Raw genomic sequence first — 57,671 nt, 5'->3', positions numbered from 1 at the left:
GCGGGCTTTCCAGACCGAAGCCGAAGACGACGGACGGTCGGTGCTGCCGTTACCGGAGTTGAAGCGGTTGTAACGGTACACGCAGTCACCCGCGGTCAGGCAGGTGGTGCGCGGCGCGTCACCGGTCAGGGCGGCGGCGGCGTCGATGCCGTTCGCAGCCACATCGGCGGCGCTGACGAGGTCAGCGGAGACGATGGCGGCCTGGCCGTTGCTGATGCCGGAAGAGTAGGTGCCCCACTCGTCGTTGATCAGGTTCATGACGTTCTCGACGTCAAAGACCAGCTTCAGACGGTTGTCGCCAACCCAGCGATCGGCGCCCGGAATGCCCGGCAGATCCTGCTGGAAGCGGAAGTCCCAACGCTGGTTCCAACGCGAGGACAGGTTGTTGACCTCGGTGATCTGACCGCGGGCCAGACCTTGCTCGTCGATCAGGTCGTTGAAGCCGGCCAGGTCGAAGTTGGAGCCGTACACGACGCGGGCGTCGTTGGCGGTCGGGATGTACAGCGGCGAGTTGTCGTACGGGCTTTCACCATTGCCGGCGCGACCGAACAGGGCGTTCGAGGAGCTGACGTCAAAGGTGTAGGTGTACGGATCGCCAGAGGTGATCTGACCGAACAGGTCCACGCGGGTGGTCAGGTCACGGTAGAATTCACGCTCATAGCTGAAGGCCAGCTTGAAGGCATGCTCGACCTGATAGATCGAGGTGCGGGCTTCCGGGAAGTTCCGGTCCACAGCCAGCTGACCGCGCCAGGAGGAGATGCCGCGCGAGGAGGAGCCCTCGGTCAGCATTTCGACATCCTGGTGCGCATAGGAGGCGAAGAAGCCGAAGCCGTTGTCGAAGTCGTTTTGCAGCGACAGGGTGTAGACAAGGCTCTCACCGCCCGAACCGTTGGTCAGGATGGTGCGGTTGGACACGCCCAGATCATCCAGGTCGGCGTAGATGGTGCGGCCGTCCGGAGCAACGCCGGTCTGTGCGTAGGGCTGCTCGTTGGTCTGAGCGGCTTCACGCCACAGGAAGGTGGTCTGGCCTTCGGTGTACAGGACCTGAGCGGAGAACAGGTAACCGCTGCCCAGGTTGAAGCCGCCGAAGTCGAGATCGAATTCCTGGTCGATCCGCAGCGAGGCTTTCAGATCGTTCGGGATTTCGAAGTTCGGGTCGATGGCGTCGATGGCGAGCGCGGTGCCGTTGGCGACCTGATCCAGCAGCGGCTGCGGGACAGAGTTGCCGGTCACGCCCGTGAAGTTGCCAGAGGCGAACACGGCCGGAACCTGATAGGCGTTCGAGGTCCACACGGCGGGATCGCCGCCGGCGAAGATGCCCAGACCACCGGTGATGGTGGTGCGGTCAAACGGCTCGTAGCGGAAGCCGAGACGCGGCATCACGAGATCCAGACCATCGATGGTCGCGGTGTTGTCGAAGCCGACAGAGTTCGCGAAGGTCGGGTCGAAGGTCGGCTGGTCGGAGGTCTCGAGACGCTCGTAGCGCACGCCGCCGGTCAGCTCGAGATTGTCCAGGACCTGCCAGGTCGCCTGACCGAACGCGGTGTAACGGTCATAACCCCAGGCGGCGGCGCCGTCAGCGGAGTTGTTGGACGTCGCGTTGCGGTATTCCACGCGAGCGGTCTGGTTCAGGATGTCGTCCACATCGTTGAAGATGAAGCGACCGCGCGAACGCTCGACGAACACGTTGAACACGTCCAGCTGCTCGTATTCGCCGCCGACGGTGAACACGAAGTCGTTCCAGACATAGTCGGCCTGGCCGAACAGGGTCAGACGCTCGTCAGAGTATTCGTTGGCGTGACGGAAACGGTCACAGCCGCCGGTGAAGGTCTGCTCGGAGGAGTTCGTCAGCAGGCCGTCAAGGGCGGTGCCGGCGACATCAGCCGCGCTCAGGCGGAATTCCAGGGTGCCGACGCCGTCAGCCGCACGGCAGTTCTGGCCGCGCACGAAGTCGATGTGGCTGGCGCGCAGGGTGGTGGAAAGGTTCTCGTTCCAGTTGGAGAACAGTTCACCGGACCAGGATTCCAGGGAGGTCGGCGTGTCGTACCAGGCCGATTCGAAGTTGCGCGAACCGATGTTGGAGATGCCGGCGTCTTCGGTCTTCTGGTAGGAAACGCGCAGACGGTGGTCGTCGTTGATGTTCCAGTCAACGCGAGCGAAGTAACGCTCGGTTTCGGACGGCACGGCGGCCTGAGCCGGACGGCTCAGCATGTCGATGCCGTAGGTGTTCTGAACGAGCGAGTTCAGGGCGTCGAAGAACTGCGGGTTCACGCCGGAGTTGTTGTCAGACGCGGTGAAGTCGATCGCAGAGGCAGTTTCGAACTTGTCGTAGGACAGCGAGAAGAACAGCACGTCTTCGATGATCGGACCACGCAGGGTGATGCCGTATTCCTTCTCGTCGAACTCACCCGGGTTGTAGGTGCGCTCGCCGCCGAAGGATTCTTCGCCGTAATAGTCCTGGTCGCGATAGTAATAGAACGCGGAACCGTCGAACTCGTTGGTGCCGGCCTTGGTGGTGGCGATCACGCCGCCGCCGGTGAAGCCGCCGGTGGTGACGGAGTAATCGGACGCCACGAGCGACACGGACTCGAGGATGTCGATGTTGATCGGCGAACGGGCGGTCGCGAAGGTGTTCGAGCCCAGGCCGAACGCGTCCTGCTGACGGGCGCCGTCGATGGTCACGCCGTTGAAGCGCGGGTTCACGCCGGCCACGGAGAGGTTGTTCGGGCCGTTGGAGATCGCCAGCGGGTCACGCGCCAGGGTGGCGATGACGTCGCGGTTCAGGGACGGCTGGTTGGAGATGTCGCGGGCGGTGTAGTTGGAGCCCACGCCGTTGTTCAGGTCGGTCGCGTTGATCGCCTGGCCGGTGACGACGATTACGTCGGCGGCTTGCGGGTTCAGGGTCAGGCGCAGCGGCGCTTGCGGACCCGGACGCAGGTTCAGGTCCTCAAGGGCCTGACCGTCAAAGCCGGAAGCGGCGACGGTGATGGTGTAGGGACCGCCCACGCGCAGACCGGACGCGAAGAACGAACCGGTGTCGTTCGTGGTCGCGGTGCTGACCGTGCCGGACGGGGTGTGGATGATGGAGATGCGCGCGCCGGAAATCGGGTTGCCGGAGGCGTCGACGATGGAGCCGCGCAGCTGGGAGGACGTCTCTTGAGCGTAGACCGCAGTCGGAGCGGCGGCCAGCAGGGCGGCGGCAGCCGCACCGTAGGCCCAGGGATTGAACTTCGACATGTTTCTCTTTCGACCTTTACCGACGGGACACCCCCTGCGCCCCGCTTGGAATGCGGGCGATAACGGCCATACGTGACACTTCAGTGACAGTAATTCCTCGGTTTTTTATCCGTTTCGTCGCCAGAATCCCGAAATTGATCTGATTACGGATCATTACCTAAGCGGTACTAAATTGTTAGAAAAAGGGGATTTTCCGGTTCATGACGCGCCGCAGCAAAATAAGCGGTGATTTACCAATTTGGTTATATCTGTACACCCGGTCCCGTGCGTGCCTTTCGGGTCACACCCGCCTCGCCCGCCAGACTTGTTCTTTGACAAGACTGCTCGCTCACAGCATGAAGCGGGCATGGAAACGCATCACATCTCGCCCGGCTCGGACCAGCCGCTCATCCGTCTGACAGCAGCGATTCTCGCAGGTCTTCTGGTCTTGCGAGTGTTCGCGCTTCTGGCTGATCCCAACAGCCTGTATGCCGATGAAACCCAGTACTGGCTCTGGTCCCGCTCACTGGACTGGGGCTATTTCTCGAAACCGCCCATGATTGCCTGGATCATCGCGAGCACGACCGCAATCTTCGGGAATGCGGACTGGGCGGTCCGGCTGGCCGCTCCGTTCCTGCATTCGATCACGGCCGTCATGCTGGGCCTGACGGCGGCGCGTCTGTTTGATGTGCGGGTCGGCGCGTTCACGGCGCTGGGCTGGGCCATGATGCCGGCAGTCTGGCTGTCCTCCACCATCATTTCGACGGACGCCGTCCTCATGGCGGGCTTCAGTACGGCGCTTTATGCCCTGGTGCGCCTGCGCGAGGCCCCGGACTGGCGCTTCGCGCTCCTGCTGGGCGCTGCGACCGGCTACGCCTTCCTGTCCAAGTACGCCGCCATCTATCTGCTGATCGGACTGGGCATCAGCCTTGTCATTGACGCGCCGTCCCGTCGGGCGTTGCTGTCTGTCCAGGGCGCGGCCGCCCTGGCGCTCTTCGCACTCATCATTTCAGGCAATGTGATCTGGAACGCCCAGCATGAGTTCGCCACCGTGTCTCACACCGCCGCCAACGCCAATTGGGGCGGCTCCCTGTTTCACCCCGAGGAATTGCTAGACTTTCTGAGCGGCCAGCTCGGCGTCTTCGGCCCGGTCTTTTTCATCGTGCTGATTGCAGCCGTGATCACGGCCTTTCGCGACGTCTCACTGGACTGGAACGCTGCGCGCCCTCGCCTGATGCTGGTCGGCTTCTGCGTGCCGGTGCTCCTGATCGTCTGCGCCCAGGCCTTCATCAGCCGCGCGCACGCCAACTGGGCCGCCAGCGCCTATGTCAGCGGCGTCATCCTGGTGACGGCCTTCTTGCTGACCGGACCGAAATGGCGTCGATGGGCGCTGTATGGCTCGCTGGGACTGCATACGATTGCGGGACTGGCCCTGATGGCGTTCGCCGCGTCTACGCCGTTGTCGGATGCAGCCGGGCTCGCCAACGCCTTCAAGCGCGTGCGCGGCTGGCCCGAAACCGTTCAGGCCGTCGAAGTGATCGCCCGGGAGCAAGACGTCGCCACGCTGGTTTTCGACAACCGCAACGACTTCCACCAGTTCCAGCGCTATGGGCAGGATTTCGACGGTCAGGTCTTCATGTGGGTGCGCGCCGAGCACGCACAGAACTTCGCCGAACAGACCTGGCCCTTGCCCGACGGCTATGCCGAACCGGTGCTGGTCATTTCCGAACGCCCGGAGGAAGAACCGCTGCTCGCGTGGGATTTCGCCGCATTCGAGCGCGTGGACGAGATTGCAATTCCGCTCGGCGGGGATCGCTATCGTCGCTATCAGGTCTTTCGCGCACAAGAACACGAGCGGATAACGCGCGACGCAGACTATGAAGCCCGCGTCGCTGCGCTTCGGGCTGACGCGCCCTAACCCTCTTCGACGCCATTCCAGATCTGACGCAGGCGTTGGTCCCGCCGGCAGCCAAAGCGATAGCGCTGATAGCGAGCCGGATGGGTCTGGTAATAATCCTGATGTTCGATCCCGGCGGGCCAGAAGGTTGTCAGATCGCGCACCGGCACGATGACAGGGCGGTCAAAGAGAGCCTGAACGCTCTGCAGCGAGGCTTCGGCCGCCGCATGCTGTTCGGCGTCCACCGGGAAGATGCCGGGCGCATAGCCTGAACCCCGGTCACAGAACTGCCCGCCATCATCAAACGGGTCCACATTGCGCCAGTAATGATGCAGCAGCTCGTCATAGCTGATGACCGACGGGTCATAGATGATCCGCGCCGCCTCGTTATGGCCGGTCCGCCCCCGCGCCACATCGTAATAGTCGGGGCTTTCCTCGCGACCGCCCGTAAAGCCGGACACCACTTCGACCACGCCGTCGAGCTTTTCAAAGTCCGCTTCCGTGCACCAGAAACAGCCCGAGGCGAACACGGTATGGGCCAGCCCGTCAGGCAGGTCCGCGCCCTCAGACTGAGCGGGGTGCACATAGGTCTCATCCTGCGCCAACGCGGCGCCGGAGAGCGAGAAGGCCGCGAGGGCGGCGACGAGAACAGCTTTCATGACGGTCTCCATCAGGGATTACCCTCATAGAGTTGGGGCAAATCCGCTCAAGACCAAGTCACGAAGCTGTCAGGCTGAGCGCGGCTCGAACTCGGACAGCCGCAGACCGAGACACAGATTCTGCATCGCCTGGACCGCGGCGCCCTTCAGCAGATTGTCGAGCGCGCACACCATGACGCCCCGTCGGCCATCCTCGCTCAGCGCGAACCCGCCCACAACCGCGCCCGGATTGTTCGCGCCCTCGATCACTTCGGGCGCTTCATCCTGCACGCGGATCAGCGGCTCATCGCCATAGGCCGTCTCATAGGCTGACCGGAACGCCTCTGCAGTGATGCTGCGGGCGAACTCCATCTGCACGGTCAGAACAATGCCGCGAAAGAACGCCGCCACATGCGGGCTGAAGCGGACTTCCCGCCCCAGATGACGGCTCATTTCCCGCTCATGGATATGGCCCATCAGCGCATAGGGCATGAGATTGTCCCTGAGCGCCTCTTCGTCATTGCGCCGGTTGGGCGTGGTGCCCGCGCCGGAATAACCCGACACGCCAAACAGATGCGCCGGACCGCTCAGCGCTTCGCGCATGGGCGCGACCGCCAGCTGGCCGGCCGTGGCATAACAGCCCGGATTGGAAATCCGGGTCGCGCCCGTGATCGCCGCACGGCCATAAAGCTCGGGCAGGCCGTACACCCAGCTGTCGTCAAAGCGGTAATCCGCCGACAGGTCCACGATCACGGTGTCCGGTTTGATCGCTTCGATCGCGGCCACATAGGGCGCGGCCTGACCGTTGGGCATGGCGAGGATCACGCCGTCGCACTGGCGTTGGGCGACCTCATCCGGGCTCAGCGCCTCGAACAGAAGACCGGCCGGGCCTTCCGGCGCCAGATCGGTGACCGGTTGGCCATCCATGGCGCGCGAGACGGCGAATGCGAGCTTGAGATCATCGCGCTCGGCCAGAAGCCGGATCAGCTCACGTCCCGTATGCCCGCGGGCGCCCACCAGTCCGATGGTCTTCATTTGCCATCCTCCAGCGTCGCGGGAAGCCCCGCGATCCGTTCGACCCGGGCCGGGATTTTCGTCAGATCATCCTCACCCCGCCAGAACACGGTCCAGGGACCGGACTTCACGGCGCCCTGGCAGGTGGAGAAATAGAACTCGTTGACCGGATTGTTGGAGCGCGAGCGCCAATAGAGCTTGGGCGCATACTCGATGAGGCGCCGCCAGACCGCCCCGCCCAATCCCTCGCCGCGTGCTTCGTCGAGCACGGCGAACTTGTCGAGATAGACCATGTCATCCAGACGCGTCGTGATCGCGGCGGCGCGATAGTTCTCGGTCACGAAGGCATGATCGAACGCCATGGCGTCAAAATAGCCCGGCACCGGGGCCCGACCGAAGGCCTTGTGAATAAGCGCGCGCGCGCGGGACTGATCGAGATCCTCCAAGCGGTCGATTTCCAGCATGCGCTCGCCGCGACGCACAAGCGTGCCGGCGCCCGCATGGGTGAACAGCTCCTTGGCGAGCTGGTCAGGCCTGGTGATCGATACCGAGCTCGACAGCGGCAGGTCATCAAGCAGCAGCTTGATCTCCTGCAGCTTCAGCCGCATGCCGCCCGCCACCCAGTCCGACGCCATCAGATCATCATAATCGGTGGCGAGGTTGATCGCGGAGATCGGCTGCTTGCCGGCGTCCAGAAGCGCGCCTGTCCCGGTCAGGAAGACCACCTTGTAAGGCTGCAGCTTGTGCACCAGCGCCCGCACCGCGCTGTCGGCATTGATGTTCACAAGGCGACCATCAGAGGTATCGCCCAGACAGGTGAGGATCGGCGCCTGCCCGGCTTTCGCCGCCGCCGCCACCAGGTCGAGTCGCACGCCGGTGGGCTCGCCCACCCGGCCCAGCCCCGCCTCGTCGATCAGCTCGGCCTCGAACACGCCCGAGGGCACCGCCGCCGCCCGGCCGCCATGATCACGCACCGCCTGAACCAGTTTGAGATTGACCGCCGTCAGGGTGTCGCGCACCACGCCTATGGCTTCGGGCGGAGTGATCCGCAAACCGTTCTTGCGCTCTTCGGGGAAACCCGCTGCTTCCAGCGTTTCATTCAGCTGGGGACCGCCGCCATGAACAACGATGGGCGCAAGGCCGACCGATTGCAGGAAGGCGAGCGCGGCGGCGAGCGCATCCAGGTCTTCCTCGATGATCGCGCCGCCGACCTTGACGACGGCGAAGCGTTCCTGATCGAGCTCGGAGAAGCGGTTGAGGTATTCGCGGATCTCCTTGCCGTCGCGCATGTTCGACAGAAGCTGCACGATCGCGGACCGGACCGGCGCGTTGGCGCCGCCCCGTTCTGGGAAGGATTTGGGCTCGCTCATCCGAGATTGTCCTGAACCAGGCGCTCCATCATAGCCTTCTGGACATGAAGACGATTTTCCGCTTCCTCGATGCCCAGGAAGGCCGGGCTGTCGACGACCGAATCTGCGATTTTCACATTGCGGCGCATGGGCAGGCAGTGGCTGACGCTGGCATTATCCGTGAGCGCCATCTTGGCGTCATCGATCATGAAGCCGGCGCCCTTGGCGCGATAGGGCGCCTCAGCCTCCCAGGCGCCGAAGAACGGCAAGGCGCCCCAGCTCTTGGCGTAGACGGCGTGCGCGCCCGTATAGGCTTCCTCCACATTTGTGGTGACGGTAAAGCGGGCATTGTTCTCGCCGCAGAACCGCTCCGCCGCATCCATGTACCGCTCGTCCAGCTGATAGACGTCATCAGGGATCAGCATGCGCACATTCATGCCCATCTTGGACGCCATCAGAATGGCGGAGTTGGCGACCGCGGTGTTGAGCGGTTTGGGATGGGGCACCCAGGTCAGCAGGAAGTCCTTGCCCGACACATCGCCATGACGATCCTGCAGCGCCATCATCATCGCCAGTTCCTGGCAGGGATGGACGATGGTCTCCATGTTGATGACCGGAACGGTGGCGTATTTGGCGTAGGCGGTGATCAACGGATCCTCGCGCTCGGCCTCCCAGTCCTGGAATTTCGGGAAACAGCGAATGGCGATCAGGTCCGCATAGCGCGACAGCACGCGAGCGGCTTCCTTGATATGCTCTTCAGGGCCGGCGTTCATGATGGCGCCGTCCTCGAACTCCACCGGCCAGGTCTGCCCCTGCGCATCCAGCACAATGGCGAAGCCGCCCAGTTGCTGCACGCCGATCTGGAAGCTCGTCCGCGTCCGCAGGGACGGATTGAAGAACATCAGCGCGACGGACTTGCCCTTCAGCGCATCGCCCATCGGGCTGGATCGCAGCTCTCGCGCCCGATCGATGATCGATTGCAAGTCACTCCGGGACCAGTCTTCAGTCGACAGGAAATGGCGCATGGCTGCGGACCCTTGTCTGAATAAACAAAGTCTGCGGTGTAGTCAGAGACGACGATCTTGGCAAACCCCCTGTGTAGACAGGGCATAACATCATTCGCGCAAAGCCGCCTCAGGACCGGGCGCGTCCACAGGCTCGACCAGAGCTGACGCGTCAGGCTCGGGCGGGAAGGGCGGCGGGTCATCGAGCGCCGCAATCAGGCGCTCATCCCGGTCGTAGACATCATGGATGAAGCGCACGCGGCCCATCTCGTCGGAAACCGCCGTGAAATAGAGAATGTGGACCGGCACTTCGTGACGCAGGCGGATGCGCCGCGTATCTCCGGAATCAAAGGCCTCCCGAACCGCCTGCGCGCTCCATCCCTCCGCCGACAGGATCCAGATCGCCAGTTCTTCGGGATGTTCCACACGCACGCAGCCTGAGGAATCATCCCGCTGCGCATTGGCGAAGAGTTCGCGATGCGGCGTGTCGTGGATGTAGACATTGTGGACATTGGGAAAGAGGAATTTCACCCGCCCCATGGCGTTGTTCGGCCCTGGCGCCTGGATCACCCGATAGCGGCGGCTCGCCCAGTCCGCCTGATAGGGATCCACGCGGGCGCCAGTATCGAGATCCACAAGCCTGTATCCCTGAGACAGGGCATAGGCCGGATTGGTGCGGAACGTGCGCAGCCAGCGTTGACCCAGGCCGCTCGGCGTCAGCCAGTACGGATTGATCTCGATGATCGACATGTCCTCGGAAAAGACGGGGGTTCGGGAATAGCGCTGTCCGATCATGGTCTCATGCGTGCGGGCGACAACGCCGTTCTCCCAGGCTTCGAGACGATAGTCCGCGATATTCACCCGGATATGCCGTTCCCCGAGCTCGGCCGGCAGCCAGCGCCAGCGCTCGAGATTGGCGCGGATCTGGTTGATGCGGCGCGCATCGCCGGCATTGAGCTCGGACAGGGTGGAGGGGCCCGCCTCGCCGTCCGCCGCCAGATTGTGTCGGGTCTGGAAGCGCATCACGGCGCTTTCCAGCCGGCCGTCGAACGGCGCCCCCGCAGCCACAGGCCCGGCCAGCAATCCAAGTTGCGCAAGACGCGCACGCAAGGCGTCCACACGCGGCCCCTGGTCCCCGCGTGACAAGGCCTCGCCCGGCGGCACGAGGATTGGCGCCTCGACCAGGGTCAGGCGACGGACCAGCTCGGACCGCAAGGCCTGATAGTCCGGATGAGCGGGCGCCAGCGCCTCAAGGCTTTCATAGATCCCCTGCCCTTCACGCGCTTGCGCATAGGCGGTCAGAAGGTCCACATCATGGATGGGGGCGGTCCAGTCTGAATCCAGCGCCCGCGGATCCACCACGCCAAAGGCCAGATCTTCGGCATAGTCGAACCAGACCGCGCGCGCCAATTCATCCCTGCGCGCGCCATAGGGCATCTCGCGCAGCATGGAGGGATCGGGATAGTCGGACGGGTTGAGCCCGTGGGTCCAGGCCTCCGAGAGCGCATCGCTCAGGGCTGTGATTTCCTCATCGGTCCAGCGCGCTGTCCAGCTGCGCTCTCCCGCCTCGGCCGGCCCGGCGCCCAGAAGCGCCAGAGACAAAGCCATGCCGATCACAACAAGCCTGATCATTCCTACCGCCCCCCGATCCTCAAGTCTTAACAGGCGTTAACGCCGGGCTCCAGCAAGGATGTCTCAAAAAAAATCGCCGCCCCGGTGCAAGCAACAGGGCGGCGAGTGAGGCAAACTGACAAACCTTGCTCTATTCGGCCCTTGCTCTATTCGGCGGCGCCCGCAGCGCCTTCGCGTGCGACGGCGTGAATATAGTCCTTGCGCGCCCGGCCCGGATCGACCCGTCCCGTCTGCTCGCCATCGATTTCCTGGGCGATGCGCTCGTCCTCTTCCTGCAGGGCTTGCGGATCGAGTTCCGCAAAATGCAGGACGCCCATTTCCTCATAGGCGCGCTGGATCTTGGGCCCCCAGAGGCCGATATCCTTCACGATCGGCACGATCCGCTGGAAGAGCAGCGTTCGGTAGAGTTTCACGATTTCCGAATTCTCGGTGAATTCCTGACATTCCTTTTCAGGCAAACCCAATACCTCGTAGATCTCTTTGGACTGGGTCATGCGATCGCGCATGAGGTAGCAGGCCTCCACCAGAAACTCCTCGCGCTCATCGCGCTCCTTCTGGGTCAGCTGGGGGTAGTAATCGCGCAATGACAGGCGTCCGAAGGCCACATGGCGCGCCTCATCCTCCATGACATAGGCGTTGACCATGCGCGCCAGCGGATTCTGCGCCAGATCCCGGATCGTGCCAAATGCGGCCAGCGCCAGCCCCTCGATCACCACCTGCATGGCCAGATAGGTCACATCCCAGCGCGAATCCGACAGCGCGTCATTGACCAGCCCCTGCAACGGGTCGGTCATCGGATAGGCGACGCCGAACTTGCCCAGAAGCTTGCGGTACGCCTCCACATGGCGCGCCTCGTCCATGACCTGGGTGGCCGCGTAGAACTTGGCGTCCAGATCAGGGACCGCCTGCACGATCTTGGAGGCCGCCAGCAGCGCCGCCTGCTCGCCCTGCAGGAATTGGGAGATGTTCCAGGACTGGGTGTGGCGACGCAATTCGATGCGCTCTTTCTTGGTCATCTTGTTCCAGACGTCCGAGCCATAGATGGAGACCGCCTCATCGGGCATCTCCATGGGGTTCTCGGGGTCCAGATCCAGCTCCCAGTCAATGCGGTTCACCGCATCCCACTGCATGTCCTTGCCCTTCTGGTACAGATGCATGAGCGTGGTCCGCCCCTCGTCGAACCGCCAGTCAAAGACAGCGTCGAATTCATTGGGCACATGCCAGTGCGGATCGATGCCGGGCATGGGATAAAGGTCACGCAAGGCTGTCATGGGGGTCCTCCCGCCAGATGCTGGAAGAGCCTGCGCGCCCCAGGAAAGCCTTTAGCGGACGCGCCCGCTCCCCGCCGCCCGCCCGTCTTACGCAAGCAATGAACGGCGTTCACTTCTCAACATTGGATCAGCCGCCGGTGCCTTGTCCAGCAGAACACAGGAGAAATTCAATAAATCTGATAAGGCCTTCAGTTGCAGCGCAACATAGACGCGCCCCAACGAAGAACTTTACGCTGAAGTTAAAAGGCTATTCTGGAATGCTGCACTGCAGGGCGCTATTCCGCCGCCACGGGCGGTTGCGCATCGGGCTTGCGGGGCGGCGTCAGGCCCTGCTCTTCCATCCAGCGCGCCTTGAGCGTGGCGGAGGTGTCCCGGCTGCCATCGGGCGACCAGCCCGGCGGGCCCAGCCAATAGCCCAGAGCGTCCCGCAGGGATCGCGCCGAGCGCACATCCTTGATGATCCCCCACCATTCATGCAGGCAGATGGTGAGCGGGTTATGCGTGCCCAGATTGCGAACGATGCCATAGCGGATTTCTTCCGCGTCGGTCTCCGGCTCGAACGTGCCGAACAGACGATCCCAGATGATGAAGACGCCAGCATAGTTCCGGTCGAGATAGCGCGGATTGGTGGCGTGATGGACCCGATGGTGGCTGGGCGTATTCATCAGCCACTCGACCGGCGCCGGCAGGCGTTTGATCGCTTCGGTATGGATCCAGAATTGATAGATCAGATTGAACGCCGCCACGAAGGCGATCATCGCCGGCGGAAACCCGATCAGCACCAGCCAGCTTCCCAGGAAAATGAACTTCAGGGTCAGCGGGTTGAGCCAGGGCTGCCGCAGGGCCGTCGACAGGTTGTAGTGCTGGCTGGAGTGATGGACCACATGGTCTGCCCACCACCAGCGCACCGTATGCGCCCAGCGATGGCTCCAGTAATAGACGAAATCGTCCAGCACGAAGGCGATCACGAACCAGTACCAGGCCCAGCCGATATCCAGGAGCGCGAACTGCTCCACAAAGACGAACCAGGCGACGACTATCCCGCCCAGAACCAGTCCGGACACCGTATTGCCCAGCCCCATCACCAGGCTCGCCGCAGTATCGCGCGGCTCGAACCGGGTCTTGCCGGTCAGACGGCCATAGATCATCTCGGCGATCACCAGCAGGATGAAACCGGGAATGGCCCACAGGATCGGATCAGGCAGATTCGGCATGATGGACCTCTTTGCGGGACGCGCGCCGCGGCGCGCGCACAAATGTCTGAAGTCGGTCCGCCCAGGACTGGGCCTGACCATCCCGGCCCAGGTCCAGAACCACGCGCGGCAGGGTGTAGTCATAAAGCGTCAGCGTAAGGGTCGCCCCCTGAGCCTCGACCGATCGGAGTTCGCCGGCCCTCAACGCCCGCACGACGGCGTTGTCGCCGCGCGCCAGCACCAGGCCGACCCGGGCCTGATCCGCCTCCAGGCAGATATAGCCGCACCGATCCGCCGTCAGGGCCTGTTCGTCGCCAGCCTGAAAGCCCATGATATCGCGCCGCAGAAAGCTCTGGGCCTGCTGTTCCGTATTCAGACGGAGGCGCGTCCAGCCCATGGCGATGTTCAAGAGCACGATCAGGCCGATGCCGAAAGCCGCCCCGATCAGGGCCAGCACATATGTCAGGCTGTCATTCATGGATAAACTGAACGCCGTTCACCCCGAAAAAGCAAGAGCTGATCCCTGCGGCGTTTCGGTCAAGAAAAACGGCGCCAGGTTTCCCCGGCGCCGTTGATCAGATCCGAACCGACCGCTCTAGAAGCGGGCGCGCAGCGTCACGCCATAGGTGCGCGGATCGCCGGGATAGTTGTTGAAGCTGGCGCCGAGATAACCGACCGAGGGGAAACCGCCCTTGACGTATTCCTCATCGGTGATGTTGCGGCCCCAGAACTGCAGCGCCCAGCTTTCGTCAGACGCCGACAGTGTGATCGAGGCGTTGTACAGGGTGAAGTCATCCTGAATGGCCACCGGACGCGGGTCCAGGCTGGTCACAAGGTTGAATTCAGAAGTGTATTGCGCCTCACCGCGCAGGATCAGGTCCAGGCGGTCATTGATCGGATGGGTATAGGTGCCCGTGGTGGAGGCGACCAGCTCAGAGCTGCCCCGATCCACGCCGGACAGGTCATTGAAGGTGCCGGTGACGCCGCGCGCATTGGTGCGCGGGGTGGAACAGGCGGAGAATTTCGGATCCGCTGGATCATAGACCGGACCGAAGAGCGGCGAGCTGTCCGGGCACGGGCCGTACAGGTATTCGCCATACTTGTTGTCGATCAGATAGCTGCCGCCCAGCGTGAAGAACAGGCGGTCGGTCGGCGCATAGCTGAAGTCAAACTCGATGCCGCTGACCTCAATGGAGCCGGCGTTGTCGAGCGCAAATCCGTTGCCCACGAAGTTCTCGGACTGGAAGTTCTCGATCTCCTGGTTGAAGTAGGTGATCGCATAGACCAGAGAACCGTCGAGCAGGGTGCCCTTGGCGCCGATTTCCCAAGAGCTCGCATCCTCTTCCTCGAACTCGAAGATGCCGGTTTCCGCCGCTTCGTAGGACAGGTTGAACCCGCCCGGCTTGAAGCCCGTGGAATAGCTCGCATAGACGTTGAACGTATCGGTCACGTCATAGCTGAGAATGGCGCTGTAGGAGAAATTGTCGTCCGAGCGCGAGGTCGGATACTGGCTGGCGTCCACAGGGGTGAAGTTCTGGAACGCGGTGAAGCCGTTCAGAAGGTTGAACGGGGTGTTGGCCAGGAAGGCCGCCACCGTGGGATCATACACGATGAGCGGATTGCCAAGGGTCGCGCCCGGAATGCCGGACGCCTGCAGGGCGCCTTCAAGCTGGGCGGCGAGCTGGGCGTCGCCCGCAGCCTGCTGCGCCAGAACCGTGGTCAGAAGGAACGGACAGGTATTGCCGTCGGGGAAGCCCGGGCAGAGCGAGGCTTCAGGCAGACGCAGATTGGCGCCCAGCGAGGTGAAGCTCAGCGCGGAGATCGGATCGTTGATATCGATCACGCTCTCCATGTCCTTGTCTTCTTCAGTGTACCGGCCGCCCAGCGTCAGGGTCAGCCGATCAGTGAAGTTGATGTCGAACTGTGCAAAGGCGGACCAGGACGTGGTGTCGTACTGATAGTTCTCGCGCTGCAGGGCGTCGCCTTCCTGCAGATAACCGCCAGCCGGCAGAAGCGGCACGCCATTCACGCCCAGCTGATTGTTCGCGCCGACCAGAAACTCGGTCAGGGTCACGCCGCCCGTACCGGCCGGCAGGCCGAAGGCTGCGACCAGATCCGCCACCTGCCCCGCAGAAGCCAGATCGAAGAAGGCCTTGGTGTCCGCGCCGTAGACGAGGCGCTGATTGAACTCGAGCTCGTTCTTGTAATAGAAGCCGCCGAACATCCAGTCGATGAATTGGCCGCCATTGGACGTGAAGCGGAATTCCTGGGTGAAGCTGTTGTATTCGTTATCGATGTTACGCGCGCCCAGCAGGTCGATATCGGAGAAGTCCGCATCGATATTCTGGCTCTCGTCATAGGTGCGGTACGCCGTGATCGACGTGAAGGTGAAGCCGTCGAACTCATGATCGATCTGGGCGGACAGGCCGGCCGTGTCGAGCTGGGTGTTCACATTGCCGTCCACAGCGATCTGGCCGTCATGCGGGTCGGCCGGAAGCGCCGTGCCGCCAAGCGCAATCAGCGCGCCCTGGTCGATCGGATCGTAGAAGGCGAAGGGCGCCGCGCAGCAGTTTTCATCAATCACGCCCAGATCGGCGATGACGCGCACTTCGGTGTTGTCGGTCGGATACCACAGCAGCTGTCCGCGATAGGACTGGCGGTTGCGGTCATTGAGCTGCTCGCGCTGAGCGTTGGGCGCGACATTGTCCAGATAGCCGTCATTGGTGTGCGTGGTGGCGTCCAGACGGAAAGCCAGCACATCCTCGATGATCGGGCCGGTCACGGTCGCCTTGGCCACGAACTGGCCATAGCTGCCCGCCGTCAGCTCGGCGTCGCCGCCGAACTCGAACTCGGGCTCCTTGGTGATGAAGCTGACCACGCCGGCCGGCGTGTTGCGGCCGAACAGCGTGGATTGCGGACCGCGAATGACCTCGACGCGCTCGATGGACAGCAGATCGTTGATCGCTGCGCCCGCGCGCGGACGATAGACGCCGTCGACGAACACGCCGACCGAAGGCTCCAGCCCGGGGTTGAAGCTCGACGTGCCGATGCCGCGCAGATTGAACTCGGTGTTCGTGGAGGCGGCGAACTCGGCCACGCGCAGCGACGGCACCAGGGTCTGAAGGTCGGCCGCATCGCGAATCTGCGACTGCTGGATCGCGGTGTCGGTGACGACCGCCACGGAGACCGGCGTCTCCTGAAGGGTCTGCTCGCGCTTTTGCGCGGTCACGGTGATCACGTCCGGTTGCTGCGCCATCGCCGGCGCGGCCACGAGGCCGGCGGCGAGCGCGGTCGCACCGAGTACGGCGGCTTTGGTCAAACGGGTCATCCAGGTCTCCTCCCCTGATAGATGTGCGTCGCGGCGTTCTGAATGCGGCCGCTATACGCAGTTGAATTCAGCTTATGCAGGGTTTTCGCCGTTTGTCATGCGATCTTCTTATGTTAGGCGCGGCAGCGTTGCCCAAAGATCACAATTCCGGTCGGGTCAAATTGCCCCAAATCACCTCCAGGCTGTTGATATAATTAAGGAAGTCACGCCGGGGCGGAGGTCATGCTGCGCAGCATTATCCACAGGATGCGCAAAGGAAGGCCCCGCCCTAACAACTTGATTGCGTTAACAGGTTTACGTGGATTTTCTACGACGCGCCGGGGGCGTCAGCGCCGTGAACGCCAGTCCGGCGAGGGCCCCGGCGATCGCCTGCGTCCAGAAGCCGGGCAGGCTCCGCGCGCCTGCAATGATCTGCACGCCGAAGAAGACCTCTTTCATCAAGGTCAGCATGACCAGCATGCAGACCAGTCCGGCCGCGGCGAAGACCAGGGCGCGCGGCGCCGGCAGGAGGCGGCCCGCAAGCGCGGCGACCGGCAGGGCGATCGCAAATCCCAGGGCGATGAAAATCGCATAGTTCGGCCCCAGCCCCATGAGGTCGTCGACGATCATCGCGACGCCCTCCATCAGCCCGATCGCCGCGCCGACGGCCTTCAGGCCCGACAAGACAAACAGGCTTTGCGCGATAACGCCCAGCGCCACCATGATCAGCACCGCCGCCAGATAGCCCAAGATCAGCCGGATGATCGTCATGACCCATTCCCCCTTTGCGCGCTCGTCCCGCTGGGCTCATAGTGCGCTCTGCATGAAGGCCAGAGAGTGCCGCAAACCCATGCGCGGGGGAACCATCATGATCCGACTGAGCCAATCCGTCATCACCCTGATCGCCCTGGCGCCGGTCTTCAGCGCCTGCACGCAGGCGCCGGAAGCGGCCCCGCCCGCGACAGACATCGATCCCGCACGCTATCAGGTGGAGATCGTGGCGGAGGGGCTCGCCACGCCCTGGGACATGGCCTTCCTGCCGGACGGCTCCGCCCTGGTCAGCGAACGCAATGGCGGCGTGAAGTGGCTGCGCAACGGCTCTCTCAGCGATGTCGAAGGCGGGCCCGAGGATGTGTTCGCCGAAGGACAGGCCGGCCTCTTTGACCTGGCGCTGAGCCCGGACTTCGCCACGAACGGTCATGTCTATCTCAGCTATGCCTCCGGGACTGCAGAGGCGAATACGCCCGCGCTCTACCGCGCCCGCTTTGACAATGGCGCCCTCATGGACGGCGAGACGCTCTTTCGCGCCGAGCCCATGCGCAGCACCAACGCCCATTACGGCGCCCGGCTGGCCTTTCTGCCTGACGGAACCTTGCTGATGACGGCGGGCGAAGGCTTCGCGTATCGCGAACAGGCTCAGATTCGGACCAACCATCTGGGCGCGCTCTTGCGACTGAACCCCGATGGCGGCGCCCCCGCAGACAATCCGTTCTTCGAGGAAGGCGGGCTGGCCGCCTACGTCTACAGCTATGGCCACCGCAACATGCAGGGCATCGCGTTGAATGACGCGACCGGCGCCATCTGGACTCACGAACATGGCCCTCGCGGCGGCGATGAGCTCAACCGCATCGTCCCGGGCGACAACTATGGCTGGCCCATCGCCACCATGGGCATGGATTACAATGGCGCACGGATTTCGCCCTTCTTCGATCATGACGGCTTTCACGCCCCCGAATGGGTCTGGACGCCGTCCATCGCGCCGTCCGGCATGGCGCTTTATGACGGCGATCTGTTCGATGAGTGGCAAGGCGATCTTCTGGTTTCCGCACTGGCTGGACAGGCGCTCCATCGGCTCGATGTCGAGAATGGCGTCGTTGTGAGCGAGGAGCGTCTGTTGTCTGAACGCGGCCAGCGCATCCGACAGGTTCTCAACGGACCGGATGGAGCGATCTGGCTTCTCGCCGAATCGCCCGAGGGGCAAATTCTCCGACTGACCCCGGCCGACTGACCCGGCAAGCTCAGGGTGAAGCGACCGGTTTTGACTGGCGCTCACTCTCTGAAAGGTGTTCACTCTGGCCAAAGATGATTTGCCCGCCCCGTTGATTGCGGTGAGATAGGGCGAACGTTTTCGGGGAGAGAACACATGATGCGCTTTGTGGCCGTGATCATCTCGGCGCTTGTCCTGCTCGGACTTGTTGGAGCAGGCTGGTATTATCGTCCCTGGTCGGACTACGCCCCGGCCCGGATTCGCGCCCTGGATGATCCCGCGCAATACCCGCAGACCTATCAGCGCATGGATGAGTTCCTGCCGCACACCTTCATCGCGGCGGATGCGCCGTCCCCGTTTCCGCATGCGCTGCGCCCGCTCGACATTCAGTATGAGTGGCAGGGCGAGACCAAGACCCTGGACCAGTATCTAGAAGAAGCCCAGGTGACCGGCCTGACCGTGCTGCATCGGGGAGAGGTCGTCGCCCAGATCTACGGTCATGATGCGGGCGCGCAGTCGCGTTTCACCTCCTGGTCCGTGGGCAAGTCCTTTGTCGCGACCCTGATTGGCAAGGCCCTGCATGAAGGCCGGATCGCCAGCCTGGATGACACGGTCGAGCAATACGCCCCCGAATATGCCGGGACCGATTATGGCGCGACAAGCCTGCGTCACCTGCTGATGATGTCCTCGGGCATGGACTTCAATGAAGAGTACAGCGCTGACGCGCCGTCCGACGTCCGCCCGCTGTTTTTCAACGCCTTCATCCTGCGCCGCAATCCGGACGAGATGATCGCCCGCATCGAGCGCGACCGGACGCCGGGCGAGGATTTCCACTATATCAGTCCCAATTCCCACGTGCTCTCGGCCGTGGTGCGCAATGTCTATGAGGGCCGCCTTGCGGAGATCATGGAGCGCGAATTGTGGACGCCGCTGGGCATGAAGAACGAGGCCAGCTGGCTGCAGCACAAACCGGGCCCTGAAGGCGTCGCCATCGGCTATTGCTGTCTGCAGGCCAGCAGCGAGGACTATGCGCGCCTGGGCCAGCTCTATCTTCAGGATGGCGTCTGGAACGGTGAGCGCCTGTTGCCTGAAGGTTGGGTGGACATGGTCTCGACACCGCCGACCCCGTCTCATGAGCCCGGCGCCAGCCGCTACGCCCATAGGGGCTATGGCCTGCACTTCTGGATCCCGGAGGATTATGATCGGGAATTCTACGCCGCCGGCGTGTTCGGCCAGTATATCTGGATGGATCGCAAGCGCGATCTCGTCATCGCCCAGAATGCGGGCGATCCGAACTGGACCGATCGCAATGTCGAGATGACCGCCGTCTTCCGCGCCATCGCCAGCTCGGTCGCGCCCCTGAGCCGGTTCGACGTTCACGGCGCATCTCGGGACGGGGAGAAGGACCCCGAAGCCCCCTCTACCGAGCCCGTTGAGATGGAGCCGCAACCATGAGCGGCGGCGACGGGCTGGAATTTGACTATGTCATCATTGGCGCCGGGTCGGCCGGTTGCGTGCTCGCAGAACGCCTGAGCCAGGATCGGGACGTTACTGTTTGCGTGCTCGAAGCGGGCGGCTCTGACAACAAGGCGGTCATCAAGACGCCCATGCTCTTGCAGTTCGCCATCACCAATCCCGCCATCAATTGGGATTACTGGACCGAGCCGCAAAAGAATCTGAATGATCGCGCGCTGTACTGGCCGCGCGGCAAGACTCTCGGCGGGTCATCCTCGATCAACGCCATGCACTATATGCGAGGCGCGCTGGAGAATTACGACGAATGGGAAAGCGCCTACGGCGCAACCGGCTGGGATGGCGATGCGGCGCTGGAAGCCTTCAGGGCGGTCGAGAACAACGAGAACCATGGCGGTCCGTTCCACGGCCAGGGCGGCCCGTTGAACGTCAAGACCATCGGCCCGCTCAACCCGCTCACCCATCGCTATTTCGAAGCCTGCCGCCGCCGGCAGATTCCCGAGAATGACGACCATAACGGCGCGCGCCAGGAGGGTTTCGGAACCTATCAGGTGACCCAGAAGGCCGGCAAAAGATGGTCCGCGGCCGACGCCTTTCTCAAACCCGCCATGCAACGCCCGAACCTGAGCGTCGTCACCGATGCGATGGCCCACAGGGTCGTGCTGGAAAACGGCGAAGCCAGGGGCGTGCTCATCGAGATCGATGGCGAGATGAAGACCGTCACGGCGCGTCGCGAAGTGATCCTGTCGGGCGGGGCGATCAATTCGCCTCAGCTGCTGATGCTGTCCGGCATCGGACCGGCGGACCATCTGCGCGAGGTGGGCGTGAGCGTCGAGCATGACCTGCCCGGCGTGGGTGAAAACCTGCAGGACCATCTCGACATCCTGGCGCGGGCGCGTACGAAATCCGCCGCCTCAATCGGCTATTCCGCGCGGAAGTTTCCCGCCACCGCACGCGACGTCCTGCAATGGGCGCTGACAGGCACCGGCAATTTCACCGTCAATCCGGTGCAAGGCTGCGGCTTCATCCGCTCCAGCCGCGCCCGCGATCTGCCTGACATCCAGCTGGTCTTCATTCCGGCCCTCGCCAGCCCGCATGGCCGTGAAACGATGACCGGTCACGGGATGAGCCTGCATGCCTGCCATCTCTACCCGCAAAGCCGCGGCCAGCTGAGATTGAAGGACGCCGATCCGCGCACCCCCATCATGATCGATCCCAACTATCTCGATCATGAAGAGGATGTTGAGGTAATGACCGATTGCCTGGAGATCGCGCGCGACATCCTGTTGAGCGACGCTTTTGACGGCGAGTTCCAGGCGCTGGACCTGCCTGCGGATCCCCAGGCCGGTCGCGCCGCCTTGACGGATGAAGTCCGCAACCGCGCCGAGACGCTCTACCACCCCACATCCACCTGTGCGATGGGACGCGGAGAGCTCGCTGTCACCGATCCCGAATGCCGCGTGCGCGGCGTGAAGGGTCTGCGCGTGGTCGACGCCTCTGTCATGCCCCGTATTGTCGGCGGCAACACCAACGCCCCCACCATCATGATCGCGACACGCGCCGCTGACATGATCCGTTCGAGCTAGGGAGAGCTCTCATGCCTGATACCCAAGCCAGCCCCTCCGCCTCCATTGACGCCATGCAGGATGTCTTTGCGCGCCAGAGGGCGGCCTTTGAGCACGAACGCCATCGCAGCCTGTCTGAACGCAAGGCCGATCTTGAGAAGATCGAAAAGCTGGTCAAAGAGCGCGGGGATGAGTTCGCCGACGCGATCGACGCCGATTTCGGGCGTCGCTCCAAGTCTGAAACGGCGCTGGCCGAGCTGGGCTTCACCATCGCCACCGCCAAGCACTCGCGCCAGCACCTGGCCAAGTGGATGAGCGCGAAGCGCGTATCCGTGCCGATGACGCTGGCGCCGGGCAACGCCTATATCCGCCGTGAACCCAAGGGCGTCGTCGGCATCGTTTCGCCCTGGAACTATTCCATGCAGCTCGCCTTCGCGCCGCTGGTCGCTGCGCTCGCCGCAGGCTGCCGGGTGATGATCAAGCCCAGCGAGTTCACGCCGCGCACCTCGGCTCTGATCAAATCCACCCTGGCCGAGCTGTTCAGCGAGGATCATGTGGCGGTGATCGAGGGCGGTCCGGAAGAGGCCAGCGCCTTCACCGCCCTGCCCTTTGACCATCTGTTCTATACCGGCTCCACCCAGGTGGGTCGCATCGTCGCCAAGGCGGCGGCGGAGAATCTGACGCCGGTCACGCTGGAGCTGGGCGGCAAGTCCCCCGCAGTCATCGCCCCCGATTTTGATCCGGCCGAAGCGGCGAAGACCCTCGCCTGGGGCAAGTTCCTCAATGCGGGCCAGACCTGCGTCGCGCCTGACTATGCGCTTGTCCCACGCGGTTCTGAAAAGGGCTTTGTGGACGCCATGATGCACGAAACGGCGCAGATGTGGCCTGATGTGGCGACCAATGAGGACTACACCGCCATCATCTCCGAGCGCCATCATGCGCGCCTCAGCCAGATGGTCGAGGAAGTGCGCGAAGCCGGCGCTGAAGTTCACCAGCTGGCGTTCGACAAGGCGAAGGCCGGCAATACCCGCATCTTCCCCCCGACTGTGGTCGTTGATCCGCCGCTCGACTCCAAGCTCATGCAGGAGGAGATTTTCGGACCGATCCTGCCGGTGCTCAGCCATGACGGGCTGGAGGACGCCGCGCGCTTCATCAATGAACGCGATCGTCCGCTGGCGCTCTACATCTGGTCGAAATCCAAGCAGACGGCGCGAAATTTCCTCGCTAGGACCATTTCAGGCGGCGCAGCGGTGAACCTGCCGCTTCTGCACCTGTCGGTCGAGGACCTGCCCTTTGGCGGCGTCGGCGCGTCCGGCTATGGCGCCTATCATGGCGAGGCGGGGTTCCTGACCTTCACCCATGAGCGCGGCGTGTTCGAGGCCCCGGTCTGGCATCCCAGCCGCCTCGTGCGTCCGCCCTATGGCAAGGTCTTTGAATTCTTCAAGAAACTGCAGGCCGGCTAGCCGGCAAGGGACCAGTTGATGTCATCCGCGGTCGGGGCGTCGTTCAGTTGCGGTCTGGAGAAATAATAGCCTTGGAACAGGGTGATCCCCAGATCCAGCAGCGCACGCGCCTCGGCCTTCACCTCAATGCCTTCGGCGATGATGCGAATGCCGAACCTGTCGCAGATCTCCACCAGAGCCGAGAGAATGGTCCGCTTGACCGGGCTGATGTGAACATTGCGCACCAGCGCCATGTCGAGCTTGATGATGTCGGGCATGACCGAGGCCAGCAGCGTCAGGCCCGCGCCCCCCGAGCCGAAATCATCCAGCGCCGTGGTGAAGCCCATATCCTTGTAGGACCGAACGATCATGGCGAAATGGTCAGGATCGGTGACCGCTTCATGCTCGGTCATCTCGAACATGATCTGATCAATGGGAAAACCGTTCGCCGTCGCGGCAGCCAGCGTGGTGCGCAGACAGGTCGCCGGATCATAGACGGCGTTCGGCATGGTGTTCAGCGACAGAAGCTCGCCCCGTCGCGCCAGCGTCCGGCTCGCAGACTTGAGCGCCTGGATGCGGCAATGCCGGTCGAAGGCGTGCATGTTCTCGGTCGTGACCTTGGACAGAACCGAACCCGCGGATTCTCCTTCAGGGCCGCGCACCAGGGCTTCCTGGGCGAAGATCGTCCGCGACTTGAAGTCGATAATGGGCTGGAAGGCGAAACTCAAACGCTCGGGAAACGGCTCTGCACAACGGCAGATCGCTTCTTCACAAAGCGGGGTTGCGGTTGATGTGCTCATTGTCGGAGACCTTGATGCTATTTGTTCAATTCTCGCATGTACAACTTAATGAAGAGTGTCATGCGACTGCGCATGACGTTCGAGAGTGTTGCGCCGTAACTTGAAAGCCCTGGGGAGGCTGATCGTGAAAACCTGGATCATTCGGATTGTCGTGGGCGTGATCGCGCTTGCCCTGATCATCGTGCTGGGCGTCGGCGCCTGGCTGGTGGAGCGCTTCAACGCCTCCAAACCCCGCGAGACCGGCGAAGTCGCCCTCTCCGCGCTTGAGCGTCCAGCCCAGGTGGTGCGCGACGAAAACGGCATCGCCCACATCTTTGGCGAAACCGACGCCGATGTGATGGCGGCGCTTGGCTATGTGCATGCCAGCGAACGCTATTTTCAGATGGATCTGGCGCGCCGTTATATGCGTGGCGAGCTGTCGGCGCTGTTCGGCGAGGACTATCTGCGCGCTGACGCCCAAACCCGCACCTATGGCTTTCGGCGCCTGACCGAGGACATTGTCGCCAACCTGTCTGATGAGACGCGTGCGCTCATGGAGGCCTATGTGGCGGGCGTGAACGCGCGTGTGGCCGAGGGCGCGGTGGCGCCCGAATACGCCGTCCTGCGCACCGCGCCGGAAGGCTGGAGCCTTGAGGACAGCGCCGCCATCGTCGTGTTGCTGGCCCATGACCTGGCCGCCGGTGCTGGCGCGGATACCGACAGGGCGCTTCTGGACGACATCCTGTCGGCGGAACAACTGGCCCAGTTCACCATGAGTTTCCCCGACTGGGCGCCGACCATGCTGAAGGCCGAGGATATGCGCGCCCGCTTTGGCGAGGTTCAGACCGAAGCCCTTCCCCCCGCTGAAGCCCCCGCCGCGCAATCAGACAACCAGCCCGGCTCGAACGCCTGGGTGATTTCCGGCGAACGGTCGGAAACCGGTCGCCCGCTTCTGGCCAATGATCCGCATCTGGGGCTGAGCACCCCGGCCATCTGGTATTATGTGCGCCTGAACCTGTCCTACGGCCCGGTGATCGGCGGCACGGTGCCCGGCGCCCCCTTCGTCATTCTGGGCCGCAATGCTCACGCCGCCTGGGGCTTTACCAATACCGGCTTTGACGTGATCGATATTCTCGAGCGCGACCGCAGCGCCGAAACGATCACCACCCGCACCGAGACCATCACCGTCAAAGGCCGCAGCGAGCCGGTGACGATCACGGTTGAGGAGACCGAGGACGGTCCGGTGCTCGATCCGCAATGGTTCGATCTGCGCGGGTTTGACGAGGATTCCATCGTGGTGCGCCGCTCCACCGTCACCGCGCCGGGCAATCGGGTCGCGGATGCGACGCTCGCCATCATGCAGGCCGAGACCTTTGACGACTTCGTTGAAGCCGGTCGCGGCTGGACCGCCCCCATGCAGAACATGCATTTCGCCAGTGTGGACGGCACCATCGGCTACACCACCGCCGGCCTGCTGCCGATCCGCGACGAGAACGGCGACTGGACGGGGTTCATCCCGTTTGAAGAGCTGCCGCGGGTCCGCAACCCGCAAGGCGGCTTCATCGCCTCGGGCAACAATCTCGTAGCCGGGCCGGACTATCCCTATCCGCTGCCGGGTTCTTACGCGACCTATCGCGCGCCGCGCATCGAGCAGCTGTTGAACGCCCGCGAACGTCATAGCCTTGATAGCTTCAAGACCCTGCAGATGGATGTGACGAGCGAACAGGCGCTGCGCATCCTGCCCATGCTGCTCGGCTCGGAACCGGAAAGTCAGCTGGGCGCAGAAGCCCTGGCCCGGCTGGAGTCCTGGGATGGATCGCTCGACGCGGACGGCCCGGAAGCCCTTATCTATTCCGCCTGGCTGCGCGTGCTGTCAGGCGCGATCTGGAATGACGAGCTGGATACCCTCGCCGTCGCCTTCAACCAGCCCCGCCGCGCCTTTCTGGAAGAGGTGCTGATTGGCGAGGCGTCGGCCTGGTGTGATGATGTGCGCACCGATGCGGTGGAGACCTGCGCCATCACCGCCGGTCTGGCCCTCGACGCCGCCATGGCGGAAACCGCGGACGCCTTTGGCCGTGACATGGACAGCTGGCGCTGGGGCGATATGCATGTGGCCGATTTCGACCATCCGTTCGACAGCCTGCCGCTGATCGGCTCCATGTTCGCCAACCGCGTCGCCGTGCCCGGCGACGGCGCCACGATCAATGTGGCCCATTTCAGCTATGCCTCGGGCAGCTATGACGTCTTCCACGCCGCGTCCTTGCGGGCGATCTATGACCTGTCGGACCTGAACAACTCGCTCTACATGTTTGCGCCCGGCCAGTCCGGGCACCCGCTGTCGCCCCATCATGGCGACCTCGCCCCGCGATGGGCGGCGGGCGAGTATTTCGAGATCCGCGATGACTGGGATGTTGCATCCGCGCCGGAAGGCAGCCATGTCCTGACCCTGACGCCGCAATAGGACCCGCCATGATCAGTCTTGAAAACCAGACCGTCTTCGTCACCGGAGCCTCGCGCGGCGCCGGCGCCGGCATCGCCCGCCAGATCGCCGAGGCCGGCGGCCGGGTGATCCTGGGCTATGCCCGCAACACCGAGGCCGCCAAGTCGATGGCGAGCGAGCTGGGCGACAAGGCGATCGGTCTGGTCAAGGCGGATTTCTCAGATCCCGCCGCGGCGGAACCCGCCTGGGAACAGGCCAAAACCATCGCCGACGGGCCGATCCACGGCCTTGTGCTCAATCATGGCGTCTTCGAAGCCTCCAATGTGCACGACCCGGCCGATATCTGGCGGCAGAACTGGGCGCGCACCCTGCAGATCAATCTGCAAAGCTGCGCCGACCTCGCCCGCTGCGCGGCGCAGGACTGGGTGGATGGCGCCCCCGGCGGCTCACTCGTGGCCATCAGCTCGCGCGCGGGGCACCGCGGCGATGACGCAGACCATCCCGCCTACGCGGCCTCGAAAGCCGGTCTGATCGCGATGATCAAGACTTTGGCGCGCGCCTATTCAGGACGAGGCCTGCTCGCCTACGCCATCGCGCCAGGCTGGATCGACACCGAAATGGCGCCGCAGGACCCTGATGACCGCAAGGCGGCGCTCGCCGAAGTGCCCTATGGCGACATGGCGACGCCGGACGAGCTGGGTCAGCTCACCGCGTTTCTGCTCTCAGGCGCCTGCAAAAGCGCCACCGGCGCGACCTTTGACGTCAATGGCGCGAGCTATGTGAGGTAGGGGCTGAACGCCCAACAGTGTCTGAATTCCCGGGCGAGCGTAGCGAAGACCCGGGACCTCTTTCCTCCTTAAGCGCCCTATTCTGATGGAGTCCCTGGCTCAGCGCTGCGCTTGGCCAGGGTTTCAGAACCTACTCCGCCGCCAGCGCTTCTTGTCGCCCCGCGCGCACCAGCCGACCCGGGCGCGCGTCCGTCACTTCGTCATTGCGCACCACGACCTCGCCCGAAACGATCGTTGCGCGATAGCCTTCGGCGTCCTGCAACAGGCGCTGGCCGCCGGCGGGCAGGTCCTTGACCAGACGCGGCGGGTGCAGGCGGAGTGTCTGGTAATCGATGACGTTGAGATCGGCCTTCAGCCCCGGCTTGATCCGGCCGCGATCAGACAGACCCAGATAATCGGCGATGTCCGCCGTCAGCATCTGCACGGCGCGTTCGGGCGCAATGCGGGGTCCACGGGTGCGGTCACGGGTCCAGTAGCTTAGAAGATAGCTGGGGAAGCTGGCGTCACACACCGTGCCCACATGGGCGCCGCCATCGGACAGGCCCGGAATGGCGAGCGGGTGCTGCATCATGGTCAGCACATTGTCATAGCTGAGCTCGGTATAGTTGTAGATCGGCAGATAGATCAGCTCGCGACCGTCGCGCGCGATCACCGTATCAAACAGTTCTTCCCACACTGACACGCCGCGCCGTTCAGCCTTCGCGCCGATCGATTGCTCGGGCGGCTGCTCGTAATCCGGGTTCTCGGACAGGGTGAAGAGCTTGCCCGCCACCATTTCCATGTTCTCGATGAGAAGATCGGCGATGGGCGGGACCGAGCTGCCGGGCCCGGCGAGCTTGTCCGATTTCTGGCTGAGGATCTTCTGACGGAAGGCGTCCGTCTTCATCACCCCCACCCGTTCATCGAGCGGCAGATGGGCGATCTCCTTATAGGCCGGGAAGCCCATGAAGGGATGGAAGGTGCATTGCAGCCCCAGGAAGACCCCGATGGCGCGCGGCGCCACCTGAGCGCGAACGGTATAGCCCTCCTTGTCCAGCGCTTCGAGCCCGTTGAGGATCTTGCGCCATTGATCGGGCGCGAAATCGCGCTGCATCAGGGACATGGAGAAGGGACGTCCGCCTGCGGCGCGGACATACTCTTCCACGACCTTCCATTCTTCATCGAAACGGGACTGGTCACGTTCCAGGTCAAAATCGGACACCGCCTGGATGACGCCGTGATCACGCCCCTTGAAGGCGCTGGCGATGCCGGTGAGTTCCTTGGTGGTGGCTTCGGACGCCGGGGTCCATTCCCCGTCCGCCGTGCGGTGCAGGTCCGAGCGCCCGGTCGCGAAGCCGATGGCGCCCGCATCCAGCGCTTCAGAGACAAGGTCTCGCATCTTCGCGATCTCGTTGTCATTGGCCTGCTTGTCAAAGCTCGCGCGCTCATCCATCACATAGACGCGCAGCGGATCGTGGCCGACCATCGCCGCCACATCGAGGGTGCGCGGGGTCTTCTCAAGCGCGTCCATATAGTCGGGGAAGCTCTCCCAGTCCCAGCTCAGGCCCTCGGCGAGCGCGGTGCCGGGAATGTCCTCCACCCCCTCCATCAGCTTGATGAGGCGCTCATGGTCGGACTTGCGCACGGGCGCGAAGCCCACCCCGCAATTGCCCATGATGGCGGTGGTCACCCCATGCTTGATGGACGGCTCCATCCGGTCATCCCAGGTGGCCTGACCGTCATAATGGGTGTGCACATCGATGAAGCCGGGGGTGATGATGCAGCCTTGGGCGTCGATCACCTCATCGGCGTCGCCCGGCGCATCACCCACCGCAATGATGCGGCCATCCTTGATCCCGACATCGCCCATGTAAGGCGAGCCGCCCTCGCCCTCATGGATCATGCCGCCGGTGATCTTCAGATCATACTCCGCCATGTCGTCTCCTCCCGAATGAAGCTATGGCGCCGTTTCGGCGCTCTTTTGTGATCGGACCCAGTCGAGCCCGCGATAGAAGCCGGCGAGCGCGCCGCCGCTGAACAGATGCCAGACCGCCCAAAGCGCTGTGATGGCCGCCGCTCCGCCCACGCCCTCGAACTGGCCCAGCAGGATGACAAGGCCCAGCCCGGTGTTCTGGATGCCCACCTCGAAGGTCACCGAGCGCCGTCCGGCGGTTTCAAAGCCCAGAAGGCGCGCCGACGCCGCGCCCACGCCAAACGCCACCGCATTGTGGATCATGGCGATGACCAGCACACTGCCCGCCGTCGCGGTGAAAAGCGCCCAGTTCGTGCTCACCCCGCCAATCACCATGCTCGCCAGCCCCAGAAGCCCGGCGACCAGAAATACAGGGCGCAGCCGGTGCGCGGTCCTGGGAAACCGATGCGCGATCCCCATGCCGATCGCCAGCGGCACGGCGAGCAGAAGCGTTGTCTGCAGGACAAAGGGGATGGGCGAGACCTCGATGGACTCCACCAGGGCGTCCGCCGGGCCATAGAGCGACGTCCAGAACAGGATCGAGACCGGGGTCAAGAGCGCGGCGGCGAGGCTGGACGTCGCGGTCAGCGAGACGGAGAGCGCGGTGTCCCCGCGCGCCAGATGGGTGAGGAAGTTCGACACATTCCCGCCCGGACAACACGCCACCACGATCATCCCCAGCGCGATCGACGGCGGCGGGGACAGCACATGGATCAAGGCGAGGGTCACGAGCGGCAAGCCGATGATCTGAGCGGCCGCCGCGCCGAGAAAGCGTCCGGGTCGCGTTCTGAGCTGGGCGAAATCCCCCACATGAACATCCAGCGCCACGGCGAACATCAGGATCGCCAGAATGGCTGGCAGGATCAGGCTTGCCCCTGGCGCGAGTTCAATCTGCACCGCATCCAGCGCTGCTATATCCATGGCGCGCCTCTCCTCCCGCTGCGAGGTCCGAGCCTGTCGGACCGTCCCCGCCTCTTCGGGCGAGTGAACATTGTTCACCCCCAGAGTGACCGCTTTGACCGCCAGTGTCGAGACCCTCAGCGGGCCGGGCTTGCGCGTTCAGGGGATCAATGCACGATGCACGCATCAGGAATTCATGTGGGGAGTCACAATGTTACGTTACTTTATAACGTCTGGTGTCGCCGCGCTGGCGCTGACGGCGTGCAGCGACCCGGCGCCCGCGCCGCAGAGCGAGGACGCCGCCGCGGCGTCCGGGACCAGCGAAGCCTCCAACGCCTATCCCGCCCACCAGGCGAGCGATGCCGCGATCACCGAGGCGGACTTCGCCTATCGGATTTCCGCCCTTGCCGATGACCGTTTCGAAGGCCGCGGACCCGCGTCCGAGCATGGCGAACAGGCGGCGACCTGGATTGCCGAGGAAATGGACGCGATCGGCCTCGAGCCGGCCGGCGAGGAGCGCGGCTGGTACCAGCCGGTGCCGCTCATCGAATCCACGCTCGACGAGACCGCCTCGAGCTTTGACATCACCATTGATGGCGAACCCATGGGCCTTCAGACCAATGTGGACGTGGTCTACTGGTCCCAGAACCCCGAAGAACAGGTCAGCCTGTCTGATTCCGACCTCGTCTTCGTCGGCTACGGCGTCGTTGCGCCTGAATATGGCTGGAATGACTATGAAGGCGTGGACGTCACCGGCAAGACGGTGGTCATCCTGATCAATGATCCGGGCTTCGCCGATCCCGATTCCGGGCTCTTCAACGGCTCGGCCATGACCTATTACGGTCGCTGGACCTACAAGTACGAAGAAGCCGCCCGTCAGGGCGCCGAGGGCGCGATCATCGTTCACCAGACCGCCCCGGCGGCCTATCCCTGGGGCACGGTGCAGTCGAGCTGGTCCGGCCCGCAATTCACCCTCGCCTCCTCCGCCGGTCAGGAACGCGCCGATGTCCAGGCCTGGATCACTGAAGAGAAAGCGGCCGAGCTGTTCGACGCGCTCGATCTCGACTTCGCAGAGCTGAGCGCCTCGGCGTTGAGCCCGGATTTCGAACCGGTGGACATGGGCCGCGCCAGCCTGAGCGCTTCGCTCAGCAATTCGCTGCGCACCCTGACCTCGAACAATGTCGCAGGCATGGTTGAAGGGTCTGAACGCCCGGACGAGTTCGTGCTGTTCATGGCCCATTGGGACCATATCGGCATCCGTCTGAACTTTGCGGGCGACGACCAGATCTATAACGGAGCCGTGGACAACGCGACGGGCGTGTCCGCCATGCTGGAGCTGGCCGAAGCCTACGCCAAGTCCGACACGCCGCCCGAGCGCTCGGTGATCTTCGTGGCCGTGACCGCCGAGGAACAGGGCCTTCTGGGCTCGGAATACTACGCCCAGAACCCGCTGATCCCGCTGGATCAGACCGTCGCCGGGTTCAACTTTGACGGCATTCTGCCGATCGGCCGCACCGAGGATATCGTGGTGATCGGTTATGGCGCCTCCGAACTTGAGGACCTGCTGCGCCTCGAAGCGGAAGCGGACGGCATGTATCTCAGCCCCGATCCCAATCCGGAGGCGGGCTATTTCTATCGCTCCGACCACGTCACCCTCGCCCGTCGCGGCGTGCCGATGCTGTACGCGGATTCCGGGTCTGTCGCTGAAGAAGGCGGCGAAGATTACGGCGCGCAGATCGAAGCGGCCTACCGCCTTCAGGCCTATCACAAGCCTGCCGACGAGTTTGACCCGAACTGGGACATGAGCGGCTTCGTGCAGTCCACCGAGCTGATGTACCGCGTCTCGCGTCGTCTGACCGACTCCGAGGACTGGCCCAACTGGTATGAGGAGAACGAGTTCCGCGCCATCCGCGATGCGATGATGCAGGACTAGCGACCTCATACGCTGACACGAGAAAGCCCGGACGGTCAGCCGTCCGGGCTTCTTTTGTGGGTCCGACGTCCTGCCTAGCGCGTCAGGCGCAGGCGGTTGATGTCGGCGGCGATGGAGGAGAAAGCCTCGGCGATATCGAGATTTTCCACCTGATAATAGTTCTGGGGCTTGTTGGCGCAGTTGCGCATCAGGTCGCGATTGGTCTGACCGCTCAGCTGGAAGGCGATGGTGTAGATCTGCACCCCGTTGCCATCGGCAATGTCGCACGCCTCGGCCATGTTCTCGCGCGCCTGACGGGCGGAGTAGAGCTCATAACTGCGCGTGCCGGTCCGTTCGCGCCCCCACCAGTCATAATAGGTGTACTCCTCGCTGCGGATCTGGGCCGTCGCCTCACCATCGGTCATCACCACCAGAATCTTGATGGTGTCGCGATCATCATAGGACGCCGGACGATCGGAGAAACTGCCCCCCAGATTCCCGCGCCAGGCCGGGTCGAGCGCCCGCGCGCCCCACATGGTGGCCACATCGAGACCGGTATTGCCTTCCGCGCGCAGCGAATTGATCAGACCGCGCAGGCGCCCTTCATTCTGGGACAGGAATTCGGATTCCATATTGTTGCGCGGACAGAAGGCCGAGTAGCTGTTGCCGGTCTGCTCGCTGCCGTAATACTCGGTGAATTCCATCCCCCGGTAAGGCAGCGTCATCTCGACAGGATAGTCCGTTCCCATGTCCACACAGCCGGACTGACGGCGATGATTGTTGTTGCCGCTGACAATGTCCTGATTGACCTCGCGCGGCGTGCGCACGCCGCCATTGTAGGGAATGACGGAAATCGAGGTCCGCTCGGCGGCGTCCGCCGCCAGCACGATCTCGACAAATTCGATGGCTGCATCCTGCAGGGCATTGATCTTGGAGCCGCCCATCGAGCCTGACACGTCAAGCACGAGCGAGATCTCCACATCGCGCACCTGCTCGATGGCTTCGCTGGCGTGTTCCAGCGTCAGCGTGTTGATGCCCACCAGACCCAGCATGGTCGTGGGCATGGCGACGGAGGCGGTCGCGTTCACAACGCGGGAGTTGAGCGAGATGTCCGCAACCACATCCAGCTGCAGGCTGGCCAGCAATTGGGGATGATCGGCCAGGGCGGCCTCCACATAGGCGCGCACGACGTCCTCGGGATTACGGTCCTGTGTCAGGGAGGCGGCGGCCAGCGCGCCGGAATCCAGCGCGCTCTGAAGCTCGGAGCTGACGGTGGTGCTGCGCGAATAATCCAGAGCGCCGCCCACCGCGGTCACCAGCACGCCCGAGCACAGCGCCATGATGATGGCGACATTGCCGCGGCGGTCATCTGACCAGCGAGAAAAAATCCGTCCGAGCACGCTCATGAGCCGTCCTACGCAAAACACCGTTCCAAGCCGGAACACGCGTAGACAGAGCTTGCAACAAACGGACCAAAATCCAGTTAAAACAATAATTTACGACTTGTTAACCGCGTTAGCGCGCCAGCCGCAGATTGTTGAGATCCGCCGCAATCGAGTTGAAGGCGGCGGAAATATCCAGATTTTCAACCGCGTAATAGTTCTCGGGCCGACTGGCGCAGTCGCGCATCAGATTGCGGTTGGTCGAGCCTGAAACCTGAAAGGCGATGGTGTAGATGTGCACGCCCTCCGCCTCGGCCGCATCGCAGGCGTCCGCCATGTTATCGCGCGCCTGCGAAGCGCTGTAGATTTCATAGCTGTACCAGTCGCCATACCAGTTCTGGGCGCGGCGGATCTGGGCGGTCGCCGCCCCATCGGTCATCACCACCAGCACCTTCATGGTCGAAGGGTCGTCATAGGCGGCGGGACGGGACGCGAAGTCGCCCCCCAGCCGTCCGCGCCAGGCCGGGTCAAGCGCCCGGGCGCCCCAGGCGGTCGCCACATCCAGTCCCGTATTGCCGCCCGCATCCAGATCACGGATCAGATTCACCAGCACCGACGGGGTCTGTTCCAGAAAGACCGTGGCTTCATTCTCCTCCGGACAGAAGGCGGAAGAGCGCCAGCCCCGCTGGTCGCGATCCTGCCAGTCGAGCCAGTCATACCCGTTCGCAGCGAGATCCATCGTGACCGGATCAGAGACGCCCAGCTCGAGACAGCCGCTGTCATTGGGCGTGCCCGGGACCAGGTCATTGGTCACGGTCTGGGGCAGGCGCACGCCGCCATTATAGGGAATGACCGACAGGCTGGTGAGGCCCTCCAGATCGGGGTCCATCATCACGCCCACAAACTCCTCGGCCGCGTCCCGCAAGGCCGTGATCTTGGAGCCGCTCATGGAGCCGGAAATGTCCAGCACCAGTGAAATTTCCAGGTTGCGCACCCGCTCATTGGCCTCGGAGACGCGGTTCAGCGTCAATGCGTCATACCCGATAATGCCCAGCATCAGCGTGGGCACGCTGATCACGGCGTCCGCCGTCACTTCGCGCGAGTTGATGGCGAGGTCGGAGCTGACCTGAACATTCAGCCGCTCGAGCACGCCATTATGCTCGGACAGCGCGGCCGTGATGTAATTGCGCACAATGGTTTCAGGGTCTTCGCCCTGGGACAGCGAGGCGGCGGCGAGCGTTCCCGCATCCATGGCGGACTGGATCTCGGCGCCGATGGTGAAGGTGCGCGAATAATCGAGCGCCCCGCCCACGCTGACGACGAGCGGACCCAGCAACATGGCGAACATCATCGCCACATTGCCGCGCACATCCTGTGTGAAATGTCTCAAAAGCGACCGCATGTCCCGACCCTCGTTGCGACAACGCGCAAAACGGATCAAGACTTCGCTCACCCCCATTAAAACATTGAAAAGAAACAGGGTAAGCGTTGCGTTTACCCTGTTTCGAGTCGGGCCGCTAACCCTGGGCGAAAAAGCCCTTCAGGGCGCGCGCCGCCTGGCGGATGCGCTGCTCGTTCTCCACGACCGCCAGGCGCACATGGCCGTCGCCGCGCTCGCCAAAGCCCAGCCCCGGCGCGACGGCCACATCGGTTTCTTCCAGCAGCTTCTTGGCGAACTCCACCGAGCCCAGATGCGCGAAGCGTTCGGGGATCGGCGCCCAGGCGAACATGGTCGCGGGCGGGCTGGGAATGTCGAACCCGGCGCGGCCAAAGCTTTCCACCAGCACGTCGCGGCGCTTCTTGTAGATCTCGCGCGCCTCGACCACATGGTCCTGCGGACCATCGAGCGCCGCCACCGCCGCGATCTGGATCGGGGTGAACGCGCCATAGTCGAGATAGGATTTCACCCGCTTGAGCGCGTCCACAAGCCGCGATGACCCCGCCGCAAAGCCCATGCGCCAGCCGGGCATGGAATAGGTCTTGGACATGGAGGTGAACTCCACCGCCACATCCTTGGCGCCCTCGACCTCGAGGATCGAAGGCGGCGGATTGCCATCAAAATAGATCTCCGAATACGCAAGGTCGGAAATGAGAACGAGGTCGTTCTCCTTCGCAATGCGCACGGCCTCTTTGTAGAAGTCGAGATCGACGACCTGGGCAGTCGGGTTCGACGGGAAGTTCAGCACCAGCGCCGACGGCGCCGGGATCGAGCGGCGGCAGGCATGCACCGCCTCGCGCAGGAAATCCTCGGGATCCTTGAAGCCGACCGGCCGCACGGCGGCGCCGGCGATCAGGAAGCCGAACATATGGATCGGATAGGACGGATCGGGCACGAGGATCACATCGCCCGGCGCGGTGATCGCCTGGGCGAGGTTGGCGAGCCCTTCCTTGGAGCCCAGCGTGACGCAGACCTCGGTATTGGGGTCGAGTCCCACATTGAAACGGCGCTCGTAATAACGCGCGAGCGCCTTGCGCAGGGACGGCACGCCCTGGCTGGCGGAATAGCGGTGCGCGCGCGGATCGGCGGCAACCTCGGCAAGCTTGGCGATGATGTGCGGGGCGGGAGCGAGATCGGGATTGCCCATGCCGAAATCGATGACGTCGCGGCCCTCGGCGCGATAGGCCTGCTTCATCCGGTTCACTTCAGCGAACACGTAAGGCGGCAGGCGCCGCTCGCGGTAAAACTCTTCCTGTTGAGACATCGGTTCAAATCGCCCTGCTTGAATGCGTCTGCAGCGTACTCCGCACGCCCCGGAGGGCGTCAATGGGGCGCAGCTGTGGCGAAGCGATGAATTGCACGGACATTCATGCGCAAAACGCGGTTTCTCGACTAGAACGCCCCGCCGGCGGGCCGCGTCTCGCGCAGGGCGCGACGGCGGCGGTGCTGGTCGGGCATCAGTCTGTCGAGCAGCGCATGAAAGCGCGGCGAGTGATCCATCACCAGAAGATGGCAGGCCTCATGCGCGCAGACATAATCAATCAGCGCTTCGGTATAGGCGATCAGGCGCGCATTCATGCGGATCGAGCCGTCTGACGAGCACGAGCCCCAGCGCGCCTTCTGCTCGCGCACGCTGACTTTCGGTCGCTTCGCGCCCAGCGTCTTGGCATAGGCTTCAAGCTTGGGCGTCATCAGGGCGAGGGCTTCGGCCTTGCGCCAGCGCTTGAGCGCGGCCAGCACCGCCTTGCGGCTGTCAGACGGATCAAGATGCCTGTCCACATGCACGATGACTTCGGCCTCGGTGCGGGTCACTACAGTGCGGGCCTTGTCATGGGGGAGCACCGACAGGCGCAAATCCTTGCCCAGCCAGCCCACCCGTTCGCCATCCACCCCGCGCAGGGCGGGCGCGGTGCGCGCCTGACGCTTTTCCAGCCGGTCGATGACCCAGCCCGCCTTCTCGCGCACCACGGCGTCGGCCTCGGCCACGCTGACGCGCGCCGGCAGGGTGACGGTCAAACCGTCCTCACTGACCTTCAGGCCAATGGTCTTGCGGCGATGGGAGCGTTTGAGCGTATAGAGCAAATCCCGGTCGGGCAGCTCGATCTGGCGCACCTGCGCACTGTCCCGGCTCACGGGCAAGCGCCTCAGGCCGATCGGGGCGCGTTCAGCGCCACCGCGTGCAGCCCCAGCAGCATCACCGCCCCGCCCACAAACAGGCCCGCAAAAGGCGCCAGCTCCACCCGGCCCGCCGCCAGCGTCATGAACGCCATCACAAGGCCGTAGACGATGAGCGCAATGACAACGATGCGGCCCAGCGTACGCTCTTGCGCGCCGCTCCAGCGCGCCCGCGACACCCAGGTGAATCCTGGCAGCGCCACAAGGCTGGCGATCAGCGCCAGATAGGCGGGCAGGCCGACGCCCTCGAGCGCGCCCTGGGCCAAAAGCCCGCCCGCGCCCGCCAGCATCATCAGAACGCCCCAGACCAGGGGATGATTGATCCGTGCAAACATGAGGCGAGCTTAGACCGCGTCGCGCACCCGCGCCAGATCAGGCTTTGGTGGGAGGGGGTGATGACTTGCGGTCAGCATGTAGGCGGTAGCAGCTTAATGCTCTTCGCTATCAACTTGGGGTGCAAACATACAGATAATAGTAAATATAAACATCACCACTCCACTGTATTTTTTAAACCCTCATTGCAATCAATAAATGAAAAATAAAATAACAATAAAGCAGAACATAGAGTTAGGGCAATAAGTATGTAATTTGCAACCGCTTTTACCCAATACGGCATCTCCGATCACTCCTGTTTCGGCATGGGAATCCGCGCCGCGAACATCATCGGCCCTGCAAAGCCGACCAGACCGCCCAGTTGCAGGCCAATGCCGATCACGGCGGGGCCAAAAAGCCAGGCGGCGATGATGACGCTGACCAGCGCAGATGCGAGCGCGGCGAGGCTCGTTCGGGTTCGCCACAGCGTCGGCGCGGCGCGCCAGCGCTCGCGATTGATGAAGCCCAGCCCCACAAGCGCCGCCGTGCCGACAAACGGGCCGAGCAGCGCGCTCCAGTGCGTCGTCACCAGAAGGCCCGCCGAGGCGGTCCAGCCCAGACCGACGACGAGCAAAGCCGCCGCCAGCCAATAAGGGGCATCAAGAAGGCGAGTCATAGCGACACCCTATGCGCCTACATGCCCGTGAAAGGCGAGAAAGGCACGATGTGGCGGATGGCGAGTTCAGAACACGACCTCATTGCACCGTTTCCGGCTGAGAATACGCAGGACGCTTCCACATATTAACCATTTTTATCCCCGCCAAACATTACAGCCAGTAACAACGCTAAATACGATACAATGAAAACGAAAACAAACATTAACCCCGAAATAGAAAACGAATCCCTATCAAGCCCACCCTTTAAAAAGAGTAACGCCAAATAAGCCAAAACAATTGAAGTTGAAATAAAAACACTCAACAGAAATAACGATAGTAACACCCTAAAGCCAATCATCGCTGTCCACTCTCAATTTTCGGCGGGACAGGTCCTATGTGTTGTATTTCTTCAGTGCCATGCAAAACAACACCCAGGGAGGGCACGTACAAAACAAGATGGCATCACCTGCCGCATGAACTCACACGTGCAGACCTGTTGCGCTCAAAGCTGCCACAGTGTTTGCGTCCACCTACGAGGCAACCTGCCCAGATAACAGACGCACGACTTCCGTGCCTAACTTACCGACAGCCCCACCCTAAGCGCGTTTCTCCTGCGCCTCCATGCCCGTAGCGGGTGGGAAGGGGACGATGTGGCGGATGGCGAGCTTGCGGGTTTCCCAGTCATTAAGGATGGCGGCGGCGTGCAGGCTGCCGGTCGCGGCGTAATGATCCTCGATCAGCGCGCGGCAGCGGGCCTCGGCCTCGCCCGCCAGCACATGAACACCAACGCTTTCAGGGTTGAGGCGCGGCTCCAGCCGGTCCTGCTCATCGAGCACAAAGGCTTCCCCGCCGGTCATGCCCGCGGCGAAATTGTCCCCGACCTTACCCAGGATCACCGCGACGCCGCCGGTCATGTATTCACAACCATTGGCGCCGCAGCCTTCCACCACCACGGTCGCGCCAGAGTTCCGCACGGCAAAACGCTGGCCCGCCCCGCCTGCGGCGAACAGCCGACCTGACGTTGCGCCATAAAGCACGGTATTGCCGATGATGGCATCGCCGGGGCGATGCTCCTTGCATCCGCCAAACGAGCGGATGGCCAGCGTCGCGCCCGACAGGCCCTTGCCCACATAATCGTTGGCGTCGCCTTCCAGCTCGATCCTGAGGCCCTTGGCCGAGAAGGCGCCGAGCGATTGCCCCGCCGAGCCGCGCAGGCGCAGGGTGAGCTGGCCGTCTTCGAGTCCTTCGGGGCCGAAGGTACGCACGATTTCAGATGACACCCGCGCGCCAACGGCACGGTCGGTGTTCTTCACGTCATAGACCAGCTGCATCTTCTCACGCCGTGAGAAGACCGGCTCGGCGTCCTTGAGGATCTGTTCATCAAGCGCCGGAGCAACCGGATTGCGTTGCGTGCGGGTCGAGCGCGGCGGCCGCGCCTGCGGGTCCACGCGCACCAAGAGCGGGTTGAGATCAAGATCATCGAGATGATCCGCGCCGCGGCTGACCTGATCCAGAAGATCCGCCCGGCCGATCACGTCTTCCAGACGCTCCGCCCCGAGGCTTGCGAGAATCTCGCGGGTGTCACGGGCGATGAAGGTCATCAGATTGACCACATGGTCGGCAAGGCCGGCAAAGCGCTTGCGCAGCTCTTCATCCTGGGTGCACACGCCCACCGGGCAGGTGTTGGAATGGCACTGGCGCACCATCAGACAGCCCAGCGCCACGAGAGAGGTCGTGCCGACGCCGAACTCTTCCGCGCCCAGCATGGCCGCGATCACCACATCGCGCCCGGTGCGGATGCCGCCATCCGCGCGCAGGGTCACCCGTTCCCGCAAGCCGTTGAGCGACAGCACCTGATGGGCTTCGGACAGCCCCAGCTCCAGCGGTGCGCCCGCGAACTTGATCGAGGTTTGCGGGCTGGCGCCCGTGCCGCCCACACTGCCCGAGATCAGGATCACATCGGCATGAGCCTTGGCCACCCCCGCCGCAACCGCGCCCACACCCGCCGCAGAGACAAGCTTCACGCAGACGCGCGCAATCGGGTTGATCTGCTTGAGGTCATAAATGAGCTGCGCCAGATCCTCGATCGAATAGATATCATGGTGCGGCGGCGGACTGATCAGCGTCGCGCCCGGCGTCGCATGGCGCATTTTCGCGATGAAGCCGGTCACCTTGAAGCCGGGCAATTGCCCGCCCTCGCCGGGCTTGGCGCCCTGAGCCACCTTGATCTCGATCTCGCGGCACTGGTTGAGATATTCGGCCGTCACGCCAAAGCGGCCGGACGCCACCTGCTTGACCGCCGAGTTCATATTGTCGCCGTTCGGCATCGGGTGATAGCGCGCGGGGTCTTCCCCGCCCTCGCCTGAGACGGACTTCGCGCCGATCCGGTTCATGGCCACATTGAGCGCGCCATGGGCTTCCTTGCTGAGCGCGCCCAGGCTCATGCCCGGCGTGACGAAGCGCTGGCGGATCTCGTTCACGCTCTCACAGCGCGACAAATCCACCGGCGCGCTGACCGGGCGCGGCTCGAGAAGATCACGCAACTGGATCGGCTGGTGCTCGTGATTGAGCGCCTGAACATAGGCGCGATAGGCGTTGTAATCCTCGTTGCGGACAGCCTTTTGAAGCAAGGAGATGGATTTAGCTTCCAGCGCATGGGCCTCGCCCGAGGCGCGCTGGCGATAGAAACCGCCCACCGGCAGGCGCACGGCGTCCTCATGGCTCCAGGCCCAGGCGTGCAGCTCTGCGAGTTTGGATTCCAGCCCCGCCAGACCAATGCCGGAAATCCGGCTGGTGACGCCGCCCAGATACTCGCTCGCCACGGCGCGGCTGAGGCCCAGCACTTCGAAATTACAGCCGCCGCGATAGGAGCTGACCACCGAAATGCCCATCTTGGACATGATCTTGAGAAGGCCCGCATCAAAGGCGGCCTTCATGTTTTTCGCTTTCTGCTCGGGCGTCAGCGAACCCAGATTGCGCTCGGATCGCGCCGCCACGGTCTCGAACGCCATATAGGGGTTCACGGTGGTGGCCCCCAGACCCACCAGCACCGCCAGCGCGTGCGGGTCGGTCACTTCGGACGTGCGGGCGTTGAGCGAGCAATAGGTGCGAAGCCCCTTGCGGGTCAGGTGCGTGTGAACCGCGCCGACGGCCAGCGCCATGGGCACAGGCGCAAAGCGCTCGTTCTGGTGCTCGTCAGTCAGGATCAGATGCTGGGCGCCGCGTTCATTGATCGCCTCTTCCGCTTCGGTGCGAATCCGGTCGAGCGCAGCCTGAAGCCCCGCGCCGGAGCCCGTCGCTTCTTTCGCCAGCAAGGTGACGTCGATAATGGCGACGCCCTCGCCCAGCACCGCGCGCAGGCGGTCATACATGCCATTGGTCAGAACCGGCGAGTTCAGGACGAACACATTGGTCTGGGCCGCGTCCTCGGCCAGCACGTTTCCAAGGTTCTTGAACCGGGTCTTCAGACTCATCACCCGGCCTTCGCGCAGCGGGTCGATGGGCGGGTTGGTGACCTGGGAGAAGTTCTGCCGGAAGTAATGACTGATCGGGCGATAGCGGTTGGACAAAACCGCCAGCGGGCTGTCATCGCCCATCGAGCCGATGGCTTCCTTGCCGTCCTCGGCCATGGGAGAGAGGATGATCTCGATCTCCTCCATGGTCATGCCGGCGGCGGCCTGACGCCGGGCGCGCTCGTCATCGCTGAACAGGAGCGGCTCGGGACCGGGGCCCACTTCGCGCTCGATCTCGCGCACATTCTTCAGCCAGGATTCGTACGGGTGCTTGGCTGCGAGCTGATCAAGGATTTCGCTTTCGCGCAGGAAGCCGCCCTCGGCGAGATCCACCGCAATCATCCGCCCCGGCGCCACCGCGCCGCGCTCGATGACGCGTTCGGGTTCAAGCTCGGCCATGCCGGTTTCCGAGCCCACGGTCAGAAGCCCGTCTTCGGACAGCGACCAGCGCAGCGGACGCAAGCCATTGCGATCAAGGCCCGCAATCGCCCAACGGCCATCGCACGCAATCACGGCGGCGGGCCCGTCCCAGGGCTCCATCACCGAGTTGCAATACTCATAAAGCCCCCGCCAGGCGCCGGGCATGATCTCGCCGCGTTTGGACCAGGCTTCTGGGATTAAAAGCGTCTTCGCCATGGGCGCAGAGCGGCCAGCACGGACGAGAATTTCAAACACTTCATCAAGCGCGGCGGAGTCTGATGCGCCGGGGCTGATCACCGGACGCACGATTTCCTCGGCATCCTTGAAGGCGGAGTGGGCCATGAGAATCTCATGGCTCTTCATCCAGTTGCGATTGCCCTTGAGCGTGTTGATCTCGCCGTTGTGGGCGAGCATGCGGAAGGGCTGGGCCAGCTTCCATTCGGGGAAGGTGTTCGTGGAATAGCGCTGGTGGAAGATCGCGAAGGGGGAGACGAAACGCTCGTCCTTCAGATCAGGATAGAACTGGTCGATGGCCTCGGCCAGGAACATGCCCTTGTAAACGACGTCGCGCGCCGACAGCGAACAGACATACAACTCGGGCACCGCCTCCAGACGGGCGCGCTGCTCGATCCGGCGACGCACCAGATAAAGCGCACGTTCGAGCTCATCCGCGCCCCGGTCCGTCGTGTCCTCGAACAGGATCTGCTCAATCGCCGGACGGGTTGCGGCGGCCTTGGCGCCCAGACAGGACGGATCGACCGGCACCTGACGCCAGCCGAACAGGCGCAGCCCGGCGCGCAGGACTTCTGTCTCGACAATGGTGCGGCCCTTTTCCTGGGCCCCGAAATCAGTCCGCGGCAGGAAGACCATGCCCACGCCAATGGCGTGATCGCTGGGCTCGTGCCCGGTGCGCGCCACCGCCGCCTTGAAGAAGTCCTGAGCGATGCCCAGACGCAGACCGGCGCCGTCGCCGGTCTTGCCATCCGCATCCACCGCGCCCCGGTGCCAGACCGCCTTGAGGGCTTTCAGACCCAGCTCGACGGTTTCCCGGCGCGGCTCGCCCTTGATGTCGGCGATCAGGCCGACGCCGCACGCCGAGCGCTCGCTTTCAAGCTCATAGGCGCCCGCATCGATCAGACGCTGGCGTTCTTGCAGGTAATCAAACTGGCTCATTCGGCAGGCTCCGCGATCGGTTGGGACTGCGCGGTCTTTGCGCGCGCCATCAGATCGGCATGGATGGTTTCAGCAGCGTCCAGACCGTCTTTCACGGCCCAGACCACCAGGGACGCGCCGCGCACGGCGTCGCCGCCCGCATAGACGCCGGGCATGGAGGTGCGTGAACGACCCGTGACGCGGATCGCGCCGCGCGGGTTCAGCTCAAGACCCTGAGCGCCGAGGCTTTCGGGGAAGTTCTCCGGCTCAAAGCCCAGCGCCGCGATCACCATGTCCGCGTTGCGGTCCTCTTCCTGACCCGGCATGGCCACCGGACGGCGGCGGCCAGACGCGTCGGGCGCGCCCAGCGTCATCTTCTGAATGCGCACGCCGGTGGCGGTCTCGGCATCCCCCAGAATGGCGGCGGGCGCGCTGAGCCAGTCAAACATGGCGCCCTCTTCCTCGGCATGGACCACTTCGCGGGCCGAGCCGGGCATGTTGGTGCGGTCGCGGCGGTAAAGGCACGCCACGCTGGACGCGCCCTGACGAATGGCGGTCCGCACGCAATCCATGGCGGTGTCCCCGCCGCCGATCACCAGCACACGCTTACCCTTCGCGTCGAGCCGTCCGCCCGCTTCCGCATCCTCGCCGAAACCGGCCTTGTTGGACGCGGTGAGATAATCAAGCGCCGCAACCAGCCCGCGCCCGCCGCCGCCCGGGCAGGTCAGCGCCCGGGCCGCATAGGCGCCGGCGCCCACAAACACCGCGTCATGGCGCTCGCGCAGCTGCTCGAGCGTGGCGTCCTTGCCCACTTCGAAATTGAGCTTGAAGACCACGCCGCCTTCTTCGAGCCGCTTGGTGCGGCGTTCGACGACGGATTTGTCGAGCTTGAAATTGGGAATGCCGTAGATCAGCAGGCCGCCGGCGCGATCCTGACGCTCATAGATCGTCACGTCATGGCCATGCTGGGCCAGGCGCTCGGCAGCGGACAGGCCTGCCGGGCCCGAACCGACAATCCCCACGCTGAGGCCCGTCTTGCGCACCGGACGAATGGGTTTCACCCAGCCGTTCTTCCAGGCGGTTTCAGTGATGAAGGTCTCGACAGATCCGATGGTCACGGCGCCATGGCCGGACTGCTCGATCACGCACGCGCCTTCGCACAGACGATCCTGCGGACAGATTCGGCCACAGATCTCGGGCATGGCGGAGGTGGCCGAAGAGCGCTCATAGGCTTCTTCCAGACGCCCCTCGGCGACCAGCATGAGCCAGTCGGGAATGTCATTGTGAAGCGGGCAGCCGGACTGGCAGAACGGCACGCCGCATTGCGAACAGCGTTCCGCCTGCGCTTCACCCTGCTCCAGGCTGAAAGGCGCATAGATCTCGTTAAAGTCGGCCCGGCGCTCGTCCGCGGACCGCTTGTCCGGGTAGCGCTGGTCCGTGCTCGTAAACTTCAGCACAGCCGTCTCCTCATGCTTGTCCGCGGCGTCTTGGGGACGCTCTTGACCCGGACATTCTTGCTGCATTGCATCATGAGAAGCGCCCAAAGCGCAAGCATGAGCCTGTTCAGCCAAGGGAAAACTAGTTCAGAGCCTTGTGAAACAAGGGCGTTAAGACCTGCGAAACATTTTCCGGCGGACCATCGCACATCGCCGTTGACACTCATTCGCAAGAACGGGTAGATTAATTGCGAATGATTTTCGGACACAGTCTCACTCAGAGGCTTTGGTTCGCACCCTGTCGCATCGCTCAACGGACCCGGCCATGTATGTTTGCCTGTGCAACGCCCTGAAATGCGCCCAGTTCAAGGACGCCGCCAAGAATGGCGCTGGCGACGTGCCGAGCGCTTTCAAGGCCTGTGGCGCGAAACCGCGTTGCGGCCGGTGCTTTGAGGAAGCGGCCCGCGTCATGGGTCATGACCGTTCCGAGGCCGCCGGCGCGGCCGCCTGAGCCTCGCCCTATTCCGCCGGCAAGGGCGTTTCCTGCCGATCCAGATTATCGGACCGCCCGGCCAGCTCTGCTACGGACAAGGGCTGCACAAGCGGCAATCTGCTGAGTAGGGGCGCAACGAACGGGCCGCTGAACCAGCGCACGCCCAGCTCCCTGAGAACCGCGAAACTCGTCTGCCGAGCAACTGCCGCGGCATACACATCCGCCCCCATTCGCGCCGCCCGTCCGACGAAACGGGCCAGCTCGGTCTGGAGCTCCTCACCCATTGGCGAGCCCCGGGTCAAATCCTTCAAGGCGCCGCCAAAGGCCTGCACCCCGCAGTCTTCATAGCGTTCGATTTCAAACTCGAGCGCGTGGCAATGCACCAGGAATTTGATTTTCAGCGTGCGCAGCGTGCCCGTGATTTCCTGCAAACGCCCCATGGGCGCTCCATCCGGCGTGCCGTCTATCCGGATCGTCACCGCCTTGTGCAGGTGCTCGGGCAGGGCCTTGAGCCGGGCGAAATACTCCTGCCGGTCATGGGGATCGATCAGGGTGCGATAGTGCGGCGTCAGACAGACCGCAGCCGCATGCCCCTTGCTCCAGCTGGCTTCCAGCGCATCCAGCACCAGCATCTGGACATCGAAATCCCGCTTGGCCGTCACATGCGCTTCGAACGGGTATTCATGGCGGTGCCCGAAATGAAGCACGCCGGCCACATTGCGCACCGGCAGGCAGAAAGACGAGATCAGCGCCTGACGCGTGATGTCATAGACCGGCTCATAGGCCACCCGGGTGCGCAGGGTTTCAGGCTGATACCGGGTCTCTTCCGGCTTGACCCGTTCCTCGCCGGCCCGGGACGGCTCCGTGGCGCTGACGCCCTGGGCTGCGAAGAAGGCCGCCAGCTCGGACTGATCCAGCCGCAAGGCTCTTGAGCGGACCTTGAGCTTGCGAAACACCTCATCCCCCACATAGAAGCGGTTGAGGTCATTGGAGATCCAGGTCGCCTGCGCTTCTGCGACATCCGCCCGGTCCGTCGCAAACACCACCAGGAAGCCCTCGTCACAGCGGAACAGAGCATCACTGGCGTGCAGGCGATGGGCGATGAAGGCCTCGCTGACATCGAAGATCTTCTGTTTGAGTTCGTCCCAGCGATCACCGGCCACAGTCTTGATCAGATCCAGATTGATGATCTGGAACTGGCCCAGCGCCACGCTTTTGGAGCCGCGAAGCTGATCGCGGATTGAGGCGAGGATCTCGGCAGGCCTCGGCATTGCTGTCCTTTCGCTCCAGACAGTTCGGTCTGCAGGCTAGGCCATCACAGAGCAGAAGCGTGCGCTCTGAAAGTGAAGAATTCCTGAGTCAGCCAAACCTCTGCAACTCAGTTTCAGTGACGAAGAAAAACGGCCTAAAGCCCTTCCCTCACTGACAAAACGCGTTAGCCTTGCGACGTGGCGAAAATCAGATGGAGGCGACCTTGAAGGGCGATCCCAAAGTCATCGAGCACCTGAACAAGGCGCTCAAGCTGGAGCTGACCACGGTCAACCAGTACTTCCTTCATGCACGCATGTTCCGCGACTGGGGCTTCGCCAAGATCGCCAAGATCGAATACGAGGAATCCATCGACGAGATGAAGCACGCCGATGCGCTGATCGAGCGCATCCTGTTCCTGGAAGGCCTGCCGAACGTGCAGGATCTGGGCAAGGTGCTGATCGGCGAGACCCTGAAGGAATGCCTCGAATGCGATCTCGAGGCCGAACGCCGCGCCCACCCGGTCTACAAGGACGCGATCGCCTATTGCGAACAGGTGGGCGATTACGTCTCCCGCCAGCTCTTTGACGAGATCCTGAAATCTGAGGAAGAGCACATCGATTATCTCGAGACCCAGCTGAGCGTGATCGAGAAGATCGGCGAGGAACGCTACATGCAGAGCCAGCTTTCGCCCGGCGAGATGAGCTGACGCCAATCCGTCTCCGGCCTTCCAGAACGCCGCCTTCCGGGGCGGCGTTTTGCATGCGGCGCAGAGTTGCGCCCTTGCGGGCGACAGGCGGAACGGCTATCTGAGTGAAACATTATAACACTCGCTCAGGTTTGCCGCTTCCGTGTCTGCCGCCTATCTCCTCACCCTCGGCCTTGGGATGACGGCTGCGCTGGTCTGCGCCGCGGCGCTGGTGCTCGTGCATCGCGCCCGGACCTTCACGCGTGAGAACGCCCCGCTCTTCGCCGCTTTCTCGGGCGGCGTGGTGGTGACTCTGGCGCTGGTGAAGCTGATCCCAGAAGCGCTGTCCTTGCACCCCCATGCAGGCTGGCTGGTGCTGGTCGGGTTCGGCTTTGGGCTGATCCTGCATGTGCTGGTGGGGACGACCATGAAGACCCGGGGCGGCGCCAGTCGGCTTCGCGCCCTGGCGCCGGTGCTCGCCATCGCCGTGCACTCCTCGCTCGACGGCACGGTCTACGCCGTCACGGCGGCGATTGATCCGTTCACCGCGATCAGCACGGCGACCGGCCTGATCCTGCATGAAATGCCCGAGACGCTGATCTGCTTCCTGCTGTTGCAGCGCGGCGGCTTCACGGACCGCTCGGCGACCCTCCTGGCGTTCCTCGCTGCAGGCGCGACCACCCTGGTGTCCGCCATTATCTCCGGCCCGTTTGCGCTGAGCGTGGATCCCAGCCTTCTGGGCGCCCTGTTCGCCGTGGTTGCTGGCCTGCTGTTACAGGTGGGCGCCTCTCACCTTCTGGGTGAAACCGTCCAGGCCGGCTGGCTGCGTGGTCTGGGCGCGGTCTTCGCCGGAACCGCGGTCGCCGCCGTGATGACGCTCGCCCATGGCGAACGCCATGATCATGATCAGCATGGACATGGCGGCGCCGACATGCCTGACTTTCGATTGACCGACACCTCTGGAGATCTCTGATGCGTCTTGGCCTCGCCTGCCTCACCGCCTGCCTGCTGTCTTCGCCGGCCCTCGCACAGGACGGCATGCGCCAGCTGGGCGCTCATGTTCACGGCGCTGCCCAGCTGGCCGTCGCGGCCGATAGCGACGGCGCGGTGCTCGCTGAACTGACGACGCCGGCTTACAATCTCTATGTGTTCGAGCACGCCCCCGAGACGGCGGCCGATCGCGCCGTGGTCAGCGAGGCCGCGCGCACGCTGTCCGGCGCGTCCATGATCGCCCTGTCCGGCGCCGCCAATTGCACGCTGACCGGCACACAGGTCGGCGGCGGTCCCGATGTGGCGGCTGACCATGACCACGAGCACGAGCACGAGCACGAGCACGAGCACGAGCACGACGATCACCACGATGCGGATCATGATGACCAGGACCATCATCACAATGAGGACCACCATCACGAAGCGACGCATGACCATGGCGAGGATGAGCACACCCATGCGCATGACGAGGACGCCGGTCTCGGCCATGCCGATGTGGTGGTGAGCTGGACGTTCGAATGCGCTCGCCCGGCCCGCCTGTCAGAGGTCGACCTCTCGGGCCTCTTTGCCGCATTCCCGCAATTTGAAACGCTGGAAGTGCAGTATTTCGACGGTGCGCGGGCGGCCGCCCGGGACCTCACCCCGGCCCGTCCGGTGCTGACGCTGGACTAGGAACTGGAAGTTTTCACGCTGGTAACTTGCGCTTCCGCGTCCGGAAGCGCATTTTGCCGGCATGATGCGCACCACACTGCTTTCCGCCCTTCTGGCTTTCAGCGCGCTGACCGGCGCGCCGGAGGCTTTCGCCGCTGACCGCGCCGAGGCGCAGTCCACCCCTGAATTCCTGGATCTGTCCTGGGCCGACCTGCTGCCCGAGGGCGAGGCCGAACGGATCGCCCAGCTGCAGCAGATGCAGGCGGTCCAGAACGGCATGGACCATTTCGGCGTCGAGCGGATGCCGCAGGTGCAGACCTTCAATACGGTGGACGCGCTGGACGGACAGGTCGTGCGCATGGGCGGCTATGTGCTGCCGTTCGACTTCACCGGCTCGCGCGAGATCAGTCGCTTCCTGCTGGTGCCCTATGTCGGCGCATGCATCCACGTGCCGCCGCCCCCGCCGAACCAGCTCGTGTACGTACATGCTGAAACACCGATCCAGATCCAGGGCCTTTGGGACCCGGTCTATGTCAAAGGCGTGATGCATACCGATCGCCACGACAACGATCTGGGCGACACGGCCTACACGCTCGAACTGATCGAGATCCAGCCTTACGAGAGCTAGGCTAGGCGCTCACATCTGCGTGAGTCCCATTTTCGGCGCCAGTTCGCTCGGTTGCGGCCACAGACATCCACGAAGGTGCAAAGGCTGAACTGCACGCTCTTTGCGTGTACCAGCTCGGGGCTCGCCCTGTGTGTACCAGCGCGGCACAGTATCGTCAGAGGGGGGCGATCGAGGCCTGCGCGACCGCGAGGCGAGTCCCACCCCTTTCCTTCAAGCTGAAACGCGATCACGCCAGAACAGGGTGACGGGCCGGCCCGCAAACTCCGCCGGCTCCGACAGTGCAAAGCCCAGCTTTTCAGCCACCCGGATCGAAGCGCGATTGTCCGGATTAATGATGGCGCAGCACCGCGCCGCCTGCAGCGCTTCATCGGACCACGCCATCACGGCGCGCATGGCTTCGGTCGCATATCCCTTGCCGTGACAGTCCGGAGAAAAGACGTAACCGGCTTCCGGCACGCCTTCGATGGACGGGGTCATCTCGCGCTTGAAATCGGCCAGACCGGCCTGCCCGACAAAGCGTCCGCTCTCACGCTCGATCACAGTCCAATAGCCGTAGCCCAGCAGCGACCAGAGACCGGGAAACCGCAGCAAACGCCCCCAGCTCTCGCTCCGGCTGGAGGCGGAGCCGGAGATATGGCGCACCACGGCTTCATCCGACCACAGCGCCACGCTCGGCTCGAAATCCTCCAGCCGCGTCTCTCTCAGGATCAGGCGCTCGGTGTGAAGCGTGGGACAAAGACGACCGCTCATGCCGACTGGCGCGCAGGCTGGCGGAAACCGAACAGCAGGGCCAGCGGCGCGAGCCAGGGGAAGATCCGCTCGAACGGATCGCCCGCGACGCCTGCGAGCGAGGAGAGCATGGCCCCCAGACCGCCCATCGCCTGGCCATCCACCTGGCCGAAGACATAGAACACCACGGTCAGCGTGAAGCCGGTCAGGATCGCGCCCAGAATGGCGAGCCCCCGGGATTCGACCCCGCACACCCGGGCCACGATCACGGGGCCGAACGCCGCGCCCAGCGCGGACCAGGAAAACAGAACCCGGTCAAAGATCGAGGCCGGCAGGCTGAGGGTCAGGGTGACGGCGAACACGCACAGGGCCGCCATGGTCAGTCGGCTGACCAGCATTTCCCGGCCTGCGAAACGCTTGTCGAGACCGAGATCATTTACCGCCGCCGCCGAAGCCGCGATCAGCAGCGAGTCCACCGTACTCATCACCGCCGACAGGACGGCGGCGATCACGATGCCGGCAAGGATCGCCGGCAGGACGCGGTCGGCGATGTCATACATCAGCGCTTCGCCATCCGGCGCATCCATGATCAGCGCACGCCCGGACAGCGCCAGAACCGCCATGCCCAGATGGACAATGACGCCCCATCCGATCGCGATGGTGAAGCCCCGGACCCGGGCGTTCTCGTCCCGGACCGCCATGAGCCGCGCCAGCAGATGCGGTTGCCCCAGCGCGCCCAGCCCAATGGAGGCGATGCCGAAGGCGAAGCCGAGAAAGGCGAACAGCCCGCGGCCGCCCATCGGATCGAGATAGGCGGCCGGCATGGTGGTCGACAGCGTCTCCATCACGCCGCCGACGCCGCCGGCGCTGAGAAGCGCCAGAAGCGGCAGCGCCACCGAGATCAATGCCATGACGCCCGCCTGCAGCGTATCGGTCAGTGAAACCGCCCAGAACCCGCCCATGAGGGCGTAGATCAGGATCACCCAGGCGCCCAGCAGCACGCCTTCCCAATGGGTGAGACGGAACTGGCTCTCAAACGCCACCGCCGCAGCGCCGAACTGGGCCGCGATGTAGACCATGAAGGTAAAGAGGACGAGCAGCCCGGCGACGACCCGAACCCACCCCTTCCAGCGACCCGCACGCGCCGCAATGAAATCGGAGGAGGTGATATGGCCTTCTTCGGCGGATTCCGCGCGTAGCCGGGGGCCGAAGAACAACCAGATCACGGCATAGGCGCCCAGAATTCCAGGGACCATCCACAGGGCGGACACCCCCTGATCATAGACAAATCCCGTATAGCCCAGCAGCACCCAGGCCGAAGAGGTGGAGGCGGCGTAGGACAGCCCCGCCACCCACGGCCCCATATTCCGGCCGCCGAGAAAGAAGTCGGTTTCATCGCGGGTGAATCGCGCCGCCAGAACCCCGATCAGGATCAGGCCCAGCTTGTAGGCGATAAGCGTAATCAGCACGATGCCGGCGGTGGCGCCCAAATCGTCCATTCTCTCTCCCCATGACTGGGTGAGAGCGTAAGCAAAATCAGAGAGCAAGGGCAGGGTCTTTTTCCAGAAAACCGACACGCCCGGTCCGGACGCACCCGGCTGCAACAGAATATCTTCAACACAGAAATGACGGTGGACAGCACCGGTTACCGATCTGCAAATGATGCGGCTCACTCTCTGATCGCAGCGCAGGCAGGCCCATGACCGCATCCTCCTCTTCCCGGACGCCGATTCCGGGCGTTGCGGTCCTGGCCGCCAGCGCGGTTGTTCTGGGATTCGCGTCCATCCTGGTCAAAGCGTCAGACCTCGGTCCTCAGGCGATCGCCTTCTGGCGGCTCTCGCTCGGTCTGCCCCTGCTCGCCCTGGCGCTGATCCATGGCCTGCGCAAGCAACACCGCGCCGGCCGCCCCTTCATTCTGCGGCCTCCGGGGTGGAAAGCGCTGGCGCTGGCGGGCGTGTTCTTCGCCGGCGATCTCGCCTTCTGGCATGCCGGCATCAAGATCACAACCGCCGCCAACGCCACGCTCCTGGCCAATCTGACGCCCATTCTCGTGGCGATCGCCGCCTGGTTCCTGTTTCAGGAAAGGCCCACGCGCGGCATGGTGCTGGCGGGCGCTCTCGCCATCCTGGGCGCGGTCTGTCTGGCCGCCGGCAATGTCCGGTTCGCGCCCGAACGGGTCAGCGGCGACATCCTCTCGGCGCTCACAGCGGTCTGGTACACCGGCTATCTGTTGAGCATCCGCGCCGCCCGACGGGCCGGCGCCGCCACGGTCGAGGTGATGTTCTGGTCAGCCTTTGTCGGCGCGCCGATCGCGCTCCTGATCGCACTGGGGTTCAACGAACCGCTCTTGCCGCCAGAGCCTTCGGGTTGGTGGCCCTTGCTGGCTCTGGCGCTGATTGTCCATGTGGGCGGACAGGGCGGCGTCGCCTACGGACTGGGTCATACTCCAGCCGCACTCGCCACCCTGATCATCCTGATCCAGCCGGTCGTCTCCGCCCTTGTCGGCTGGATCCTGTTCGGAGAGGCCTTCACCCCCCTGCAATGGGCCGGGGCCGCCTTCGTCCTGATCGGCGTTTACGCCGCACAACGCGCAGGCGTTCAAGTCTCGACCCCGGGCTCGGGCGCGGTTAAACCCGACCCATGACCGACACGACTGCTCCCGCCTCCGCTTCCTCTGCTCCGAAACCCGGCGACGATCCCTTTCGCGCCCTGGGCGGCCCGCTGATCCGCGACATCTGGTATGTGGCGATGACGGCGGACGAGCTCAGAGCGGGCAAGCTCTACAAGAAGAAGTTTCTGGGCGAGCCCATCGTGATGGGGCGCGATGGCAAGGGCGAACCGTTTGCCCTGCGGGACCTCTGCCCGCACCGGGCCGTGCCGCTGTCCGCCGGACAGATGCTGGACGAACCCGATGGCGGCAAGACGGTGGAATGTCCCTACCATGGCTGGCGGTTCCGCCCCGACGGCGGATGCGCGCATATTCCATCGCTCGTGGAGGGGCAGCCCTTTGATCTCGAGAAGATCCGGGTGCGCAAGTACGCGCTGGCCGAACAGGACGGGCTGATCTGGATCTACATGCCCACCGACCCTGCGGGCGAACCCGACAGCGCGCCGCCCCGGTTCGAGAACATGGTGCTGCACAAGGGCCAGACCGAAGCGAAAGTGAAATTCGTCCAGCGCGCAGAACTCGCCTGCCATCAGGACCACGCCGTGATCGGGCTGCTGGACCCGGCCCACACGCCGTTCGTGCACAAGAGCCCGCTCTGGCGCAGCTCGAAGACGCTCAAGGAAAAGGAGAAGCATTACGCGCCCAGCGAGATGGGCTTCACCATGCTCTCCCACAAGCCGGTCAATTCCTACATCTACAACATCATTGGCGGCGAGATCCGGGTGGAGATCCAGTTCCTGCTGCCGGGCCTGCGCGCGGAATCCATCCGCAATGAGAAATACGGCTTTCTCGGCCTTGCCGCGATCACGCCGATTGACGAGAACCTGTGTGAAATCCGTGAGATCATGTACTGGGACGTGCCGATCCTGAATCTCGTCAAGCTGATCGCCCGTCCCTTCACCCACGCCTTCCTTGAGCAGGATGCCCGCATCATGAAGCTGCAGGGCGAGGGCCTGTCCTACAATCCGCCGCTCATGCAGATTCCGGACGCCGACACCCTGATGGTCTGGTATCGCCGCCTCAAGCGTGAATGGATGAGCGCAAAGGCGGAAGGCCGGGCCTTCAAGAACCCGGTCAAACCCGCTGTCTTGCGTTGGCGGACCTGACGCCTAGCGCGCCAGCATGCCTTCGATGACCACGCGCACCCGCGCTTCCAGCGACACGATCGGGCGTTCCTCGAATTCGCTGCGTCGCGCCGCGCGCATGGCGCCCAGGAACAGATCGCTCAGCACCGCGATCAATGTGTCCACATCCACATCCCGCCGCAGCTCGCCTTCGGAGATCCCGGTCTCCACGACACGGCGGATGGGACGCCAGGCCAGTTCCATCTGGTCAAAGGCCGCCTGATAGGTGGGATCCGCCACCATCCAGCTGTGCCCCACGGCGGCGGCGAACAGCTCGCTGTTGCGCGACTGACCTTCCAGCATGATCTGCAGCAAGGCGATGATGCGGTCGGCCAGATTTCCGGACAGGGCGGCTTCCATCTGTTCGACGGATTCCGCGATCATCTCGACTTCATTGCTGAGGATCGCCATGAGCAGCGCCGCCTTGGACGGCTCGGCGTTCAGAACGGTTCCGGGCGAGACGCCCGCCTCGTCAGCAATGGCCTTGATGGTCGCGCCTTCATAGCCCTGAGACAGAAAAACCTTTTCGGCCGCCTCAAGAACAGCGGCTTTTGTCGCTTCACGCCGCATATCGCGACGGGTCACGCGCCCTCCAGCAAGATCACGCATAGATCAGGCCCTTAAATGAATGTACTCAGCGATTCGCGCACTATGGAGTCTTTCCGGGCGCTTGAACAGGCAGCCGGGCGATTTTGCCCGTTTTGCGCGAACTTGCCTGCCGCAAACGCAGAAGTAGAAACATTTTCAAGTTTGCCGCATCCCCGACGCCATTGCCAGTTTTTGTGTTCCGGCCTACATCAGCGCCATGATCACACTCGTCGATATTCTTCTGTACATCCTGCTGGCGGTTGTCTTCGTCGTCCTCTGCCTGGGGGTCTTCTCCCTGTTCAAGGGCGGGGACTTCGGCCGGTCCTGGTCCAACAAGCTGATGCGGGCCCGCGTGGTGCTGCAATTCGTCGCCATACTGGTGCTCGTGGCCGGCTTCTGGCTGAAGAGCCATCTGGCGGCCTAGTCCGCTCCTGTCTCGAGCAGATGATCGAGACTTTCGCCCAGAACCGGTGCGAGCTGACTGATCCGACCCTCATTGACCACGGCCGCGGCGGCCATGCCGCGCTCCGGATCGATTTGCGCGCGGATCATCCACATGGTGTTCGAGCCTGAATGCCCCAGACGTCCGTCTGGCGTCACGCCCCAGCCCATGGCGTAGGCCTCTTCGCCCACAGGGGCGTGAAGACGCGCCCAGCTCTCGGCGCTGAGATAAGGGCCATCCTCGGCCGCCAGATGGGCCTGCAGGAAATCGAGCACATCATCGAGAGCCATATGCGCCCGGCCCGCCGAGTTGAGCACGGCCGGATTGTCGGTCCGTTCATCCGGTTCACGCGCAGCCAGACCGCCAAACAGTCCCGCGGCGTGCCCTCGGGGCTGATCAAGCGCGCCGACCTCGCCAGGCGGGCCCCAGCCCGCGCTGTCCATGCCCAGCGGCGTGAACACCTCATCCTCCATCAGCGCTTCATACGGGCGATCCGCCGCCTGTTCGAGCATGAGGGCGGCAATGACATATCCGGCATTGGAGTACAGAAACGCCCCCCGTTCGGTGGCGGGAGGCTGATTGAGCACGATTTCAGCAAAGCGCACGCGGTCCGCCGCCACATCCCGGCTTTCATCGGTTCCAAGAAAGTGAAACACGGACAGACGGCCCAGATTGGCGGGCAGGCCGGACCGGTGATGCAGGAGGTCCGCAAGGGTTACGGACGCGTAGGCGGGGTCCATCCCCACCCCAGAGAGGCCTTCAGCCAGCGAGGTGTCCCAGTCGATCCGCCCGGCTTCCACCAAACGGGCCGCCAGCGTGGCGGTCATCGCCTTGGTATTCGACCCCAGATGCCACAGATCACCGGGTTGCACCGGCATGGTCTCTCCCAGGGCGCGCACGCCTGCAACGGCGACGGCGCGGTCACCGGATCGGGTCACGCGCGCGACGCCGGCCGCCGGCGCGCCGCTTCGAGACAAAAGCGCCTCGGCTTCCGTCTGCACGGCCTGCCGGGCCTGTGCAGGCGACACGCACAGGAGGGCGATCGCCAGAATGCTCATCAGACCTTTCATCTTCGCACTCCCCGATGTTACGCAAAGGTGACTTCTCTCAGGCATGGCAGCCTCATCTTTCGTCGTCAAGCATCGCCTAAGAGCGATCTGTCCCACGCATCTCGCGCCATTGCCCCGCCCTCTCCGGCCCGATAGCGTGCACAGCCTGTTCAGGGAGCTCGCCACATGGTCCGTCTCACGAAAATCTACACCCGCACCGGCGACACGGGACGCACCCGGCTCGGCGATATGAGCGAAACCGACAAGTTCGATCTGCGGGTCGAGGCCTATGGCGCTGTCGACGAGCTGAACGCCGCACTCGGCCTCGCCGCCTCGGAAGCGGGCGACGATCATCCGCTCACGGCCGAGCTGACCCGCATCCAGAATGACCTGTTCGATCTGGGGGCGGATCTGTGCGTGCCGGATAAGGGCGAGAAACTCGACTGGGAGCCCTTGCGCATGACGCCGGGGCAGACCGATTGGCTGGAAACCCGCATCGACGCGCACAATGAGAATCTGGAGCCGCTCGACAGCTTCATCCTGCCGGGCGGCTCGGAACTCTCCGCTCGCTTGCACCTGGCGCGCACCATCGCCCGGCGCGCGGAACGCCGCACCGTGGAGCTCGCAAGCCGCGGCGATGTGGTGGGCGCGCCGGTCATCACCTATCTCAACCGGGTATCCGATTATCTGTTCGTGGCCGCGCGCATCGCCAATGAGGCCGGCGCGCGCGATGTGAAATGGATCCCGGGCGCGAACCGCTAGCCCCCCTCGCTCACGCAGGCGTGAAGCCTTTTCCAATTCGGAAACAACGAAATTCGCGCGGCATGGGTAGCGAAATCGGGGCGCCCCTCCCTATGTAACGGCGTGCGGCTTGTGGCCGCAGTCTGCCGTTCAATAAAAGGGACAGAGCACAATGAAGACCGCTTACGCCGCCGCCTCGCTGGCCGCCTTCCTGGGCGCCGCCACCCTCGCCCCGACCGCTTTCGCCGATCCGGCCGAGTACCAGTTCGACAAGACCCACACCGCCATTCGCGCCACCTGGACCCATCTGGGCTTCTCCCACCAGGCCATCCAGTTCACCGATTTCGACGGTGTTCTGATGCTCGACTTCGAGGAGCCGGAAAACTCCACCGTCGATGTGACCTTCAATCTGGAAGACGGCTTCTGGGTCGGCGCCGATCAGGACCGCTTCGTGGGCCATCTCAGCTCGCCGGACCTGTTCAACATCTCCGAGTATCCGACCGCGCGCTTTGTCGCGACCGGTTTTGAAACCGAGGATGGCGAGACCGGCCAGATGACCGGCGACCTGACCCTGCTGGGCCAGACCCACCCGGTGACCCTCGACGTCACGCTGAACCAGCGCGCACCGAACCCGATGTCGGGCACGCCGACCGCCGGCTTCACCGCCACGGGCGAGATCCTGCGCTCGCAATGGGGTCTGGGCTATGCCGCGCCGGCGGTTTCCGACGAGGTGCGCATCGAGATCAACACCGAGCTGACTCTCGTCAGCGAGTAAGCGTCTCGCGCAGGCTCGCCTACGCCACTGACGATGATTGACGGCCGGTCCTGCTCGACAGGAACCGGCCGTTTGTCTGTGCGTTTGCACATCTGCATATGGCGGGCTCTCACGCCCGGACTGCTGCACCGCAGCGCCATGTCCGGACCTTCAGGCATGGCGCGTTGACTTATGGGGGTGGCAAGGGCAGTTTCCGCCCCTAAGTTCAAGCCTGACCAAAGTCGGTGCGAGTTCACGGGAGCGCCAGCTCCGTCGCACCGAAGAGTTCCAACGAGTAGCAACCGGAGCCGTCGATGAAGATCCTCGTCCCCGTCAAACGGGTGGTCGACTACAACGTGAAGGTCCGCGTCAAACCGGATCAGAGCGGGGTCGACCTGGCCAACGTCAAGATGAGCATGAACCCCTTCTGCGAAATCGCTGTCGAAGAAGCGATCCGCCTGAAGGAAAAAGGCATCGCCGAAGAGATCGTCGTGGTCTCCATCGGCCCGGCCCAAGCTCAGGAAACCATCCGCACCGCCCTCGCCATGGGCGCGGATCGCGGCATTCACGTCACCACGGATGAAACGGTCGAGCCGCTGGGCGTCGCCAAGATCCTCAAGGGCGTGGTCGAGGCCGA

General features: G+C 63.7%; 46 protein-coding genes (1 of these 46 cut by a window edge). 19 read left to right on the top strand and 27 right to left on the bottom strand.

Annotation, left to right across the window (positions count from 1 at the left end; all coding sequences use genetic code 11):
• Nucleotides 1-3,237 carry the 5' portion of a TonB-dependent receptor gene (locus B2Z70_RS04885; RefSeq protein WP_292981684.1) on the bottom strand. The gene continues 24 nt to the left of window position 1, outside the view, so 3,237 of the gene's 3,261 nt are visible here — the first part of the coding sequence; the start codon lies at nucleotides 3,235-3,237; its stop codon lies beyond the left edge, outside the window.
• A gap of 346 nt (nucleotides 3,238-3,583) precedes the next feature.
• Here B2Z70_RS04885 and B2Z70_RS04880 point away from each other — a divergent pair, with 346 nt between their 5' ends.
• On the top strand, nucleotides 3,584-5,134 hold the full coding sequence (locus tag B2Z70_RS04880) for an ArnT family glycosyltransferase (RefSeq protein ID WP_292981682.1): 1,551 nt from the start codon (nucleotides 3,584-3,586) through the stop codon (nucleotides 5,132-5,134).
• On the opposite strand, the gene msrA is transcribed toward B2Z70_RS04880, so the two are convergent.
• The 10 genes from msrA to B2Z70_RS04830 form a co-directional block, all read right to left on the bottom strand.
• Nucleotides 5,131-5,772: a peptide-methionine (S)-S-oxide reductase MsrA gene (gene msrA / locus B2Z70_RS04875; RefSeq protein WP_292981680.1), complete on the bottom strand. Its 642-nt coding sequence runs from the start codon at nucleotides 5,770-5,772 to the stop codon at nucleotides 5,131-5,133. The genes B2Z70_RS04880 and msrA overlap by 4 nt on opposite strands.
• Nucleotides 5,773-5,841: 69 nt before the next feature.
• The gene (gene argC / locus B2Z70_RS04870) at nucleotides 5,842-6,786 is read right to left on the bottom strand and encodes an N-acetyl-gamma-glutamyl-phosphate reductase (RefSeq protein WP_292981678.1); all 945 of its coding nucleotides are present in this window, start codon (nucleotides 6,784-6,786) and stop codon (nucleotides 5,842-5,844) included.
• The gene (locus B2Z70_RS04865; RefSeq protein ID WP_292981676.1) at nucleotides 6,783-8,135 is read right to left on the bottom strand and encodes an acetylglutamate kinase; all 1,353 of its coding nucleotides are present in this window, start codon (nucleotides 8,133-8,135) and stop codon (nucleotides 6,783-6,785) included. The genes argC and B2Z70_RS04865 overlap by 4 nt, the downstream gene beginning before the upstream one ends.
• The gene (locus tag B2Z70_RS04860) at nucleotides 8,132-9,139 is read right to left on the bottom strand and encodes an N-acetylornithine carbamoyltransferase (RefSeq protein ID WP_292981674.1); all 1,008 of its coding nucleotides are present in this window, start codon (nucleotides 9,137-9,139) and stop codon (nucleotides 8,132-8,134) included. The genes B2Z70_RS04865 and B2Z70_RS04860 overlap by 4 nt, the downstream gene beginning before the upstream one ends.
• Before the next feature lie 90 nt (nucleotides 9,140-9,229).
• Nucleotides 9,230-10,750: a L,D-transpeptidase family protein gene (locus B2Z70_RS04855; protein ID WP_292981672.1), complete on the bottom strand. Its 1,521-nt coding sequence runs from the start codon at nucleotides 10,748-10,750 to the stop codon at nucleotides 9,230-9,232.
• A 146-nt stretch (nucleotides 10,751-10,896) separates the two neighbouring features.
• Nucleotides 10,897-12,021: a ferritin-like domain-containing protein gene (locus B2Z70_RS04850; protein WP_292981670.1), complete on the bottom strand. Its 1,125-nt coding sequence runs from the start codon at nucleotides 12,019-12,021 to the stop codon at nucleotides 10,897-10,899.
• A gap of 275 nt (nucleotides 12,022-12,296) precedes the next feature.
• Nucleotides 12,297-13,235, bottom strand: coding sequence for a sterol desaturase family protein (locus B2Z70_RS04845; protein WP_292981668.1), 939 nt, complete (start codon nucleotides 13,233-13,235; stop codon nucleotides 12,297-12,299).
• Nucleotides 13,219-13,692: a hypothetical protein gene (locus B2Z70_RS04840; protein WP_292981666.1), complete on the bottom strand. Its 474-nt coding sequence runs from the start codon at nucleotides 13,690-13,692 to the stop codon at nucleotides 13,219-13,221. The genes B2Z70_RS04845 and B2Z70_RS04840 overlap by 17 nt, the downstream gene beginning before the upstream one ends.
• A 117-nt stretch (nucleotides 13,693-13,809) precedes the next feature.
• A complete protein-coding gene (locus tag B2Z70_RS04835) occupies nucleotides 13,810-16,542 on the bottom strand; it encodes a TonB-dependent receptor (protein ID WP_292981664.1) in 2,733 nt (910 codons plus the stop codon).
• A 294-nt stretch (nucleotides 16,543-16,836) separates the two neighbouring features.
• Nucleotides 16,837-17,292, bottom strand: coding sequence for a hypothetical protein (locus B2Z70_RS04830; RefSeq protein ID WP_292981662.1), 456 nt, complete (start codon nucleotides 17,290-17,292; stop codon nucleotides 16,837-16,839).
• 97 nt (nucleotides 17,293-17,389) lie between these two features.
• Here B2Z70_RS04830 and B2Z70_RS04825 point away from each other — a divergent pair, with 97 nt between their 5' ends.
• From B2Z70_RS04825 to B2Z70_RS04810, 4 genes are all read left to right on the top strand, one after another.
• Nucleotides 17,390-18,529: a PQQ-dependent sugar dehydrogenase gene (locus B2Z70_RS04825; RefSeq protein ID WP_292981660.1), complete on the top strand. Its 1,140-nt coding sequence runs from the start codon at nucleotides 17,390-17,392 to the stop codon at nucleotides 18,527-18,529.
• A 135-nt stretch (nucleotides 18,530-18,664) separates the two neighbouring features.
• Nucleotides 18,665-19,963, top strand: coding sequence for a serine hydrolase domain-containing protein (locus tag B2Z70_RS04820; RefSeq protein ID WP_292981658.1), 1,299 nt, complete (start codon nucleotides 18,665-18,667; stop codon nucleotides 19,961-19,963).
• Complete coding sequence (locus tag B2Z70_RS04815) at nucleotides 19,960-21,567, top strand: GMC family oxidoreductase (RefSeq protein WP_292981656.1); 1,608 nt, start codon at nucleotides 19,960-19,962, stop codon at nucleotides 21,565-21,567. The genes B2Z70_RS04820 and B2Z70_RS04815 overlap by 4 nt, the downstream gene beginning before the upstream one ends.
• An 11-nt stretch (nucleotides 21,568-21,578) precedes the next feature.
• The gene (locus B2Z70_RS04810) at nucleotides 21,579-23,009 is read left to right on the top strand and encodes a coniferyl aldehyde dehydrogenase (protein WP_009802891.1); all 1,431 of its coding nucleotides are present in this window, start codon (nucleotides 21,579-21,581) and stop codon (nucleotides 23,007-23,009) included.
• On the opposite strand, the gene B2Z70_RS04805 is transcribed toward B2Z70_RS04810, so the two are convergent.
• Nucleotides 23,006-23,788: an EAL domain-containing protein gene (locus B2Z70_RS04805; RefSeq protein WP_292981653.1), complete on the bottom strand. Its 783-nt coding sequence runs from the start codon at nucleotides 23,786-23,788 to the stop codon at nucleotides 23,006-23,008. The two genes, B2Z70_RS04810 and B2Z70_RS04805, sit on opposite strands and share 4 nt — an antisense overlap.
• 124 nt (nucleotides 23,789-23,912) lie before the next feature.
• Here B2Z70_RS04805 and B2Z70_RS04800 point away from each other — a divergent pair, with 124 nt between their 5' ends.
• Entirely contained in the window at nucleotides 23,913-26,228 is a 2,316-nt protein-coding gene (locus tag B2Z70_RS04800) for a penicillin acylase family protein (RefSeq protein ID WP_292981650.1), read from the top strand.
• 8 nt (nucleotides 26,229-26,236) lie between these two features.
• Nucleotides 26,237-26,995 carry an SDR family NAD(P)-dependent oxidoreductase gene (locus B2Z70_RS04795; RefSeq protein ID WP_009802888.1) on the top strand — a complete coding sequence of 253 codons (759 nt, stop codon included), beginning with the start codon at nucleotides 26,237-26,239 and terminating at the stop codon, nucleotides 26,993-26,995.
• Between the two features lie 130 nt (nucleotides 26,996-27,125).
• On the opposite strand, the gene B2Z70_RS04790 is transcribed toward B2Z70_RS04795, so the two are convergent.
• Together B2Z70_RS04790 and B2Z70_RS04785 are read right to left on the bottom strand one after the other, a co-directional pair.
• Nucleotides 27,126-28,910 carry an N-acyl-D-amino-acid deacylase family protein gene (locus tag B2Z70_RS04790; protein WP_292981647.1) on the bottom strand — a complete coding sequence of 595 codons (1,785 nt, stop codon included), beginning with the start codon at nucleotides 28,908-28,910 and terminating at the stop codon, nucleotides 27,126-27,128.
• A gap of 21 nt (nucleotides 28,911-28,931) precedes the next feature.
• Nucleotides 28,932-29,867, bottom strand: coding sequence for a bile acid:sodium symporter family protein (locus B2Z70_RS04785; protein WP_009802886.1), 936 nt, complete (start codon nucleotides 29,865-29,867; stop codon nucleotides 28,932-28,934).
• A gap of 190 nt (nucleotides 29,868-30,057) precedes the next feature.
• On the opposite strand from B2Z70_RS04785, the gene B2Z70_RS04780 reads away from it, so the two are divergent.
• A complete protein-coding gene (locus B2Z70_RS04780) occupies nucleotides 30,058-31,779 on the top strand; it encodes a M28 family metallopeptidase (protein WP_292981643.1) in 1,722 nt (573 codons plus the stop codon).
• Between the two features lie 74 nt (nucleotides 31,780-31,853).
• Here the strand turns inward: B2Z70_RS04780 and B2Z70_RS04775 are convergent, their stop codons facing one another.
• The 8 genes from B2Z70_RS04775 to B2Z70_RS04740 all read right to left on the bottom strand — a co-directional run bounded on the left by B2Z70_RS04775 (nucleotide 31,854) and on the right by B2Z70_RS04740 (nucleotide 44,328).
• Nucleotides 31,854-33,164, bottom strand: coding sequence for a TadE/TadG family type IV pilus assembly protein (locus B2Z70_RS04775; protein WP_292981639.1), 1,311 nt, complete (start codon nucleotides 33,162-33,164; stop codon nucleotides 31,854-31,856).
• 109 nt (nucleotides 33,165-33,273) lie between these two features.
• The gene (locus tag B2Z70_RS04770; protein ID WP_040613620.1) at nucleotides 33,274-34,542 is read right to left on the bottom strand and encodes a TadE/TadG family type IV pilus assembly protein; all 1,269 of its coding nucleotides are present in this window, start codon (nucleotides 34,540-34,542) and stop codon (nucleotides 33,274-33,276) included.
• Nucleotides 34,543-34,657: 115 nt separating this feature from the next.
• Complete coding sequence (locus tag B2Z70_RS04765; protein WP_009802882.1) at nucleotides 34,658-35,842, bottom strand: LL-diaminopimelate aminotransferase; 1,185 nt, start codon at nucleotides 35,840-35,842, stop codon at nucleotides 34,658-34,660.
• 128 nt (nucleotides 35,843-35,970) lie between these two features.
• Entirely contained in the window at nucleotides 35,971-36,711 is a 741-nt protein-coding gene (locus B2Z70_RS04760; protein ID WP_292981636.1) for a M48 family metallopeptidase, read from the bottom strand.
• Nucleotides 36,712-36,722: 11 nt separating this feature from the next.
• A complete protein-coding gene (locus B2Z70_RS04755) occupies nucleotides 36,723-37,088 on the bottom strand; it encodes a hypothetical protein (RefSeq protein ID WP_292981633.1) in 366 nt (121 codons plus the stop codon).
• Between the two features lie 287 nt (nucleotides 37,089-37,375).
• Complete coding sequence (locus B2Z70_RS04750; protein WP_292981630.1) at nucleotides 37,376-37,741, bottom strand: hypothetical protein; 366 nt, start codon at nucleotides 37,739-37,741, stop codon at nucleotides 37,376-37,378.
• A gap of 576 nt (nucleotides 37,742-38,317) precedes the next feature.
• A complete protein-coding gene (gltB, locus tag B2Z70_RS04745) occupies nucleotides 38,318-42,826 on the bottom strand; it encodes a glutamate synthase large subunit (RefSeq protein WP_292981627.1) in 4,509 nt (1,502 codons plus the stop codon).
• Nucleotides 42,823-44,328, bottom strand: coding sequence for an NAD(P)-dependent oxidoreductase (locus tag B2Z70_RS04740; protein WP_348764629.1), 1,506 nt, complete (start codon nucleotides 44,326-44,328; stop codon nucleotides 42,823-42,825). Before B2Z70_RS04740 ends, gltB begins: the two co-directional genes overlap by 4 nt.
• A 238-nt stretch (nucleotides 44,329-44,566) precedes the next feature.
• Here B2Z70_RS04740 and B2Z70_RS04735 point away from each other — a divergent pair, with 238 nt between their 5' ends.
• Nucleotides 44,567-44,752 (top strand): (2Fe-2S)-binding protein, encoded by a 186-nt coding sequence (locus tag B2Z70_RS04735; RefSeq protein WP_009802876.1) that lies wholly within the window; start codon nucleotides 44,567-44,569, stop codon nucleotides 44,750-44,752.
• A gap of 8 nt (nucleotides 44,753-44,760) precedes the next feature.
• Here the strand turns inward: B2Z70_RS04735 and B2Z70_RS04730 are convergent, their stop codons facing one another.
• The gene (locus B2Z70_RS04730; RefSeq protein WP_292981621.1) at nucleotides 44,761-46,005 is read right to left on the bottom strand and encodes a hypothetical protein; all 1,245 of its coding nucleotides are present in this window, start codon (nucleotides 46,003-46,005) and stop codon (nucleotides 44,761-44,763) included.
• Nucleotides 46,006-46,208: 203 nt separating this feature from the next.
• On the opposite strand from B2Z70_RS04730, the gene bfr reads away from it, so the two are divergent.
• The 4 genes from bfr (at nucleotide 46,209) to B2Z70_RS04710 (ending at nucleotide 48,939) form a co-directional block, all read left to right on the top strand.
• Entirely contained in the window at nucleotides 46,209-46,691 is a 483-nt protein-coding gene (gene bfr / locus B2Z70_RS04725; protein WP_009802874.1) for a bacterioferritin, read from the top strand.
• A 142-nt stretch (nucleotides 46,692-46,833) separates the two neighbouring features.
• On the top strand, nucleotides 46,834-47,643 hold the full coding sequence (locus tag B2Z70_RS04720) for a ZIP family metal transporter (protein ID WP_292981618.1): 810 nt from the start codon (nucleotides 46,834-46,836) through the stop codon (nucleotides 47,641-47,643).
• Complete coding sequence (locus B2Z70_RS04715; protein WP_292981615.1) at nucleotides 47,643-48,332, top strand: ZrgA family zinc uptake protein; 690 nt, start codon at nucleotides 47,643-47,645, stop codon at nucleotides 48,330-48,332. Before B2Z70_RS04720 ends, B2Z70_RS04715 begins: the two co-directional genes overlap by 1 nt.
• 61 nt (nucleotides 48,333-48,393) lie before the next feature.
• Nucleotides 48,394-48,939 carry a DUF3299 domain-containing protein gene (locus tag B2Z70_RS04710; protein WP_009802871.1) on the top strand — a complete coding sequence of 182 codons (546 nt, stop codon included), beginning with the start codon at nucleotides 48,394-48,396 and terminating at the stop codon, nucleotides 48,937-48,939.
• 210 nt (nucleotides 48,940-49,149) lie between these two features.
• Here B2Z70_RS04710 and B2Z70_RS04705 read toward each other — a convergent pair whose 3' ends face one another.
• Nucleotides 49,150-49,689, bottom strand: a complete 540-nt coding sequence (locus tag B2Z70_RS04705; RefSeq protein WP_292981612.1) for a GNAT family N-acetyltransferase — start codon at nucleotides 49,687-49,689, stop codon at nucleotides 49,150-49,152.
• On the bottom strand, nucleotides 49,686-51,167 hold the full coding sequence (locus B2Z70_RS04700) for a sodium/proline symporter (protein WP_292981609.1): 1,482 nt from the start codon (nucleotides 51,165-51,167) through the stop codon (nucleotides 49,686-49,688). The genes B2Z70_RS04705 and B2Z70_RS04700 overlap by 4 nt, the downstream gene beginning before the upstream one ends.
• 200 nt (nucleotides 51,168-51,367) lie before the next feature.
• On the opposite strand from B2Z70_RS04700, the gene B2Z70_RS04695 reads away from it, so the two are divergent.
• Together B2Z70_RS04695 and B2Z70_RS04690 are read left to right on the top strand one after the other, a co-directional pair.
• Complete coding sequence (locus B2Z70_RS04695) at nucleotides 51,368-52,312, top strand: DMT family transporter (RefSeq protein ID WP_292981606.1); 945 nt, start codon at nucleotides 51,368-51,370, stop codon at nucleotides 52,310-52,312.
• Nucleotides 52,309-53,442 carry a Rieske 2Fe-2S domain-containing protein gene (locus tag B2Z70_RS04690; protein ID WP_009802867.1) on the top strand — a complete coding sequence of 378 codons (1,134 nt, stop codon included), beginning with the start codon at nucleotides 52,309-52,311 and terminating at the stop codon, nucleotides 53,440-53,442. The genes B2Z70_RS04695 and B2Z70_RS04690 overlap by 4 nt, the downstream gene beginning before the upstream one ends.
• Nucleotides 53,443-53,445: 3 nt before the next feature.
• Here B2Z70_RS04690 and B2Z70_RS04685 read toward each other — a convergent pair whose 3' ends face one another.
• Entirely contained in the window at nucleotides 53,446-54,045 is a 600-nt protein-coding gene (locus B2Z70_RS04685; RefSeq protein ID WP_241760709.1) for a TetR/AcrR family transcriptional regulator, read from the bottom strand.
• 220 nt (nucleotides 54,046-54,265) lie between these two features.
• Here B2Z70_RS04685 and B2Z70_RS04680 point away from each other — a divergent pair, with 220 nt between their 5' ends.
• Nucleotides 54,266-54,472 (top strand): twin transmembrane helix small protein, encoded by a 207-nt coding sequence (locus B2Z70_RS04680; RefSeq protein WP_292981601.1) that lies wholly within the window; start codon nucleotides 54,266-54,268, stop codon nucleotides 54,470-54,472.
• Here the strand turns inward: B2Z70_RS04680 and B2Z70_RS04675 are convergent.
• Entirely contained in the window at nucleotides 54,469-55,560 is a 1,092-nt protein-coding gene (locus tag B2Z70_RS04675) for a serine hydrolase domain-containing protein (RefSeq protein ID WP_292981598.1), read from the bottom strand. The two genes, B2Z70_RS04680 and B2Z70_RS04675, sit on opposite strands and share 4 nt — an antisense overlap.
• Nucleotides 55,561-55,725: 165 nt before the next feature.
• Between B2Z70_RS04675 and B2Z70_RS04670 the strand changes: the two genes are divergently transcribed.
• From B2Z70_RS04670 to B2Z70_RS04660, 3 genes are all read left to right on the top strand, one after another.
• Entirely contained in the window at nucleotides 55,726-56,301 is a 576-nt protein-coding gene (locus B2Z70_RS04670; RefSeq protein ID WP_292981595.1) for a cob(I)yrinic acid a,c-diamide adenosyltransferase, read from the top strand.
• A gap of 151 nt (nucleotides 56,302-56,452) precedes the next feature.
• On the top strand, nucleotides 56,453-57,055 hold the full coding sequence (locus tag B2Z70_RS04665) for a YceI family protein (protein ID WP_009802862.1): 603 nt from the start codon (nucleotides 56,453-56,455) through the stop codon (nucleotides 57,053-57,055).
• Between the two features lie 293 nt (nucleotides 57,056-57,348).
• Nucleotides 57,349-57,671 (top strand): electron transfer flavoprotein subunit beta/FixA family protein (locus B2Z70_RS04660; protein ID WP_414690861.1); only part of this gene is annotated, 323 nt, incomplete at its 3' end.

Source organism: Oceanicaulis sp. UBA6590 (genome assembly GCF_002433705.1).
Classification (GTDB): domain Bacteria; phylum Pseudomonadota; class Alphaproteobacteria; order Caulobacterales; family Maricaulaceae; genus Oceanicaulis.
Note: the sequence above shows the minus strand (reverse complement) of the source record. Positions and strands in the feature narration are given on the sequence as shown.

Bases quoted from the DNA above. Each gene is read 5' to 3' on its own strand.
- B2Z70_RS04880 (WP_292981682.1), top strand. From the start codon at position 3,584: ATGGAAACGCATCACATCTCGCCCGGCTCGGACCAGCCGCTCATCCGT.
- msrA (WP_292981680.1), bottom strand. From the start codon at position 5,772: ATGAAAGCTGTTCTCGTCGCCGCCCTCGCGGCCTTCTCGCTCTCCGGC.
- argC (WP_292981678.1), bottom strand. From the start codon at position 6,786: ATGAAGACCATCGGACTGGTGGGCGCCCGCGGGCATACGGGACGTGAG.
- B2Z70_RS04865 (WP_292981676.1), bottom strand. From the start codon at position 8,135: ATGAGCGAGCCCAAATCCTTCCCAGAACGGGGCGGCGCCAACGCGCCG.
- B2Z70_RS04860 (WP_292981674.1), bottom strand. From the start codon at position 9,139: ATGCGCCATTTCCTGTCGACTGAAGACTGGTCCCGGAGTGACTTGCAA.
- B2Z70_RS04855 (WP_292981672.1), bottom strand. From the start codon at position 10,750: ATGATCAGGCTTGTTGTGATCGGCATGGCTTTGTCTCTGGCGCTTCTG.
- B2Z70_RS04850 (WP_292981670.1), bottom strand. From the start codon at position 12,021: ATGACAGCCTTGCGTGACCTTTATCCCATGCCCGGCATCGATCCGCAC.
- B2Z70_RS04845 (WP_292981668.1), bottom strand. From the start codon at position 13,235: ATGCCGAATCTGCCTGATCCGATCCTGTGGGCCATTCCCGGTTTCATC.
- B2Z70_RS04840 (WP_292981666.1), bottom strand. From the start codon at position 13,692: ATGAATGACAGCCTGACATATGTGCTGGCCCTGATCGGGGCGGCTTTC.
- B2Z70_RS04835 (WP_292981664.1), bottom strand. From the start codon at position 16,542: ATGACCCGTTTGACCAAAGCCGCCGTACTCGGTGCGACCGCGCTCGCC.
- B2Z70_RS04830 (WP_292981662.1), bottom strand. From the start codon at position 17,292: ATGACGATCATCCGGCTGATCTTGGGCTATCTGGCGGCGGTGCTGATC.
- B2Z70_RS04825 (WP_292981660.1), top strand. From the start codon at position 17,390: ATGATCCGACTGAGCCAATCCGTCATCACCCTGATCGCCCTGGCGCCG.
- B2Z70_RS04820 (WP_292981658.1), top strand. From the start codon at position 18,665: ATGATGCGCTTTGTGGCCGTGATCATCTCGGCGCTTGTCCTGCTCGGA.
- B2Z70_RS04815 (WP_292981656.1), top strand. From the start codon at position 19,960: ATGAGCGGCGGCGACGGGCTGGAATTTGACTATGTCATCATTGGCGCC.
- B2Z70_RS04810 (WP_009802891.1), top strand. From the start codon at position 21,579: ATGCCTGATACCCAAGCCAGCCCCTCCGCCTCCATTGACGCCATGCAG.
- B2Z70_RS04805 (WP_292981653.1), bottom strand. From the start codon at position 23,788: ATGAGCACATCAACCGCAACCCCGCTTTGTGAAGAAGCGATCTGCCGT.
- B2Z70_RS04795 (WP_009802888.1), top strand. From the start codon at position 26,237: ATGATCAGTCTTGAAAACCAGACCGTCTTCGTCACCGGAGCCTCGCGC.
- B2Z70_RS04790 (WP_292981647.1), bottom strand. From the start codon at position 28,910: ATGGCGGAGTATGATCTGAAGATCACCGGCGGCATGATCCATGAGGGC.
- B2Z70_RS04785 (WP_009802886.1), bottom strand. From the start codon at position 29,867: ATGGATATAGCAGCGCTGGATGCGGTGCAGATTGAACTCGCGCCAGGG.
- B2Z70_RS04780 (WP_292981643.1), top strand. From the start codon at position 30,058: ATGTTACGTTACTTTATAACGTCTGGTGTCGCCGCGCTGGCGCTGACG.
- B2Z70_RS04775 (WP_292981639.1), bottom strand. From the start codon at position 33,164: ATGAGCGTGCTCGGACGGATTTTTTCTCGCTGGTCAGATGACCGCCGC.
- B2Z70_RS04770 (WP_040613620.1), bottom strand. From the start codon at position 34,542: ATGCGGTCGCTTTTGAGACATTTCACACAGGATGTGCGCGGCAATGTG.
- B2Z70_RS04765 (WP_009802882.1), bottom strand. From the start codon at position 35,842: ATGTCTCAACAGGAAGAGTTTTACCGCGAGCGGCGCCTGCCGCCTTAC.
- B2Z70_RS04755 (WP_292981633.1), bottom strand. From the start codon at position 37,088: ATGTTTGCACGGATCAATCATCCCCTGGTCTGGGGCGTTCTGATGATG.
- B2Z70_RS04750 (WP_292981630.1), bottom strand. From the start codon at position 37,741: ATGACTCGCCTTCTTGATGCCCCTTATTGGCTGGCGGCGGCTTTGCTC.
- gltB (WP_292981627.1), bottom strand. From the start codon at position 42,826: ATGAGCCAGTTTGATTACCTGCAAGAACGCCAGCGTCTGATCGATGCG.
- B2Z70_RS04740 (WP_348764629.1), bottom strand. From the start codon at position 44,328: ATGCAGCAAGAATGTCCGGGTCAAGAGCGTCCCCAAGACGCCGCGGAC.
- B2Z70_RS04735 (WP_009802876.1), top strand. From the start codon at position 44,567: ATGTATGTTTGCCTGTGCAACGCCCTGAAATGCGCCCAGTTCAAGGAC.
- B2Z70_RS04730 (WP_292981621.1), bottom strand. From the start codon at position 46,005: ATGCCGAGGCCTGCCGAGATCCTCGCCTCAATCCGCGATCAGCTTCGC.
- B2Z70_RS04715 (WP_292981615.1), top strand. From the start codon at position 47,643: ATGCGTCTTGGCCTCGCCTGCCTCACCGCCTGCCTGCTGTCTTCGCCG.
- B2Z70_RS04710 (WP_009802871.1), top strand. From the start codon at position 48,394: ATGATGCGCACCACACTGCTTTCCGCCCTTCTGGCTTTCAGCGCGCTG.
- B2Z70_RS04705 (WP_292981612.1), bottom strand. From the start codon at position 49,689: ATGAGCGGTCGTCTTTGTCCCACGCTTCACACCGAGCGCCTGATCCTG.
- B2Z70_RS04700 (WP_292981609.1), bottom strand. From the start codon at position 51,167: ATGGACGATTTGGGCGCCACCGCCGGCATCGTGCTGATTACGCTTATC.
- B2Z70_RS04695 (WP_292981606.1), top strand. From the start codon at position 51,368: ATGACCGCATCCTCCTCTTCCCGGACGCCGATTCCGGGCGTTGCGGTC.
- B2Z70_RS04690 (WP_009802867.1), top strand. From the start codon at position 52,309: ATGACCGACACGACTGCTCCCGCCTCCGCTTCCTCTGCTCCGAAACCC.
- B2Z70_RS04680 (WP_292981601.1), top strand. From the start codon at position 54,266: ATGATCACACTCGTCGATATTCTTCTGTACATCCTGCTGGCGGTTGTC.
- B2Z70_RS04675 (WP_292981598.1), bottom strand. From the start codon at position 55,560: ATGAAAGGTCTGATGAGCATTCTGGCGATCGCCCTCCTGTGCGTGTCG.
- B2Z70_RS04670 (WP_292981595.1), top strand. From the start codon at position 55,726: ATGGTCCGTCTCACGAAAATCTACACCCGCACCGGCGACACGGGACGC.
- B2Z70_RS04665 (WP_009802862.1), top strand. From the start codon at position 56,453: ATGAAGACCGCTTACGCCGCCGCCTCGCTGGCCGCCTTCCTGGGCGCC.